The 57,671-nt window shown below is 54.7% G+C and carries 40 protein-coding genes and 3 pseudogenes (1 of these 43 running past the window's edge); 13 read left to right on the top strand and 30 right to left on the bottom strand.

Annotated features, from left to right (window positions below):
* The 4 genes from M987_RS16305 to M987_RS16290 all read left to right on the top strand — a co-directional run.
* A protein-coding gene (locus tag M987_RS16305) for a DUF4832 domain-containing protein (RefSeq protein ID WP_014070205.1) crosses the window boundary here: on the top strand, positions 1-614 show its 3' portion. Its footprint begins 802 nt before the window's first position; the window shows 614 of its 1,416 coding nt (coding positions 803-1,416); its start codon lies off the left edge, out of view; it ends in the stop codon at positions 612-614.
* Positions 615-781: 167 nt separating this feature from the next.
* Entirely contained in the window at positions 782-1,183 is a 402-nt protein-coding gene (locus M987_RS16300; RefSeq protein WP_080562857.1) for an Hcp family type VI secretion system effector, read from the top strand.
* Positions 1,149-1,571, top strand: coding sequence for a DUF2778 domain-containing protein (locus tag M987_RS16295; RefSeq protein WP_014070203.1), 423 nt, complete (start codon positions 1,149-1,151; stop codon positions 1,569-1,571). Before M987_RS16300 ends, M987_RS16295 begins: the two co-directional genes overlap by 35 nt.
* Positions 1,571-1,819 (top strand): hypothetical protein, encoded by a 249-nt coding sequence (locus M987_RS16290; RefSeq protein ID WP_014070202.1) that lies wholly within the window; start codon positions 1,571-1,573, stop codon positions 1,817-1,819. The genes M987_RS16295 and M987_RS16290 overlap by 1 nt, the downstream gene beginning before the upstream one ends.
* Before the next feature lie 87 nt (positions 1,820-1,906).
* Here the strand turns inward: M987_RS16290 and M987_RS16285 are convergent, their stop codons facing one another.
* The 4 genes from M987_RS16285 to M987_RS16270 all read right to left on the bottom strand — a co-directional run bounded on the left by M987_RS16285 (position 1,907) and on the right by M987_RS16270 (position 6,153).
* Positions 1,907-3,868, bottom strand: a complete 1,962-nt coding sequence (locus M987_RS16285; protein ID WP_014070201.1) for a putative bifunctional diguanylate cyclase/phosphodiesterase — start codon at positions 3,866-3,868, stop codon at positions 1,907-1,909.
* A gap of 17 nt (positions 3,869-3,885) precedes the next feature.
* Entirely contained in the window at positions 3,886-4,380 is a 495-nt protein-coding gene (locus M987_RS16280) for a putative pterin-binding protein (RefSeq protein ID WP_014070200.1), read from the bottom strand.
* A gap of 321 nt (positions 4,381-4,701) precedes the next feature.
* Positions 4,702-5,118: a cell envelope integrity TolA C-terminal domain-containing protein gene (locus M987_RS16275; RefSeq protein WP_014070199.1), complete on the bottom strand. Its 417-nt coding sequence runs from the start codon at positions 5,116-5,118 to the stop codon at positions 4,702-4,704.
* Positions 5,119-5,220: 102 nt separating this feature from the next.
* Positions 5,221-6,153 (bottom strand): LysR family transcriptional regulator, encoded by a 933-nt coding sequence (locus M987_RS16270; protein WP_014070198.1) that lies wholly within the window; start codon positions 6,151-6,153, stop codon positions 5,221-5,223.
* 86 nt (positions 6,154-6,239) lie between these two features.
* Between M987_RS16270 and M987_RS16265 the strand changes: the two genes are divergently transcribed.
* Positions 6,240-6,716, top strand: a complete 477-nt coding sequence (locus M987_RS16265; protein WP_014070197.1) for a GNAT family N-acetyltransferase — start codon at positions 6,240-6,242, stop codon at positions 6,714-6,716.
* 99 nt (positions 6,717-6,815) lie between these two features.
* Here the strand turns inward: M987_RS16265 and gstA are convergent, their stop codons facing one another.
* Positions 6,816-7,421 carry a glutathione transferase GstA gene (gene gstA / locus M987_RS16260; protein WP_014070196.1) on the bottom strand — a complete coding sequence of 202 codons (606 nt, stop codon included), beginning with the start codon at positions 7,419-7,421 and terminating at the stop codon, positions 6,816-6,818.
* 127 nt (positions 7,422-7,548) lie between these two features.
* On the opposite strand from gstA, the gene M987_RS16255 reads away from it, so the two are divergent.
* Positions 7,549-8,418 (top strand): LysR family transcriptional regulator, encoded by an 870-nt coding sequence (locus tag M987_RS16255; RefSeq protein ID WP_014070195.1) that lies wholly within the window; start codon positions 7,549-7,551, stop codon positions 8,416-8,418.
* Positions 8,419-8,504: 86 nt separating this feature from the next.
* On the opposite strand, the gene M987_RS16250 is transcribed toward M987_RS16255, so the two are convergent.
* Positions 8,505-8,987: a glutathione peroxidase gene (locus M987_RS16250; RefSeq protein WP_014070194.1), complete on the bottom strand. Its 483-nt coding sequence runs from the start codon at positions 8,985-8,987 to the stop codon at positions 8,505-8,507.
* 332 nt (positions 8,988-9,319) lie between these two features.
* Here M987_RS16250 and M987_RS16245 point away from each other — a divergent pair, with 332 nt between their 5' ends.
* On the top strand, positions 9,320-9,634 hold the full coding sequence (locus tag M987_RS16245) for a PTS sugar transporter subunit IIB (RefSeq protein ID WP_014070193.1): 315 nt from the start codon (positions 9,320-9,322) through the stop codon (positions 9,632-9,634).
* Between the two features lie 346 nt (positions 9,635-9,980).
* On the opposite strand, the gene M987_RS16240 is transcribed toward M987_RS16245, so the two are convergent.
* Both M987_RS16240 and M987_RS16235 read right to left on the bottom strand, forming a co-directional pair.
* On the bottom strand, positions 9,981-10,457 hold the full coding sequence (locus M987_RS16240) for a nuclear transport factor 2 family protein (RefSeq protein WP_014070192.1): 477 nt from the start codon (positions 10,455-10,457) through the stop codon (positions 9,981-9,983).
* Between the two features lie 50 nt (positions 10,458-10,507).
* A complete protein-coding gene (locus tag M987_RS16235) occupies positions 10,508-11,083 on the bottom strand; it encodes a TetR/AcrR family transcriptional regulator (protein ID WP_014070191.1) in 576 nt (191 codons plus the stop codon).
* 454 nt (positions 11,084-11,537) lie between these two features.
* Here M987_RS16235 and M987_RS16230 point away from each other — a divergent pair, with 454 nt between their 5' ends.
* On the top strand, positions 11,538-12,041 hold the full coding sequence (locus M987_RS16230; protein WP_014070190.1) for a DUF1543 domain-containing protein: 504 nt from the start codon (positions 11,538-11,540) through the stop codon (positions 12,039-12,041).
* Between the two features lie 123 nt (positions 12,042-12,164).
* Positions 12,165-12,437, top strand: coding sequence for a hypothetical protein (locus M987_RS16225; RefSeq protein WP_014070189.1), 273 nt, complete (start codon positions 12,165-12,167; stop codon positions 12,435-12,437).
* Positions 12,438-12,566: 129 nt separating this feature from the next.
* Here the strand turns inward: M987_RS16225 and M987_RS16220 are convergent, their stop codons facing one another.
* Positions 12,567-14,030 carry an EAL domain-containing protein gene (locus M987_RS16220; RefSeq protein WP_014070188.1) on the bottom strand — a complete coding sequence of 488 codons (1,464 nt, stop codon included), beginning with the start codon at positions 14,028-14,030 and terminating at the stop codon, positions 12,567-12,569.
* A 311-nt stretch (positions 14,031-14,341) separates the two neighbouring features.
* Between M987_RS16220 and M987_RS16215 the strand changes: the two genes are divergently transcribed.
* Complete coding sequence (locus tag M987_RS16215; RefSeq protein ID WP_014070187.1) at positions 14,342-15,226, top strand: hypothetical protein; 885 nt, start codon at positions 14,342-14,344, stop codon at positions 15,224-15,226.
* A gap of 36 nt (positions 15,227-15,262) precedes the next feature.
* On the opposite strand, the gene M987_RS16210 is transcribed toward M987_RS16215, so the two are convergent.
* From M987_RS16210 to M987_RS24720, 7 genes and pseudogenes are all read right to left on the bottom strand, one after another.
* The gene (locus M987_RS16210; protein ID WP_014070186.1) at positions 15,263-16,438 is read right to left on the bottom strand and encodes an HlyD family type I secretion periplasmic adaptor subunit; all 1,176 of its coding nucleotides are present in this window, start codon (positions 16,436-16,438) and stop codon (positions 15,263-15,265) included.
* On the bottom strand, positions 16,435-18,600 hold the full coding sequence (locus tag M987_RS16205; protein WP_014070185.1) for a type I secretion system permease/ATPase: 2,166 nt from the start codon (positions 18,598-18,600) through the stop codon (positions 16,435-16,437). The genes M987_RS16210 and M987_RS16205 overlap by 4 nt, the downstream gene beginning before the upstream one ends.
* A gap of 176 nt (positions 18,601-18,776) precedes the next feature.
* Positions 18,777-35,702 carry an Ig-like domain-containing protein gene (locus M987_RS16200; RefSeq protein ID WP_425591333.1) on the bottom strand — a complete coding sequence of 5,642 codons (16,926 nt, stop codon included), beginning with the start codon at positions 35,700-35,702 and terminating at the stop codon, positions 18,777-18,779.
* Between the two features lie 27 nt (positions 35,703-35,729).
* A pseudogene (locus tag M987_RS25305) lies at positions 35,730-36,215 on the bottom strand (Ig-like domain-containing protein); the annotation flags it as partial.
* Between the two features lie 222 nt (positions 36,216-36,437).
* Positions 36,438-36,782 (bottom strand): annotated as a pseudogene (locus M987_RS25300) (BapA/Bap/LapF family prefix-like domain-containing protein); the annotation flags it as partial.
* Positions 36,783-36,903: 121 nt separating this feature from the next.
* On the bottom strand, positions 36,904-38,241 hold the full coding sequence (locus tag M987_RS16195) for a TolC family outer membrane protein (protein WP_014070183.1): 1,338 nt from the start codon (positions 38,239-38,241) through the stop codon (positions 36,904-36,906).
* A gap of 628 nt (positions 38,242-38,869) precedes the next feature.
* Positions 38,870-38,993: pseudogene (locus M987_RS24720) on the bottom strand (IS3 family transposase); the annotation flags it as partial.
* Between the two features lie 204 nt (positions 38,994-39,197).
* Between M987_RS24720 and M987_RS16190 the strand changes: the two are divergent.
* Positions 39,198-40,559, top strand: a complete 1,362-nt coding sequence (locus tag M987_RS16190) for a YncE family protein (protein ID WP_014070182.1) — start codon at positions 39,198-39,200, stop codon at positions 40,557-40,559.
* Between the two features lie 161 nt (positions 40,560-40,720).
* On the opposite strand, the gene M987_RS16185 is transcribed toward M987_RS16190, so the two are convergent.
* The 14 genes from M987_RS16185 to paaA form a co-directional block, all read right to left on the bottom strand.
* Positions 40,721-41,389, bottom strand: coding sequence for an epoxyqueuosine reductase QueH (locus M987_RS16185; protein WP_014070181.1), 669 nt, complete (start codon positions 41,387-41,389; stop codon positions 40,721-40,723).
* Between the two features lie 187 nt (positions 41,390-41,576).
* Complete coding sequence (paaY, locus tag M987_RS16180; protein WP_014070180.1) at positions 41,577-42,173, bottom strand: phenylacetic acid degradation protein PaaY; 597 nt, start codon at positions 42,171-42,173, stop codon at positions 41,577-41,579.
* A gap of 9 nt (positions 42,174-42,182) precedes the next feature.
* Complete coding sequence (gene paaX / locus M987_RS16175) at positions 42,183-43,118, bottom strand: phenylacetic acid degradation operon negative regulatory protein PaaX (RefSeq protein ID WP_014070179.1); 936 nt, start codon at positions 43,116-43,118, stop codon at positions 42,183-42,185.
* 79 nt (positions 43,119-43,197) lie between these two features.
* Positions 43,198-44,514, bottom strand: coding sequence for a phenylacetate--CoA ligase PaaK (gene paaK, locus M987_RS16170; RefSeq protein ID WP_014070178.1), 1,317 nt, complete (start codon positions 44,512-44,514; stop codon positions 43,198-43,200).
* Between the two features lie 26 nt (positions 44,515-44,540).
* On the bottom strand, positions 44,541-45,743 hold the full coding sequence (gene pcaF / locus M987_RS16165; RefSeq protein ID WP_014070177.1) for a 3-oxoadipyl-CoA thiolase: 1,203 nt from the start codon (positions 45,741-45,743) through the stop codon (positions 44,541-44,543).
* Positions 45,743-46,165: a hydroxyphenylacetyl-CoA thioesterase PaaI gene (paaI, locus tag M987_RS16160; RefSeq protein ID WP_014070176.1), complete on the bottom strand. Its 423-nt coding sequence runs from the start codon at positions 46,163-46,165 to the stop codon at positions 45,743-45,745. Before paaI ends, pcaF begins: the two co-directional genes overlap by 1 nt.
* A complete protein-coding gene (gene paaH, locus M987_RS16155) occupies positions 46,155-47,582 on the bottom strand; it encodes a 3-hydroxyacyl-CoA dehydrogenase PaaH (RefSeq protein ID WP_014070175.1) in 1,428 nt (475 codons plus the stop codon). The genes paaI and paaH overlap by 11 nt, the downstream gene beginning before the upstream one ends.
* A 1-nt stretch (position 47,583) precedes the next feature.
* Positions 47,584-48,372 carry a 2-(1,2-epoxy-1,2-dihydrophenyl)acetyl-CoA isomerase PaaG gene (gene paaG / locus M987_RS16150; RefSeq protein ID WP_088201862.1) on the bottom strand — a complete coding sequence of 263 codons (789 nt, stop codon included), beginning with the start codon at positions 48,370-48,372 and terminating at the stop codon, positions 47,584-47,586.
* Entirely contained in the window at positions 48,372-49,139 is a 768-nt protein-coding gene (paaF, locus tag M987_RS16145; protein WP_014070173.1) for a 2,3-dehydroadipyl-CoA hydratase PaaF, read from the bottom strand. The genes paaG and paaF overlap by 1 nt, the downstream gene beginning before the upstream one ends.
* Positions 49,136-50,206, bottom strand: a complete 1,071-nt coding sequence (paaE, locus tag M987_RS16140; RefSeq protein WP_014070172.1) for a 1,2-phenylacetyl-CoA epoxidase subunit PaaE — start codon at positions 50,204-50,206, stop codon at positions 49,136-49,138. Before paaE ends, paaF begins: the two co-directional genes overlap by 4 nt.
* Before the next feature lie 7 nt (positions 50,207-50,213).
* Positions 50,214-50,711: a 1,2-phenylacetyl-CoA epoxidase subunit PaaD gene (paaD, locus tag M987_RS16135; RefSeq protein WP_014070171.1), complete on the bottom strand. Its 498-nt coding sequence runs from the start codon at positions 50,709-50,711 to the stop codon at positions 50,214-50,216.
* Positions 50,712-50,722: 11 nt separating this feature from the next.
* A complete protein-coding gene (gene paaC, locus M987_RS16130) occupies positions 50,723-51,469 on the bottom strand; it encodes a 1,2-phenylacetyl-CoA epoxidase subunit PaaC (protein ID WP_014070170.1) in 747 nt (248 codons plus the stop codon).
* 8 nt (positions 51,470-51,477) lie between these two features.
* Complete coding sequence (gene paaB, locus M987_RS16125; protein WP_003857353.1) at positions 51,478-51,765, bottom strand: 1,2-phenylacetyl-CoA epoxidase subunit PaaB; 288 nt, start codon at positions 51,763-51,765, stop codon at positions 51,478-51,480.
* Between the two features lie 12 nt (positions 51,766-51,777).
* Positions 51,778-52,707 carry a 1,2-phenylacetyl-CoA epoxidase subunit PaaA gene (gene paaA, locus M987_RS16120; protein ID WP_014070169.1) on the bottom strand — a complete coding sequence of 310 codons (930 nt, stop codon included), beginning with the start codon at positions 52,705-52,707 and terminating at the stop codon, positions 51,778-51,780.
* Between the two features lie 284 nt (positions 52,708-52,991).
* Here paaA and paaZ point away from each other — a divergent pair, with 284 nt between their 5' ends.
* Positions 52,992-55,037: a phenylacetic acid degradation bifunctional protein PaaZ gene (gene paaZ / locus M987_RS16115; RefSeq protein WP_014070168.1), complete on the top strand. Its 2,046-nt coding sequence runs from the start codon at positions 52,992-52,994 to the stop codon at positions 55,035-55,037.
* Between the two features lie 165 nt (positions 55,038-55,202).
* The gene (gene tynA / locus M987_RS16110) at positions 55,203-57,476 is read left to right on the top strand and encodes a primary-amine oxidase (RefSeq protein ID WP_014070167.1); all 2,274 of its coding nucleotides are present in this window, start codon (positions 55,203-55,205) and stop codon (positions 57,474-57,476) included.
* Positions 57,477-57,671: the final 195 nt, after the last annotated feature.

The raw sequence follows: 57,671 nt of genomic DNA, 5'->3' as shown, positions 1-57,671 counted from the left end.
AGCGTCTGGCTGCCGCGCAGGCCGCCGAGCCGGGCTTTAACGACAGCTGGAAACGAGCGCCGGTTAGCCTTGAGATTTGCGGCTATATGACCGAATGGCAAACCGTGCAGCACTATACCCGCGCAGAAGTCCAGGCGACCTTCGATTGGGCGTTGCAGCAGCACGCCAGTACGCTGAATATCAAATCGCGACCGATCCCCACGGAATACCGCGACATTGTTGATAAAGCCTTACTGCGCATTGGCTATCGCTATCGGGTGAATAAGCTGACGTTTGATACCCCGCTTCAGATTGGGCAACCGCTGACGCTGACCGTTAACTGGCGTAATGACGGCGTTGCACCGGCGTATCTTGCTTATCCGGTGCAGTGGCGCGTGGTTAATGCCGCAGGCACAACCGTTCTGAAGCAGAAAACGCCGGATGATATCCGCCGCTGGTTGCCGGGCGATATTCAAAGCCGCGTGGTGCTGGCGCTGCCTGCCTCCCTGCCCGCCGGCAATTATTCGCTGCAAACGGCAATCACCGATGCCCAGGGCGCACCGCGAGTCCAGCTTGCTAACAAAGGGAAAACCACTGATGGCTGGTATCAGATGGCCACTTTTGCTATCAGGTAAGTCAACAGAAAGTCGATGAGGTGAGGATATTCCCAGAGTCTGTCTGTTCATACCATTCAATTTACGGGGGTGGCACCGAGTGAGCTATGCTGTTGTTTATTCTGTATACAGCCAACAATAGCCATATTAAAATCATGGATTACTTAACTCAAATGGAGATTGTGGTTATGGCTATTCCGGCTTATTTATGGCTTAAAGACGATGGAGGCGCAGATATCAATGGTTCTGTCGACGTTCAGGATCGAGAAGGTAGTATTGAGATTCATAGTTTTGCCCACGGCCTGCATCTGCCCACGGACAACATGACGGGTAAAATTACAGGTAACCGAGTTCATAGCGCAATGACGTTCGAAAAGGAGTTCGATTCATCAAGTCCCTACCTTTATAAGGCTGTCGCAAAAGGCCAAACGCTAGATAGTGCCGAATTTAAGTGGTACCACATTAACGATGCAGGACAGGAGGTTGAATACTTCAACATGCTGCTGGAAGGCGTCAAAGTCGTATCGATCTGCCCGTTGATGCATAACTGCAAAAATGCTGGGTTTCTTCCCCGCATATTCAGGTTTTGAGGGCAGATACAGGAACAACCCGGACTCAGTGAGTATACCGAGCAAAGGCCCGTTACCTTCCGGAAAATATTACATTGTCAGCCGTCCCAGTGGAGGGCTCAGGACGATGATACAGGACTGGGCTGCAACGAAATATAGTGGTTCAGACCGTTCCATCTGGTTCGCACTCTATCGCGATGACGGGAAAATTGACGACTGGACTTTTATTGATCTCGTCGAGCGAGGACACTTCAGGTTACATCCCGCGGGATACATGGGAGTTAGCGAAGGTTGTATCACGTTACCCAGCCCTTCACATTTTGCAATTTTACGGGAAGCTTTATTGAGAACGCCTACAATGCAGGTCACAGCTGCTTTGACGGCTTACGGAACGGTACAGGTTTACTGATGAAGGCGATCCATATTGCCCTATTGTGGGCAGCATCATTCCTGGTTTATGCGGTTATTCTGATCCTGATGTATGCTTTCGTACCTCAAGGCAAACTTTTCGCATTTTACAGTGATTTCTCTGGCCCGGTTCCCGGCGCCGAATGGGACAGCATTATTAGCAATGTCATCATTCTGGGAAGCGCAGCAATAACTTTCCTGCTTGTATGGGCAGTTGCGTTTATTTTTTTAAAAAAACGGAAAGGCTGAAACACCACTGACCCGGTCACGCTGGCCGGGTCCCTCTTCCCTCCCAGGTCATTTTTCGCAGCAATACACGCAGCTATGAACCCATGCTCAGGATAAACGTTCGCAGTTTAACTGTTCCTGATAACCGTTGCGTATCTCGCCTGCGACATAAGGCTGAGGTTTACCAAACAGATATCCTTGTGCAAAATCGCAGCCCAGCGCCTGAAGACTCTCCAGCTGTTCCTGCGTTTCAACACCTTCGGCAATAGCCTTCATATTCAGTGATTTGGCCATGCCTGTAATCAGTTTGATAATGTTAATGGCGTCTTCCTGAGTGGAAAGCGTATGGACAAAAGACTTGTCTATCTTGATCTTATCAAAGGCAATTCGACTCAGTCGCGAAAGTGAAGAGTATCCCGTACCAAAATCATCGATGGAGATTTTCACCCCCAGAGATCTAAGCTTGCTAAGGGTATTCATCGGCGTCGTGCTCTCCGTAAAGAGAGAGGACTCAGTCACTTCCAGTTCAAGGCGTTCATTCGGAAGTCCTGTTTCTTTCAGGATGGACAGCACCACGCTGGCAAAAGTTTTGCTGCTAAGCTGAACAGGCGAGACATTGACTGAAATTTTCGCCGGAACCGCCCAGGTCGCGGCTTCCCGACAGGCCATTTCGAGCACCGATTTCCCCATCTCGTTGATCATGCCTGTTTTTTCAGCGACCGGAATAAAGCTATCCGGTGACAGAATCCCCTTCAGTGGATGTATCCAGCGAATAAGGGCTTCATAGCTGTAAATTTCCCGGCTAAATGAATCAACAATAGGCTGATAGTAAACCACGAACTCTTTGTTCACGATTGCCATGGCCATATCATGTTCGAGGGTTCTGCTTTCTTGCAGTTTGTCTAACATGCGCTGGCGGAAGACTTTTATCTTTCCTGAACCTTCATTTTTGGCTTCATAAAGCGCCAGATCGGCAAATTTATACAGAAAGTCAGATCGGCGTTCCGTGTCTGAAATAACAATACCCACACAGGTGGTGATATTAATAATAGTGTTATAAATCGTGTACGGCTGATTGATAAATTCGCAGATTTTTTGAGCGCGGGAAACCGCCTGGCTTTCTGTCAGGCCACTCGAAAGAAATGCAAACTCATCCCCACCTAAGCGGTAAAGCGTATCTGTAGCAAGGCTCATCGACTCCAGACGGTGGGAGATCTGGCGTAATAAAATATCACCAGCATCGTGCCCGTACGTATCGTTGACCTCTTTGAATCGATCTAAATCAAACAACATGACAACCACAGACTGATTATCTTTTTTCGCCACTTCGATGGTTTTAGTTAAATTTTCCCAGAAGAAATGGCGGTTATTCATCTCGGTGAGAGAGTCGTGGTAGACGTCATACTCCAGTTTTGTGTTCTGGATTTGCAGTTTTTCTTTCGATTTCTGCAACTCTTCGGCAAGGCTTTTAACCTGAAGATGCGCCTTCAGAATATTTCTGTTTTGGTAGAATATCAGCACGCCTAATATCGCACTGAGTATTATTAGCAGTACCGACGTCGCCGAATAAATATAGTACAGCGTTTGAATATTGTGGTTCGCATTATTAATCGAGTTAACATCTTTATCTAATGCACCAGATGAGAGACGGCTTAGCGGCGAGTCAAGCTCATGCATGACTTTCAGGTACTCTTTGATGTCCGAACGGTTCATTTTCTCAAGATGAACATCCAGATATTCAAGCGTACTTTGCAGTTGTAAAGCCAGTTCACGATGCTCTTTATTGCTGTCTATATAATGCCCTAAATCGCCGCCTTTCATTAAATCACTCTGGCTGAGCATAATGTCGAGACGCAGGCGTACGTCATCGAGGTCCATCGTATCCACAAAAGTGTAAAGACCAAGCCATGACTCAAAACGGTAATATTCTGACACCAGCTGGGCAGCAGACCATGAGTCGGTGTAGCGACTCAGCGTCTGCAACTCTTGTTGCCTTTCATGCACAAGGAACGATATATACCCTGTAGATATAAAAAGGGAAAATATGATGCCAGCCAGTATTCTGTTCATGATTCTCCTCTGAACTCTTACTCAATACTCATACGGCTGACCTGCCATGCTGAACGTGAATAATAAATCTGATTATTCAGCTCAGGCAAACTGTCATAGGGATACACAATGAAGAACGGACCTTTATCACGGACACGCATATATTCCCCATTGATTTTGAAAGCAAGGATCACATTGTAATTCTTGAAATCACTGAGAGGGATAACGGTAGTATAGTCATTGAGCGCGGTGACTTTAACAACAGTCCCTTTCGCCCCAACATAATCCATGAGCTTTTGCATGGAAATACCCGTAAAAGTCGTACGCCCATTATACCAGGGTGACGTAGTCTGGAAGCTGACCACGCCCAGTTTCTCAAGGGTAGCGATATCAAAAACGGCTTTGCCGTTTTCATTGGTATTTTCTATTTTACCGGACATGGTTAAAAGGACTTTACCGGTAGGTTTGGTAAGTTCACCAGCCCAGACCTGAGTGCCGACTACCAGGCTTAACAACATGACAATTAAACGCATTCTAACCTCACCTATCTACCGGATGTTAAAGGATTATAATTTAGATATCATGCCTTTAGTATATGCTGCCTGGCTAATCTTGTTGCAATAAGTTCAACAACATTTTAACCGAGTAGAATCAATGAGTTATAACATGTCATTTTTTAAATATTAATTAATAAATGTCGGCACTGTTATTTGATGTACGATTAATCCTAGTGTTTCTGTACAAAAAACAAGCCACCAGTTTAGGTAGTACAATGATGGTCTACTAATTTGAAGGTTTATTAACTTGTGCAGCCTCCGGGGCGTTACGAGTCACTGCTGCCGTTTAATTAATAACTAACCCTGCATATCAAAGCCGGATTTTTGAAAATCCCGATAAACGTCCAGGTTGGTAAAGGCCGGGAACTGTGCTTTTTGTGCAGCCGATAGTACGGCCTCGCAATAGGCTTTATTGCCGTTGCTGGTTGATATGCTTAACGCCGTTCCATCTTTGGCAAACGCCAGATGCAGCCGGCATTTCTTCCCTTTCCAGCGTTGCGGATCATCAATTTTGGCATTGACTGCATCTCTGATTGCCCGCGCCTGCGCCCCCCATTGATCGTTGTCATCCCAGCGGCCAGAACCGCAACTACCCGTTGCCGTGGTCTTATGACATCCTGACGGGTGTAACGGTGCGCACCCTGTTGCCATGCTGGCTACTACGGCCAGCATCACGATTGTCTTCACCCTTGTACTCGAACTAAGCCTTTTCATCCCCTTTCCCTTATTTCTGCGCAATCGCCGCGCTGAAGCAATCTTCATCTACCGTCAGGCTGGCAATTTAGTGACGTTTGGGTTATTTGCTATTTTCTCCCGTTATTGCGTTGAATGGATCTCATCAGCCAGCATGTGCATTTGCGCTTTCAGCCAGTTCGTCACGCCTCGCTTACCGCTGCGTTTATGTGAATAAATCTTCACTTCAAACGGGCGGATTGCGAACGGCAGCTGGAAAATCCGGATATCCGTTGCCGGAACCAGCTTCTCAGCGGCATATCGCGGGATTGCCATCAGCAGATCGCTCTGGGCAACGATAAACGGCGCGCTGAGCATCGACGGGGTTTTGATAGCAATTTGCCGGGTATGCCCCATCTGCTCGAGCTGTAGATCCAGAACGCCCTGCTTTTCATTCCATGGCGTCACCACCAGATGGCGGGCGGCGAGATAATCCTCCAGCGTCAGTTGTGTCCGGCTGGTATTACTAATGACGACATACTCATCTTCAAACCAGCTTATCTCATCCAGTTCCGGGTGGCGGATATCATCCGACGTGCTGAACCCAAGCGCCAGGTCCACTTCCCCCGCCAGTAGTTCCGTTAGTGCCGGGCTATGCGGCAAATAGCATAACTCCAGGCGCAAACCTGGCGCCTCATGCTGCAACTTGTGCATCAGCGCCGGGAAAATACAAAACGCGGTGAAATCGGTAATCGCAATTTGTAATGACTCCGTGCTCACAGAGGCTTCAAATTCCGGCTGTGGCGTCAGCTCGTGATTGAGGAATTTCAGTGTCGATGCAATCGCAGGCGCAAGCTGGGTGGCATACACACTGGGGCACATGCGATGGCCTTCCCGATAAAATAACGGATCGTTGAGGGTAATACGCAGACGCGACAGCGCATGGCTCAGCGCCGATGTGCTCATCGCCAGTTCATCCGCGGCCAGCCGCACAGAGCTGTGGCGGTAAATCGCGTCAAAAACAGGAAGAAGGTTTAAATCAAGACGCCTCAGAGTTGGATGCATAATATTCATCATTTGTTGATTTCATTGCACTTAATTCTTCTGACGATAACCCTTATGCTTAACCCCATCAACATAAAGCAGAACAAACAGGAAAACTCATGAGCATCACAATTCGTCAGGCCCGCCCGGAAGATGCAACCGCAATCTACGATATGATTTATGAGCTGGCCGTGTACGAAAAGGCACCGCAAGAGGTTGTCACCACGCCAGACGAGATCCGGGAAACACTTTTCGCCGCAGGCAGTAAAACCGAAGCGCTGATCGCTGAGAGTGAAGGTAAAGCCGTGGGATATGCCGTGTTCTTCACCAGCTATTCAACATGGCTTGGTCGTAACGGTATTTATATGGAAGATTTGTATGTTTCCCCGGATTATCGAGGCCAGGGCGCGGGAATCGCGTTACTGAAAAACATCGCGCAATGTGCGGTACAGCGCCAGTGTGGCCGCCTGGAATGGAGTGTTCTGGACTGGAACCAGCCAGCCATTGATTTCTATCTGAGCATCGGCGCGCTGCCGCAATCTGAATGGGTTCGCTATCGCCTTGATGGCGAAGCATTGCTCAAATTTGCAGGGTAAATACATCCCCCTCTGACTCACCCACTGAATCGGCGGGCCTGCTACCATAGCGTTCATGTACGGGCACACAAAACGGTGCCCGGTACTCCGCGGGTTACTTTAATCAGACGCTTCAGCAAGTAATGCAGCCTGCACCGCAGGCCGCGCATGGATCCCTGCCATGTAGGCTGATAGCACGGGCCAACCTTGCAGGTCGATGGCGAAGAATTTACACCAACCCAGCACCGTGAAAAGGTAGGCATCAGCAACACTGAACGCCGAACCCATCAGATAGGTTTTACCGTTGAGTTGATCCTCAAGAAAATTGAACCGCCGGAACAGCTTTTCGCGATAAATCAATTTGACCTCGTCGGGCAGCGAGGAATTGAATAACAGCGCCGAGCCCGCATGTATCTCGCTGGTAATAAAGTTAAGCCATTCCTGGAGACGTACCCGATCCCAGGAGCCTGCTCGCGGAGCCAGCCCGCTTTCCGCTTTAAGATCTGCAAGATACTGCACAATCGCCGGACCTTCTGTGAGTACCTCTCCATCGTCAAGTTCAAGTGCTGCGACATAACCTTTAGGATTAATGGTCAGGAAATCGCGACCGTCAGCGGTGCGCTTACTCCGGTTGTCCACTTTAACCAGTACAAACTCAAGCTCCAGTTCGCGCAACACAATGTGTGGTGAAAGTGAGCAGGTATCAGGGGCGTAATAGAGTCTCATGGTGTCTCCTTTGAATTGAATGTTTTTTAACGATGCTTAATACGTTTCTGAAACACTCTGCTTAATGAGAATCTTGCTGTAAAATTAATTGTTCATAATTTAACTATTAGCTGAGCTACTGATACTCATGATGAATCTTTTGCACTGGCGCTTACTGGTTGCAGTCGCGGATGCCAACAATATTTCGCGCGCCGCGGAGGAAATTGGCATGACGCAATCAGGTGCCAGCCAGGCTATCGCCCAGCTGGAGGCTTCCCTTGGGTTTTCTGTCTTTACACGTGAGCGGCGGAATATTGGCGTCACAGCCCTCGGCGAGCAGGTTGTCGCACATGCAAGGAGCATGATATTGCAGCTGAATGCGATCCGTTTGCTGGCAGACGAGAACCGGGAGCTAAACAGCGGACGCATTCGCCTGGCCAGTTTTCCCTCAGTAACCGCCACATTTTTGCCCAGATTATTGCGGGACTTTAAACGTCTCTATCCCGGTATTGAGGTGGTGATCCTGGAAGGCACGGACGAGGAAGTTGAGGTGTGGCTGGCGCAAGACACGGTTGAACTTGGGGTCGTCATGAACCCTGCGCCTGGGCGCGCAAAGGTTGTTTTAGGAAAAGATGCCTGGGTCGCGGTAATGCCGGCTCGCCATCCTCTGGCAGGTTTCGCAAAAACATCCGGCATAACGCTAGAAGAACTGGCAGACCAGCCCTTTATTCTTGCCACCGGAGGGTGTTTAGTGAATGGGCAAAGCCTGATGGAAAATGCTGGCTTACAGTTAACTGACGTGCGCGTAAAAGTTCGCGATTGGGTCAGTGCCTGCTTGCTGGCTGGAGAAGGTATGGGCGTCGCACTTGTCCCTGAATCAGCCCTGCCGGAGACGTTGCACGGTCTGTGTGTCGTCCCCCTTGCCCCTGCCCTGTATCGTGAATTTGGACTGGTTTGTTCGCCGTCGGGAAATGCATCTGCTGCGACGCAGGCGCTACTCAACGGTCTGGGTAAATGAGGTTTACGACTTGGCATGGTTGAGCAGAGAATCAGCGCGGGTTGCGTCGGAGACGTTGACGTTTAAAACCGCTGACCGTTTGCTGTTTACAGTTCAAGTGCGGCAAGAACGGCGGCTTCCATTTTCTCCGGCGTGGTGAACGGGGCAAAACGCTTAAGTGGTTTACCATCGCGCCCGATCAGGAACTTAGTGAAGTTCCACTTGATTCGCCCGCCCAGCACACCGGGTAATTCGTTTTTCAGATACCGAAACACCGGATGGGCCGCGGTTCCGTTGACCTCGACTTTCTCGAACATCAGGAAGCTCACACCGTAGTTGATGTGGCAGGTCTGCGCGATGTCATCGGCATTGCCGGGCTCCTGTTTGCCGAACTGGTTACAGGGGAAACCCAGTACCACCAGCCCCTGGGCAGCGTATTTCTTGTAGAGCGTTTCAAGGCCGGCATATTGCGGCGTAAAGCCACACTGGCTGGCGGTATTCACGACCAGAACGACCTTGCCCGCGTAGTCGGCCATTGGAATCAGCTGGCCGCCCAGACTGGTGGCTGAAAATTGATGGAAGGTGGTCATATCGGGCTCCTCAAAGCAGAATCCGTTCGAAATCGACTTGGCAACTTAGCGTGTTGCTGTCAGAGCAGGTCTGAAATAGTGTGTGTTACATCTTTGCAAAGTCGAACGAAAAGAACAACAACCCCTCACCCTTTGACCCTCTCTTTTGGGCTAACCACTATAAAGTGGGTTGTGCGTGTTTCCCACGCAACGAAACAACGAGATAACTCAATTTTGTCATTCACAGGGAATTCATTAATACCCTTATCGATTCTTCATACAAATATGAGGTGACGCTCATTTTATAAATCTGGCGAGTCATATCCTGTGAATAATTCTCAGGAGGTAAAAATATGAAAAAGCTTCTGATATGTTGTTTGTTTGGCAACACAGCAAATTCTCTCGCCAAAAAGATACAGTTACTGGCAGAAAACAAGGGGCATCCTCTCATTGTGGGTGCGGTGGGTCTGGATAATTTTGCCAGCGTGGCGCCCGCTTTCGACGGATTTCTCATTGCCCCGCATATTCAGTATAAGGCCGCTGAGATTAAAGCAACCGTTGGAGACGCTCGTCCTATTGCTGTGATTGAAAGCCTGGCCTATGCCTCACTCGATGCGGAAAAAGTTTTAGCGTTTGTGATGGCACAGATGCCAGAACTGGCGGCCTGACACCCAAGGCCGTAGGGAACATTGAAATTGCGTCATAACGTTATGATATAAAAATAAAAAGGGAGCAGTGTTTACTGTTCCCTTTCTTTTATTCGTCAATCGATTATTTCAGCGAGTTGACGGCCTGTAAAATGACGTTTGCCACGGCATCTGGCTGAGAGATATGGGGTTTTCTGACGTCGAATAACATTGCATCAACCCGCTGAACCCACAGCGAAGTGCGGACCTGAAGACGTCAAAGTGCTTTCTGCTGACTTCAGAAGTTTAACGCCGCCTGCCCCATCACGTTGCATTGAATGATCACTTGTGATGAAGTCGTGAGGCTTTTGCGGGATAACGCACTGGCTTACAAACCCAGATCAGATAAGCCCGGATGATCGTCAGGACGACGCCCCAGCGGCCAGAAGAACTTGCGCTCGCTTTCTTTGATAGGCATGTCATTGATACATGCGAAACGACGCTTCATCAGGCCGTCGGCCTCAAATTCCCAGTTTTCGTTACCGTAAGAGCGGAACCAGTTACCTGAGTCATCATGCCACTCGTATGCGTAACGGACGGCAATGCGGTTTCCGCCAAACGCCCACAGCTCTTTGATGAGGCGGTACTCAAGCTCTTTTTTCCACTTACGGGCGAGGAACCCTTCAGCTTCTTCACGATTATTTGCAAATTCAGCACGGTTACGCCATTTGGTATCCAGCGAGTAAGCCAGCGCAACTTTTGCCGCGTCGCGGGAATTCCAGCCATCTTCAGCCAGACGGACTTTCTCGATAGCGGTTTCCAGTGTAAATGGCGGAAGCGGCGGGCGTACTTGTGTATCAGTCATGGTATAACCCCAGTCATTTTCGGTTTACAGGTAATAGAAATTTTCGTTACTCAGGCCCCGGCAGAGGCCCGTTCCAGCAAAATTTTTGCAACGTCCCGGGCGTCGTCAGCGGCGTTCCGATCGCCCATCACATATGTCGTGGTAATCGCCCCCTCCACGAGCACCAGCAGTTGCCTGGCCAGAACATCGGGGCGTTCGATATTTAACTGCCCGCAGAGTTCTCGCGCGTAATCCAGCAGTTTCTGCTTATGCATTTTCGCAATCTGGCGAACGGGATCGTCCGGATCTCCCACCTCCCCGGCAGTGTTGATAAAGGCACAGCCCCGGAAGCCTTCAGACTCAAACCAGCTTTTCAGAACCGTAAACATGTTCAGAATGCGCTCCTGAGGCGTTTCGCCTTTATCAGACTCGCTTTTAAACCACTGCATCCACCGTTCGTCACGCTCATTCAACGCGGCAGATGCCACGTCCTCTTTGTTCGCGAAATGGCGATAAATACTCTTCCTTGCGACGCCGGAACTCTTCACCAGAAGATCCATGCCCATGGCGTGGATTCCGTTCTGGTAGATAAGCTGTTCAGCGGTGGCGAGGATTTTTTCTCGTGTATCACTTGGCTTCTTGTTCATGCGCTAAAGGTAGAACGATCGTTCTACCTGGTCAAGCGCTTGTTTTGCAGAATGTTGATAACGACGGGATAAAAATTAAAAAAAATATTTAAATCAATCTGTTGAAAGGGTGAGATTTTACTTCCTGGAATTAACTTTGCGGGTATTAAGCACGTTATCAGGTGATAATCTGTCTCCAGTCAACCTGCCTGACTGACCCATGGACAATGTCCACTCCTGGCACAAAGCGGAATGCCTGGAGTGCCACAAGGTCTGCTGTGAGCGAGGAGCGGGCCTTCTGCTTGCAACCGATGCCCATGGCTAGCAGTGTTAAAGAAGCTACAGGAGAAAGGCAAATATTGTTCGGAGGGTAACGCACTGATGCATAAACTCAGCATTATCCCTTCTGGGATTGCAGTACGAAACGTTATATAGTGAAATATATAACGCAATTCACACATGAAGAAGATAATTGATGAACCTATATATGTTTTATATCGGTGGTAACGCTGGCAAATCCAATATTGAGGTGCATGATATTCAGTTTGTCGCTGCAAACAAACCAGAAGACGCTTGGCCCGTCCTTCGCGATGTATGGTTTGGCGATAAAGATAAAATCCATATCGACGGTTATAGCCGTATCACCTGGGCTGATGGTTATTCCATCACTCTTTCCACTGAGCCCTCTCGTTCAGCGAACAAGTTATTTTTCGTCAATGCGGGCGGCTACAGGTCTGATACGCTTGCTGAGTTACACGAGTTCGATTTATTTGTGGCCGAAAATGCCCAACAGGCCAAAATAAAAGCATTAAAGACACTGCTATGTGCTACGGCCCATCAGCATAAAGATAACCTGAAGGATGTAGACGATTGCCTACTACTTGAAAAAATTGGTGAGTTTTTTATTAATTTGATTCCATGCGATTCAGGAAGTCGTGATCAACCAGAATGGCAAGGTTATCAACCGATAGGTGTCTGACACCATAAACATAAACCCGGCGGACGTCCGCTCCTGGCACGGAGCGGACTTACCTAAAACAGTAGCTACAACAGATAACCCTACAAAGGTTACATTATGTTTTTTGGGGCAGAGGAAATGCAAATGAACAGCTATGTAATCTTCATCAAAGGCGATGAGTCCAAAGTAATAATAAAGAAGCAATTGACGCGTGATATTTCTAAGAACCTGAAAGCTAATGGTTTTACCCGATATCCTTATACAATAGATGCAGAAAACGAAAAAAATGCACTGCAAATACTAAACAAACAAGGTCAGGAACACTTGAACACGCTTTCTGAATTCTCAGGGAATATCTTTTTCTACTGTGCTGTTTTAGTGATTAGCCTGGTCGTGGCACTTATTTTATCTCGGTAAATGTTTTTAATAATTCATGCTATAAGTATCCCTGCAAACTAGCCATGGTTATTAGAGTTCAAATCTATCTCATCGGGTGGGCTTATAGCATGGCTATGGATTTCCCCTGCCACCGGAATAGCTATTTCATCAACTGAACAACCTTACCATACGATCCAACTCATCTTCTCTTACCGCTTTTGAAAGATAATAACCTTGAAAGTTTTTAATACCTAAATCGACGAGTTTATCAAATTTTTCTTTGCTATCGACACCTTCTGCTATGCAGTCTCTTCCCGTTATATCGCTATAAAACTGCATCGCTTTAATAAGATTATAATCATTGTCATTGGCAACAAAGTTATCCACGATATCTCGGTCGAGTTTCAGCCCATCAAAATGAATGTGACGCACGGGAAACATAGTATAATGGCTTGAAAAGCAGTCATCCAAAAATAGTCGACAGCCAGTATTACGCAAGCGCTGCATCGTTTTGGCGATCGCGCTATCTTTCGTAACATCAATGGATTCAGCAAACTCAAACACCAGTTTTTCTGACCACAGCGATTTAGACAACATTTCAGTGGCTTTTTTTGCCATACCTGGCAGCGAATTACCGGAGGCAAGTTGCGGAGGAATATTCACCGAAAAATAGTACTTCCCATTGTATTTATTAATACCTGATATAGCCGCATGGATAACCAACGCGGTGAGTTTAAGCCAGATTTCAACATTTGAAATATCACGTAAAAAACTTGCTGGTTTCAGGATCTTTCCATTTTTATTCCAGCGCAAAAGAATTTCAAAGCCTACAACCTTTTTATAGCGATCGGTAATAACTTGATACGCCGGGAATATTTCTTTGTTAAGTAAGGCATTAAAAATCGCCATTTCATGGCTGGATAGTATATTTTTTTCATTTTTCCGGGTTATAACGTTTTCCATTCTGGTGGCTGTAAGATCGCTCAACCACAGCTGAATTTGATGTAATTTTTTTAAGCCTTCCTTTCTATGGGTATAAATTGTTTTATCCGACAAGCCTGTTACTTCACACTGTTTTTTCACAGTCATGCCACGATAGCAATTGAGCAAAATATCCAACTCTCGCTTCGTTAACCCTTTCAATATATTTTTAGAGGTGAGTCCAGAATACGTCTCGCACAATGGACGAGAGCAATTTTTTACCGCAAGTGAGTTATCGTTAATACACGCCATAATGTCCGAAATATTGGCTACCCGGATCATGGATAATTTGAGTTTATTGTCCAGAAGGCTTCCAAGCGTACGCAGCAGCCAGCTGTCCGGTATTTCCCCGTAAAGCGTGACGCGTTTTAATACCGGCAGTTCATTGAGAACCGAAGCAAGCTTCTTGAGGCTCTCAAGGAGGTTAACAATGTCTCTCCCAAGAAAAACAGAAATCACACTACATTGATTTAAAATGATATTTTCAATATCATGGCGGCTAACCTCCTCACCATCAAACTGGATATGAGACGCCTTTACGCCCTGCTCTTCAAGTAACAGGCTGTATCCCTGGAATGTGAAACCGCAGGCTGATATGACAAACTCTTGCTCATAACGAGCAGCACTTTTGCAAATATTATTATGGGCCATAACCTGCTCCCTGGTAAAAGAACACGATTTCTCATGCAGAATAAAACCGTCGATTTACGAATACTACAACGCTGAAGTTAACCCGTTATAATAAATAATGTTACAGCACTCCCAACAGTTTATAAACAGTAATTAACGTTATGAGACAGAACATCTTTGCGTTAATCAACCCCAGCACCTATACGCAGCATAAATATAATAATCCTTTCAAATAACGACGGTAAATATTTCATTATCGATGTATAATAATGGGCCGAACAGAAGACGGATTATTTCACTTCATCAGTTCGTTAAAATAAGAGAGAAACGCTATGGATAATCACATCTCATCCAGGGCTTTGCTACATCGAAGGGAAGTTATTAAGAGCAACCCACGATTTAGCGAAGCAATAATAGAGCACTACACCATTAATGACACCATCTACAAAAAACAACCTTTGTTTTATAAAACAATGCTACAGGAATCTCGTTTCAATATTATTCTCTCAATGTGTTGTTTTATATTCGGCAATCAAGCCGAATCGGTTTCAGAGATAAAGGAGTTATGCTCGCGATACAAAATCGCCAGTCCTAACAGTGTTATCGCAATCATCACATTACTTCGAACGACGGGACGCATTAAGACCTGGCGATGTACAGAAGATAGACGAAAAACAATTATCGAACCAACGCAAAAAGGATTAGATGAACTTAAACGCTATATGTCTGGCGCGTTTTCGCCCGTGAATATTTTATACCCAGCATTTAATATAAACGTTAACATGTTAGATAATGATTTATTGAGGAATAATTTCTTCCGCCGTGCAGCAGAATATCTTTTTCGCGGTGTAACGTTCAAAAAGATTTTACCTGAGGTAGGTTTGTTTATTGATAAAGATGGAGGCCGTATGATTATGTTGTATCTTTACCTACAAGCTATTAAAAACAAAACAGCACACGGCGCCACAATTGATTATTCATCGAGCACACTTGCAAAAGAGTTTTTTGTCTCACGTATTCATGTCAATCGGATAATCAAATCGGCACAAGAGATGGGTTATCTTAAAGCTCGGGGTGATGGTCGTATGTCGATCTACCCGGCATTTATTGAGCTTGTTGAAAATTATTCCGGGTTATATTTTGCTTATGTGACTCATTACATCAACTTTGTTCCCAAAGAAAAACGTCCAGTCACTAGCATGATACCCACTGTATAACAACAATGGCGTTCGGTTAACTGAACGCCATTTTTTTTATCTTTCCCTCAATGCCTCTTTCGCTTTGTTCAACGGTTTCAGCAGGTAATCAATAATGGTTTTGCTCCCCGTTTTGATATCAACGGTGGCTATCATGCCCGGGAACACCGGGAATTCCTTGCCCTGCCTATTGGTCAGATGGTTGCTGTCGGTGCGAATGTAAACGCGATAGTAGTAAACATCCCTTTTCACCTCATCCTGAAGGGTATCCGGTGAAATCATCGTCACTTCCCCTTCCAGCCCGCCGTAGATTGAGTAGTCATAGGCCGTAATTTTGACCATCGCTTTTTGCCCGGGATGGATAAAGGCCACATCGCGAGGCGAGATTTTCGCTTCAATCACCATCTGGTCATCAAGCGGTACCAGACTCATCAGTTTGCCGTTGGGAGGAATGACCCCGCCCACCGTGGTGACATCAATATCTTTGACTATCCCGCGGACCGGCGCGTTAAAGGTCAGGCGAGTCAGAGAATCTTCACGCCCTTTCATGACCGAGCGCTGTGCTTCCATTTCTGCGTTCGCTTTCGCCAGTTCTTCACGGGCGCGAACGTAGTACTGGTTTTTCATCTCGGTGATTTTGCTCTCTAGCTCATTTTTTTGGCGTTCAAGGCGTAAGACTTCGACCTTACTGGCCGCTCCCTGCGTCACCAGCGGACGCGTTAATGCCAGTTCACGCTGCACAAGATCCGCTCCCTGGCGTAAACCCGCCAGCCCTTTTTCAAGACTTTCTCGACGTGACTGAAAAAGCGCAGTTTCCTGTTTGACCAGCTCAACGTCGTCATCCAGTTCTGCCGGGAATTTGAGTTCCGTGTCGTTCACCTCAGCATTCAGACGCGCGGCCGTCGCCATTGCAGCATTTAATCGAGACTCACTCTCCAGCACGCTGGACTCGGTTTTCGTCCGGTCCAGTTGGGCAAGCTGTTGACCACGCTCCACGATATCGCCTTCGCGCACCATCAGACTGTGGATAATCCCCCCTTCCAGGGACTGGATCACCTGCTCGTGGGAGGACGGGATCACCTTCCCGCTGCCGGTGGTCACTTCATCGAGATCGAACAGGCTCGCCCAGGTGATAAAGACCACCAGCAGAGCAAACAGGGACCATGCCACCAGCGTGGCGCGCGGCAGGCGCGGCTCTTTGAGACGGCTGTTAAAGCGGGAGAAATCATTCATGCCACGCTCTCCTTTTTCATGGTGACGGTACGCTGCGGAGCTTTCTGCGGCGCCATGCCGTGCTGGCTCAGGATGGCGTCACGCGGGCCATCCATCACCACTTTGCCGTTTTCCAGGACGATGATGCGGTCAACCAGGTCCAGAATCGGCAGACGATGCGTCGCCACCACCAGCGTCCGGCGCTTGCCGAGCCACTGGTGAAGATGCTGGATAAATTGCTTCTCACTAACCTCATCCAGCCAGGCAGTGGGTTCATCCAGCAGCAGAATGTTTGGTGACGTGATCAACGCGCGCGCCAGCAATAACGCCTGACGCTGCCCGCCGGATAACCCTGCACCACCTTCGTTGATGATGTAGTTCAGCCCCATTTTCTGCTTACGCACAAACTCCAGTGCGCCGCTGTTGACCAGCGCCTGATGAATTTCCTCGTCTGTCGCCAACGGGTTGCCCATCAGGATGTTGTCGCGTACGGAGCCAAAGAACAGCCGCGCCTGCTGGCTGAGCAACTGCATATCGCGACGTACGTCCGCCGGGTCCAGATGATTCAGCGCGATATCATCCAGCAAAATGCTGCCCTGCTGCGGCTCCTGCATTCCCGCCAGCAGGTGCAGTAAGGTGCTTTTTCCCGAACCATTTCGCCCGAGCACCGCCACGCGCTCCCCGGCTCGAATGTGCAGTTTGCTGATGTTCAGCACGGTGAGTTTCTCTTCTTCGTCGTAATAAAACCCGACGTCGTCGAGCTGGTAATCACCACGCAGGTGGGCTTTGTGCACCTTTTTGCCATGCTGTGGGTCGTCTATCGGGCGCTGCATCAGATCGTCCAGCCCCTTGCGGGCCACCTTTGCCGACTGCCAGCGGGAGAGCACGCCGGAAATCTGCGAAAGGGGCGCGATGGTGCGGGACGCCAGAATGGAGGTTCCCACCAGCGCACCGGTGGTCATGTCGCCGCTGATGACCAGATAACAACCCACCAGCAGTACCACCGCGTAGACGATGGACTGCACTTCCTGAGTCCAGGTCAGCAGTAACCCCGTCAACCAGCGCTGCTTCATGCCGACGCTGGCGGCAACATCATTGGTGTTATTCCACTGGTTCTGAAAACGCTGTTCGGCACGCATCAGCTTGATGTCTTCCAGGCCCTGCACCGCTTCCACCAGCGTGGCGTTACGAATCGCCGATTCACGCATCCCTTCACTGGAGAGTTTTCCCAGCGGGCGCTGCACCAGCAGGCCAGGAATAAGCAGTAGCGGCACGGCCAGCAGTACCACCAACACCAGCGGGCCACCAATCATCCACAAAATAAAGACGAACAGCAGGAAGAACGGCAGATCGGATATGGCGGCAATAGTGGTGGAGGTGATCAGCTCCCGCACCGACTCCAGCTCCCGGATCTGAGCGATAAACGACCCGGTCGATTTCGACCGTGCACCGTTTTTAATCCTCAGAGCATGGGCAAATACGCGCTCGGAAATACGCAGGTCGGCACGTTTACCCACCACGTCCGAAATATGCACCCGCATCATGCGCATAATGAATTCAAAAACGATGGCAATCATCACGCCGCCAAACAGCACCCATAGCGTAGCCTCCGACTGCGAGGGCACTACCCTGTCATACACCTGCATGGAAAAAACCATGCCGGAGAGCGCCAGCACATTGGCGACCAGCGCCACCAGCATAATGTCGCTATAGCGGCGCCAGTCCTTCAGCGCCAGCTGCCAGAACCAGTTTTTCTCATAGGGTTTAATGTAATCATCCACGCGCGCATCCGGTGTGGACTCCAGCGGACGCAATACCATCAGCCCTTTTAACCGCGAACCAAGTTCCTCACGCGTCAGCGTCGTTTCCAGGCCTCCGTCGCCGCTAAACTGCAGGCTGACGTTCCCTTCGTTGTCCATACGGTTGATGACCGCGATTTGCCCGCCGATGAACTCCGCCAGCAGCGGCAAACGCCACGGATCGAGCGATACAGCTTCAGCCGTCACCATACGCATCCCCAGCCCAAGCTGGCGCGCCATCTCCTCCAGCACCAGCTGGCGGGGAGACTGACTTTCATGGTTAATCGTGACCCGAACATGCTCCGCCGAAAAATCCAGCCGATAGTGCTTCGCGATAATGAGCATGCCCTGCAACCAGGGTTCGTACTGTGGATGTGTCTTCATAATGCTACGTCCTGTTCAGGGCGATGATTTCGCACTGAAATGATACCCTTGCGCAATGATTAGAAATCGAACATTCTCTAAACGAGCCCGCAAAGTAATCTTGTGAAATATAGGGTTATGGCTATGCATGTAAAGAAACGCAAAAAGCCGCGAGGATCGCTCCCCGCGGCGTTGTTTTACGCAATTAACAGCTGATGATTCGCCAGCAGCGTTGCCAGGTCCGTCTGCACACCGTTCAGCGTCACCAGCGTGGTTGGGGAGAACTGACCGCCGGTGCCGTCCAGATCAACCTGGATCTCGGTGTTGCTGCCGTTCTGCACCACACGGATGTAATCGGCGATGTTGCCTGCGCTGCTGTCCAGTGTTGCGACGCCGTTCACGTAGCTCGCCGAGCCGGTGCCGGTATAGCCGCTGTCGGAAAGCAGGTCGCGCAGATCGATACGGTCCGTATCCGCGGTCCCTTCCCAGGTGCCGACGGTAAAACCGTTCACCACATCGCTGCCGTTGCCGCCCGTCGCGTCAGACGCGTTGATCAGCTTATAGAGCAACGTATCGTGACCGCCGCTGCCGATGTTGAAGGTGTCGTTCCCGCCCCGACCTTCGAACTGGTTATCACCGCTGTTGCCGGTAATCACGTCGTCGTAGTCAGAGCCGTTAATCCCTTCAATATTCAGCAAGCGCGTGGTACCGAACCCGGTGTTCTGCGCCGTTGAGAGGCGCAAATCAACGGTTATGCCGGAGGTGGCATTGCGGTAATCCACTACGTCCATACCGCCGGTATTGCTCCAGGTGTCGTAGTCGGAATGGGTATTCCAGCCGCCGGAGCCGTTATAGGTATAGGTGCCATCCTCTGCGATAAAGGTGTCGTTATACCCGGTACCGGTAATGGTTCCGCTGTGACCACCGGTGGCCGCTTCGGCGGTGAGGACATAGCCCTCTTTGCCGTTGCCCGCGTCCAGACCGGTCCAGGTGACGTTATCCGACACCCCGTTGGTGATCTTCACGATCTCCGCCGAGTAGGTTTCGCTCGGGTCCAGCCCGTAGAAACTCACCAGCGCAGAAGTATCGTTCGACCCGATACCAGACTGGGCGTTGATGATCTGCGAGGCCACCAGCACGCCCGCGGCGTTATACAGATTGACCGTGTTGCCGTAGTAGGCATTGATGCCTTCGCTATCGACGATATGCAGATGCATCGCGGTGCCGTCGTCAATGGTTTTGCTGTTTTGCACCAGCACCACCTTGCCGTTTTGCTGAGATACCAGCAGATCCTGCGCACCGTCCCAGTTGTAGTCCACCGCGGCCACGCCGGTGACGTTCGCCAGACCGGACGCCAGCTGGCTTGAGGTCCAGGTTGAGCCATAGCCGTTGTTGGTAAACAGCGTCGCCGTCTGGGAGCTGCCGTAGGTGTTGAGCTTGATGATGTCCATCTGCCCGTCACCGTTCCAGTCTACCGCCACCGACAGATAGCCCGCCGAGGCGTTAGAGGCTTCCACCGCGCTCTTGGTGGTGGAAAGCTGCCCGGTACCATCGTTGTAGTAAATCACCCCGCCGTTGTTGTTGTAGCTGCTGCCGAGGTACAGATCCATGTAGCCATCGCCGTTAAAGTCCGCCCACGTCATGGAGGCAGCCGTGGTGGTATTCGAGGCGTTGGCCACAAACACGTTGGTCAGGTTCTGGCCAATAGAGAGCGTACCGTTACCGTTGTTGTTAATAACAGTGAGCGAGTACGCCCCGCTGCGGTTGGTATGCTGCACGATATCCACGGTGCCGTCGTTGTTCAGGTCGACGCCGGAAATTTCACGCCCGGAATCGAACTGACCATAGAATCCACCTTCCCCGCCGGTGCCATCCGGCGACAGAACGCCGTTGTTATTCACCAGATAGGTCAGGGAGTCCATACCGGCATCGCCGTAGGCCAGATCCAGATAGCCATCGCCGGTCTTGTCATAGGCAATCACACCGCCGTACCAGATGGTGGTCCCCATTGCCAACTGGCTGGCAGTGTAGTTGCTGCCATCGTAGGTCCACATCACCTGAGTAGAGCCCGAGTAGGTGTTCTCAGTGGCGAAAATATCCTGGGTGCCGTTACGGTCAAAGTCAGCGGCAGTCTGGCTCACCACGTAGTAGCTACGTGTGTTAGTTAACGTATTCCCGGCATAGGTTGAATCATCGCTGCTGGAATAAGACTGTCCGTTAGCAATGATATTCCACAGACCGCTGCTGTTCATGCCGAGGGTCATGGTTGAGTTGTTGCTATTCCCCGCCGTGGTGGCCCAGTCGGTATTCACCGACGTGGTGTCGATCACCAGGCTGCCGGTTGCCGTGCCGGTGGTGTTACCGTTGCCCGCGCTGCTCTTCACCTGCGCGGTTACGCCATAGCTCGCCACGCTCAGGGTATCGCTGTCCGGGATCTGCAGATACCAGGTATTGTGATCAGGGTCGACGACCACCGCGCCGCCGGTCTGCGACGTATAGGTTTTCCCGTTCACAATCACCACCAGATATTCCCCGTTCACCAGGTCCGCTGACACCGTGCCGTTGATAATTGGCGTGGTATCCGAGGTGGTCTGGGCGGCAATCGTCGCCGTGGTGGTCGGGATGCTGGTATCGACGTTCAGCACAAAGCCATCCGATTCCGTGTAGTTACCGGCTTTGTCGGTGACGCGCAGAATGTAGGTATGATTCCCGTCAAGCAGGCCGTTGTCCTGATAGGACCAGCTTGCGCTGCCGTTCATTGTGACCTGGCCCAGCAAGAGCCCATCCCGGTAAAGCTGTACGATTTCGCCGTCTTCCGGAGCGCGGTTAAGCGTACCGTTGATCAGCGGCGAGGTATCGTCCGTCGCGACTGACGCGCCGTACGTGCCCGTACGTTCACCTTCCCCGTCGGTATAGCTGACAACCGTTCCCACCGTGTCAGGCGGTGTGGTATCGACCGTCACCACCTGCGATGAGGTCGAACCTACGTTGCCAGCCTGGTCGATGATACGCACCTGGTAGGTGTAATCCCCGTCCGCCAGATCGCGGGTATCGGTGTAGCTCCAGCGCTGGTTGGTGACGGTAGTGTCAATCCAGGTATTGCCGCCGTCGAGGCTGATTTGCACGCGCTCGTCGCTGGCCAGCGCACTGCCCAACGAGCCGTTGATCGTCAGCGTGGTGTCCATGGTGATGAAATCACTCCCGGACTGCCCGGTGTCTTCGCTGATGCTGTCAATGGTGATACCGTACTGCGGCGCCTGGGTATCCACCGTCACGTCCTGCGTGGTGGTGGCCCCGACGTTGCCCGCCTGATCGACAACCCTCACCTGGTAGCTGTAGCTGCCGTCGGTCAGGGTACGGGCGTCGCTGTAGCGCCACTGGGTACCGCTTACCGTCGCGTAAACCCAGGTGGTACCGCCATCCATGCTCACCTGCACATACTCGCCCGCGCCAAGCTCAGCCCCAAGCGTCCCGTTCAGGGTGTACGAGGTTGAACTGGTCAGGAAGTCGTTGTTATCGAAGCCGGTATCGACGGTAATGTTATCCACGGTCACCGTAATTGCGGCATCCGGCGCGACCGTATCGACCGTCACCTGCTGATGGGCGCTTGACCCCACATTGCCCGCCGTATCCACCACGCGAACGTAGTAGTCATAGGTCTGGTTACCCAGCGTACGGCCATCTACGTAGTACCAGCTGTTGCCGGTGACGATCACGTTCTGCCAGGTGACCCCGCCGTCGATGCTGATCTGGGCATATTCGCCGTCGGCCAGCGTTGCACCGAGCGAGCCGTGCAGCGTCAGGGAAGTATCATTGGTGATAAAGTCGCTGCTGCTCAGGCCGGTATCGTCGCTGATACTGTCGATAGCGATCGTTTTGCTGGCGTCCGGTACAACGGTATCAATGGTGACCACCTGGCTGGTGGTGGCGCTGATATTCCCCGCGTCGTCAATCACCCGCAGCTGATAGTTATAGTCACCGTCGGCCAGCGTACGGCCATCGACATACGTCCAGCTCAGGCCGCTGACGCTCACGTCGGTCCAGGTTGCGCCGCCGTCCAGACTGATCTGAGCGTGGTCGCCGCTGCCCAGGGCCGCGCCGAGCGTCCCTTTCAGGCTGATCTGATTGTCGCTGGTAATGAAGTCACTGTCGGACAGTCCGGTATCCTGCGAGATGGAATCCACGGTAATAGTCGTCGCCGCAGGCTTCGTCAGATCAATTACCACGTCCTGGCTGTCCGTTGCCCCGACGTTACCCGCGTTATCGATAACGCGCACCTGGTACTGGTACGTACCATCCGTCAGGGTACGGCCATCGGAGTAACGCCATGTGGTTCCGGTCACGGTCAGGTCAATCCAGGTCGTCCCGCCGTCGAAGCTGATCTGCGCCTTCTCGTTATTGCCGAGCTGCGCGGTCAGCGAGCCGTTGACCACCACCTGAGCATCGTTGGTGATGAAATCACTCGCGCTCAGGCCGGTGTCATTTTGCAGCGAATCAATGCTGATGCCCATTGATGGAGCGGTCAGATCGACGGTGACGGTGTGATCGTCGCTGGCGCTGTTACCGATGGTATTGCTCACCTGGGCGTTAATCACATAGGAACCGCCGTCTGCCAGCGCGGTGACGTCTGCGCTGCCGACGGTGTAGCTCCAGCTGCCGTCGCTCTGCACGGTCGCCGTGTAGGTTTTGCCGTTCAGCGTAATGGTCACCGTCTGGCCCGCCGGCGCGTCGGTGGTGCCGCTGACAACCAGCGGCGTGCCGTGTTCAGCCGCACTGACGATGTCATCTTCGGCGAAGGTATTAATGGCGATCGTCGGGACATCACCGTTGAGTGTCACGTCGTGCGTGGCGCTGCCCGGATTACCCGCCTTATCGTTCACCGTCGCGGTGAGGGTGTAATCCCCGTCGGTCAGGCCAAGGAAATCACGACCCGGCACGAAGACGGACCATGTACCGTCCGCGGCCACGGTCGCCTGATAGCTATGACCGTTAAAGGCCACGGTGACCGTCTGCCCTTGCTCTGCGGTAGTCGTGCCGCTGATGGTCTGGCCCGCCAGTTGCTCGGCGTTGTTGACGATATCGTCATCGGCCACGGTGCTGATGGTGACGGTTGGCGCGACGGTATCGACCGTTAAGGTATGTGTCGTCTGGCCATTGTTACCGGCTTTATCGTTGACCGAGGCGGTAACCGTCAACGCGCCTTCGCTCAGCGCAGCCAGGTCTGCCGCCGGAACCTCCAGCGTCCAGGTACCGTCATTCGCAACGGTTGTGGTGTAGGTTTTGCCACCCAGCGTGACGGTCACCGTTTGTCCTGCTTCCGCGCTGGAAGAGCCGTGCACGGTCAGCGGCTGCTGCGCTTCTGCTGCATTCAGGACATCGTCGCCCGACAGCGTATTCACACTGATCACCGGCGCGGTGGTATCCACGCTGATGCTGTGAGTCGCCGAGGCGCTGTTGCCCGCGCTGTCCTGCGCAGAGACAGAGACCTGATAGCTCGCGCCATCGGCCAGCGCGCCCACGTCGGCGGCCGGTACGGTGGTCGTCCAGGTGCCGTCGCTCTGAATGGTAGCCGTATAGCTCTTACCGTTCAGGGTGACAGTGACCTGCGTACCGCTGGCGAACTGCGCACTTGAGCCGTTGATGACCAGCGAAGCGCCCGCTTCTGCCGCATTGATCACGTCATCGCCACTGAGAGTGTTGACGGTCAGCGCCACGGAGGCCGTGTTCACCACGACATCGTGGGTCTGAGTGCTACTGTTGCCCGCGCTGTCGGTGAGGGTCGCGCTGATGGTCACGGTGCCGTCGGTCAGGGCAGAAATGTCGCTGGCAGGAACGCCCACGCTCCAGTTGCCGCTGGCATCCACGGTGGTGGTGTACTGGTTCGAACCTATGGTGACGATCAGCTTATCGCCAACGCTGGCGCCGGTTGCGGTGCCACTTACGATCTGCGCCTGCCCATGCTCCACGCTGTTGATGACGTCATCGCCCGCCACGACGTTAAAGCTGATAGTCGGCGGCGTGGTATCAAGCGTAATCGCTTTCCCCGCGTTGCCCGGGTTACCCGCGGCGTCACTCACGCTAACCTGCACGGTGTAGCCGTTATCCGCCAGAGCGGACAGATCGGTGGCTGGCACGTTAACGCTCCAGACGCCGCCCTGCTGAACCAGTGCAGTGTAACTGTTCCCGCCAAGCGTTACGGTCACCGTCTGACCGACTTCAGCCGTAGTGGTGCCGGAAATGGCCACGCCCGCAGCCGCTTCGCTGCTGTTGATCACGTTGTCGCCGGCTACCGTGTCAATCGTCACGGTTGGCGCCGTGGCATCCACACTGTACTCCCGGCCCGCAGACGCGCTGTTGCCGTTCACATTGGTCACGCTCACCTGTACGCTGGCGTCGCCGTCTTTCAGACCCGCAAGATCCGAGGAAGGCACGGTCGCTGTCCAGTTGCCGTCGGCATCGACTTTCGCGGTGTAAGACTTGCCGCCAAAGGTGATGGTCACGGTCTGGTTTTCTTCCACATTGGACGTGCTGCCGGAAAGCACCAGATCCGTGCCTTTCTCCGCCGCGTTAATCACGTCGTCGGTGGCGATGGCATCGATGCTGATGGCAACGGTCGCCAGATCGACGGTGACATCGTGATTGATGGATACCGGGTTACCCGCAGTGCTCTGGCCAGCCACGGTGACGGTCACCGTGCCTGCGGCCAGGGCGCCTACGTCTGCCGCCGGGATCGCTGCGCTCCAGGAGCCGTCTGCCAGTACCGACGCGGCATAGGTTTTGCCATTGACGGTCACGGTGAGCGTAGTGCCTGCCGCAAGCCCGTCACTTGAACCAGTGACAATCAGGTTCTGACCATGCTCAATGCTGTTGATCACATCATCGCCCGCCACGGTATCCACGCGCAGCCCCGGGAGGTTAGCGTCGATAGTGACATCGCGCTCGCCCGTACCCGTGTTGCCATGGCCATTAGTGACGGTTGCTGACACGGTCAAATCGCCGTTGCCCAGCGCCGTCAGGACTGACTCCGGCACGTTGACGGACCAGGTCAGATCGCTCTGCACCGTTGCGGTGTAATCATTTCCGCCGATAGAAACCGTCACGGTATTGCCCGCTTCAGCATTCGCTACTGTGCCGCTGATGACCTGGCCCGCGGCCACTTCGGCCGCGTTGATGACATTATCGCCCGCCACGGTGTTGATGGTGACGCTCGGCAGCGCGGTGTCGACCAGCAGGTTCGCGGTGTTGCTCACGCTGTTACCCACGCCGTTGGTGGCCGTCGCGCTCAGGGTGTAGTTAGCTTCCCCCAGCCCCGCCAGATCCGCCGCCGGAACCGTCAGGCTCCAGCTGCCGTCTGCCGCGGTTGTCGCTGTGTACTGCTTGCCGTTCAGAGTCACGGTGACGACGGTGCCTTCCGCCAGGTTGGCGCTGATGCCGCTAACGCTCAGATCCTGGCCTTTCTCCACCGCGTTCAGCACGTTATCGCCGCTGATGGCGTTAAAGCCCACGGACGGCAGACCGGTGTCCACGGTCACGTTATGCGTGCCGCTGCCGGTGTTGCCCGCCGCATCGGTGACTGACACAGTAACGGTCACGGTGCCGTCGCTGAGGCCGGAAATCACGCTGGCCGGTACGCCCACGCTCCAGTTGCCCGCTGCGTCCAGCACGGTGGTGTAGGTCTGGCCGCCGATAGTGACGGTGACTTTGTCTCCCGCCGCCGCGCCGGTCGCGGAGCCGCTGACAATCTGCGCCTGAGAATGCTCGGCCACGTTAATGACGTCATCGCCCGCCACGGTGTTGATGGTCACCGCAGGAACGGTCACGTCTACCGTCAGGTTGTGGTCAACGGACGCCGGGTTACCCGCTTTATCGCTCACGCTTGCGGTCACGGTAACGCTGCCGTCGCCGAGTGCTGCCAAATCTGCGGCCGGAACGTCCAGCGTCCAGCTGCCGTTGGTGCCTACGGTTGTGGTGTAGTCCTTACCGTTCAGCGACACGGTCACCGTCTGGCCCGCTTCCGCGGTGCTGGTGCCGGAAACCGTCAGGTCAGACTGCACTTCCGCGGCGTTCAGGATGTCGTCAGAAGCAATAGTGTTGATGGTCACAGACGGCGCGGTAGCATCCACGCTGTACTCGCGGCCCGCAGAGGCGCTGTTGCCGTTCACGTTGGTGACGCTCACCTGCACGCTGGCGTCGCCATCCTTCAGGCCAGCCAGATCCGCAGACGGCACGGTATAAGTCCAGTTACCGCTGTCATCTACGGTGGTGGTATAGATTTTACCGTTCAGGCTCAGGGTCACGGTCTGCCCGGCTTCCACGTTGGTGGTCGCGCCGGACAACACCAGATCCGCCCCTTTCTCCGCCGCGTTGATCACATCGTCGGTGGCGATGGCATCAATGCTGATGGCAACGGTCGCCAGATCCACCGTTACATCGTGGCTGATGGTGATCGGGTTACCTGCCGCGCTGTCGCCGGTGACGCTGATTTTCACGGTGCCTTCCGGCCACGCGCTCACGTCCGCTGACGGAACGGCCGCGCTCCAGGTGCCGTCTGCCAGTACCGTTGCCGCGTAGTCTTTACCATTGATGGTAACCGTCAGCGCCGTGCCGGTTGTCAGCCCGTCGCTGGAGCCTGAAACGATCAGGTTCTGCGCGTGCTCGATGCTGTTGACCACGTTGTCGCCCGCCACGGTATTCACGCGCAGGCCCGGCAGGTTGGCATCGATAGCGATCTCGTGCTCACCGGTACCGGTGTTACCGTGGCCGTTGGTGACGGTTGCGGTCACGCTCAGACTGCCGTTGCCGAGTGCGGTCAGTACGTCAGATGGGACGTTTACGGTCCAGGTGAGATCGCTCTGCACGGTTGCGGTGTAGCTGTTGCCGCCGATAGACACCGTCACGGTGTTGCCCGCTTCAGCATTCGCCACGGTACCGCTCAGGGTCTGCCCCGCCGCCACTTCCGCCGCGTTAATAACGTTATCGCCCGCCACGGTGTTGATGGTGACGGTCGGCAGCGCGGTGTCGACCAGCAGGTTCGCGGTGTTGCTCACGCTGTTACCCACGCCGTTGGTGGCCGTCGCGCTCAGGGTGTAGCTGGCTTCACCGAGGCCTGCCAGATCTGCCGCCGGAACCGTCAGGCTCCAGCTTCCGTCTGCCGCCGTTGTGGCCGTATAGTTTTTACCGTTCAGGATCACAGTCACCACCGTGCCTTCCGCAAGGTTGGCGCTGGTGCCACTGACGTTCAGATCCTGACCTTTCTCCACTGCGTTCAGCACGTTATCGCCGCTGATGGCGTTAAAGCCCACGGACGGCAGACCAGTGTCCACGGTCACGTTATGCGTGCCGCTGCCGGTGTTGCCCGCCGCATCGGTCACGCTGACGCTGACCGTCACGGTGCCGTCGCTGAGGCCGGAAATCACGCTCGCCGGTACGCCCACGGACCAGTTACCCGCCGCGTCCAGTACGGTGGTGTAAGACTGGCCGCCAACGGTGACGGTAACTTTATCGCCCGCTGCCGCGCCGGTGGCGGAGCCACTGATAATCTGGGCCTGAGCGTGTTCAGCCACGTTAATGACGTCATCGCCCGCCACGGTGTTGATGGTCACCGCAGGTACGGTGACGTCCACCGTCAGGTTGTGATCAACAGACGCAGGGTTACCCGCTTTATCGCTGACGCTTGCGGTCACGGTGACGCTGCCGTCAGTTAATCCGGCCAGATCCGCCGCCGGGACGTTCAGCGTCCAGATGCCGTTTGCAGCAACCGTCGCGGTATAGTCTTTACCGTTCAGGCTCACGGTCACCGTCTGGCCCGCTTCGGCGGTGCTGGTGCCGGACACCGCGAGGTCAGCCTGCGCTTCCGTGGCGTTCAGGATGTCGTCAGAAGCAATGGTGTTGATGGTCACGGATGGCGCGGTGGCATCCACGCTGTACTCACGGCCCGCAGAGGCGCTGTTGCCGTTGGTGTTGGTCACGCTCACCTGTACGCTGGCGTCGCCGTCCTTCAGGCTCGTCAGGTCAGCAGATGGGACGGTCGCTGTCCATTTTCCGTCTGCATCCACGGTCGCGGTGTAGCTCTTACCGCCAAAGGTGATGTTGACGGTATGATTCTCTTCCACATTGGTGGTGGTACCCGAAAGCACCAAATCCACGCCCTTCTCGGCGGCGTTAATCACATCATCAGACGCAATGGCATCAATGCTAATGGCAACGGTCGCCAGATCCACCGTCACGTTGTGATCGATAGAGACCGGGTTCCCGGCGCTGCTCTGGCCTGCAACGGTGACGGTAACTGTACCTGCCGCCAGGGCACTTACGTCCGCAGAAGGGATAGCGGCACTCCATGTACCATCAGCCAGTACGGTTGCCGGATAGGTTTTGCCGTTGACGGTGACGGTCAGCGCGGTACCTGCGTTCAGGCCATCGCTGGAGCCGGTGATGATCAGGTTTTGCGTATGCTCGATGCTGTTAATGACATCATCGCCCGCCACGGTGTCCACGCGCAGTCCCGGCAGGTTGGCGTCGATAGTGATGTCGCGCTCGCCCGTTCCGGAATTGCCCACGTCGTTGGTAACGCTGGCTAACACAGTCAAATCACCGTTACCCAGCGCGGTCAGAACGTCGGACGGCACGTTAATCGACCAGGTCAGATCGCTCTGCACCGTTGCGGTGTAGCTGTTGCCGCCAATCGTAACGGTCACGGTATTACCTGCTTGCGCATTCACCACCGTACCGCTGATGGTTTGGCCTGCGGCCAGTTCGGCGGCATTGATCACATCGTCGCCCGCGACGGAGTTGATGGTTACGCCCGGCAATACGGACTCTACATTCACGGTATGTGACGCGCTGGTGCTGTTGCCAATGCTATCCGTTGCAGACGCCGTGACGGTGTAAAGCGCTTCGCCCAGTTGACCGACCTGATCCGCAGTAACGGTGGTTGTCCACTGCCCGTTGGTATCGACGGTGGCGCTGTAGGCTTTACCGTTAAGCATCACGGTCACGACTGCGCCCGCAGCCAGACCAGAAGCAGTACCGGAAATGGTCAGATCCTGCGTTTTCTCGGTGTTGTTGATCACATCGTCACCGGACACGGTGTCGATGGTCAGCACCGGAGCGGTCAGGTTGACTTCAACCTCATGCGTCGTACTGTTGCTGTTTCCTGCTTTGTCGGTCAGTGCTGCGGTGATGGTGTAATCCCCGGCGGTCAGTGCATTGACATCCGCCGCAGGCACACCCACGCTCCAGTTGCCGGAGGCATCCAGGGTGGCGGTGTAAGATTTGTTATTGATGGTGACGGTCACCACATCGCCCGCCGCCGCACCGGTCACGGAGCCGGTGACGATCAGCGCCTGCGCGTGCTCAGCGCTGTTGATCACGTCGTCGTCGGAAACGGTGTTAATGGTCAGTTGCGGCACCGTGGTATCAACCAACACATCGCGATCCGCCGAGGCCGGGTTGCCCGCTTTATCGGATACGGCTGCGCTGATAGTGTAGTTACCGTCGGCAATCGTACCCAGATTTGCAGACGGTACGGTGACGCTCCAGCCACCGCCAGACTGCACGGTAGTGGTGTAGTCCACGCCGTTCAGCGTCACGGTCACGGTCTGTCCGGTTTCGGCATTCGTCACGCCGTTGATGACCAGATCCTGCTGCGCTTCGGCGGCGTTGATGATGTTGTTATCGCTGACAATCTCGATAGACACCGTCGGCGCGGTGGCATCCACGCTGTATTCGCGGCCTGCCGACGCGCTGTTACCGTTCACGTTGGTCACGCTGACCTGCACGCTGGCATCGCCATCTTTCAGTCCGGCCAGATCCGCAGACGGCACGGTCGTCGTCCAGTTGCCATCGGCATCCACGGTCGCGGTGTAGGACTTACCGCCGAAGGTGATGGTGACGGTCTGGTTCTCTTCCACGTTGGTCGTGGAGCCCGAAAGCACCAGGTCCGCACCCTTTTCCACGGCGTTAATGACGTCGTCGGTGGCAATGGCGTCAATGCTGATCGCCACCGTCGCCAGATCGACTTTCACGTCATGGCTGATGGAAACCGGGTTACCTGCCGTGCTCTCGCCTTCCACGGATACGGAGATCGTGCCTGCGTTCAGCGCGCTCACGTCTGCCGCAGGAATAGCTGCACTCCATGTCCCGTCCGCCAGCACCGTTGCCGCGTAGGTTTTGCCGTTGATGGTCACGGTTAACACCGCGCCGGTTGCCAGACCCTCGCTGGTCCCGGTAATGATCAGGTTCTGGCTATGTTCGATGCTGTTGATAACATCATCGCCCGCCACGGTATCCACGCGCAGGCCCGGCAGGTTGGCATCAATCGTGATGTCGCGCTCGCCGACGCCAGTATTACCGTGGCCGTTGGTGACGCTGGCTGTCACGGTCAGTTCGCCGTTACCGATGGCGGTTAAGACATCAGACGCTACATTGACCGACCAGCTCAGATCGTCCTGAACCGTCGCCGTATAGGTGTTGCCACCGATATTAATCGTGACAGTGTCACCAATCGCGGCGCCGTTCACTTTACCGCTGAGAGTTTGTCCGGAAGCCACTTCCGCCGCATTAATCACATCATCAGTGGCGACAGGGTTAATGGTCACCAAAGGCAGTGCGCTATCAACCAGTACGTTGTGGCTGGTGCTCGCGCTGTTGCCTGCGGTATCGGTCACACTTGCCGTCACAATGTAGCTGGCTTCACCCAGCGCCGAGACGTTTGTCGCGGGAACGGTGACGCTCCAGTTACCGCTGGCATCGGTGGTGGCAGTGTAGTTGATGCCGTTCAGCGTCACGGTGATGGCGGTCCCGTCCGGCTGATTGCTGGTGCCGGAGAGGATGACATCCTCACCTTTTTCAGTGGCGTTGATCACGTCATCGTCCGCAAGGGTATTGATAGCAATCACCGGTGCGGTCAGGGAGACGTCAAACTCATGCGTCGCGGTGCTGCTGTTACCCGCTTTATCGGTGAGGGTCGCCGTGATGATCTGCTCACCATTGACCAGCGCACCCACGTCTGCCGCCGGAACGCCCACGCTCCAGCGGCCGGAGCTGTCCAGCATTGCGGTGTAGTCTTTGCCGTTCAGGGTTACGGTGATGACATCACCTGCCTGAGCGCCGCTCACGTTACCCGAGACGATCAGCGCCTGGCCGTGCTCGGCAATATTGACGATGTCATCACTCGCCACGATGTTAAAGCTGATCTGCGGCACAGTGGTGTCAACCAGCACGGACGCCCCCGCGCTGGCTGGGTTACCCGCTTTATCGGATACCGTCGCCGTGACCGTCGCGTTGCCGTCGGTGATCCCCGCCAGATCCGCGGCCGGTACGTCCAGCGTCCAGCTGCCGTTCGCCTGCACCTGCGTCGTGTACTCATGGCCGTTAAAGGTCACAGTGACCGTCTGACCGGCTTCGGCAGTGGACGTGCCGCTCAGGGTCAGATCCTGCGCCGCCTCGGCTGCGTTCAGCATATTGTCGGTGCTGATGGTGTTAATGGTCACCGCTGGTGCGGTGGTATCCACGCTGTATTCCTGCGCTGCCGAGGCCGAGTTGCCGTTCACGTTGGTCACGCTGACCTGCACGCTGGCGTCGCCCTCTTTCAGTCCGGCCAGATCCGCAGAAGGCACAGTCGCCGTCCAGTTGCCGTCGGCATCGACCGTGGTGGTATAGGTTTTACCCGCGAAGGTAATGGTGACGGTCTGACCCGCTTCAACGTTAGAGGAACTGCCGGAGAGCACCAGATCCTGGCCTTTTTCTGCCGCATTGAGCACGTTGTCATCGGTCACACTGTTGATGCTAATCGCCACCGTGGCGAGATCGACATCCACGACGGTGCCAATGTTCACCGGGTTGCCGGAGGCATCATGCGCGCTGGCGCTGATGGTGAGCGAGCCGTCTGCCCACTGGGACACGTCCGCCGCAGGAACCGCAGCCTGCCAGGAGCCGTCCGCCAGGATCGTAGCGGAATACTCTTTGCCGTTAATGGTCACGGTGACGATGCTGCCCGCCGCCAGATCGGTGCTGGTACCGGACACAATCAGGTTCTGCGCGTGTTCAATGACGTTAATCACGTCGTCACCGGCTACGGTATCGATACGCAGGCCTGGCAGCTGGGCGTCAATGGCGAAGTCCAGGGAAGAAGAACCGGTATTGCCGTGCGCGTTGGTAACGCTGGCCGAGACGATCAGGTCGCCGTTACCGAGCGCGGTTAACTGGCTTTCGGTTAACGGCAGGCTCCAGGTGAGATCGTCCTGTACGATGACGGTATAGGTCTGGCCGCCGAGGGTAATCGTGACGGTATCGCCCGCGGCCGCGTTACTGACTTTACCGGTCAGGGTTTGCCCTGCCGCCACTTCTGCCGCGTTGACGATGTTGTCGCCTGCGAGCGTATTGATGGTGACTACCGGCAGCGAACTGTCCACCAGCACATCGTGCGTGGCAGAGGCGCTGTTGCCCACATTGTCGGTGACACTCGCCGTCACGGTATAACTTGCTTCGCCCAGCGCGCTAACCGCAGACGCAGGCACGGTGACACTCCAGCCGCCGCTGGCGTCGGTGGTGGCGATGTAGTTAATGCCGTTCAGGGTCACGGTGATGATGGTCCCTTCCGGCTGGTTGCTGGTCCCGGAAAGCAGCAGTTCTTCGCCTTTTTCAGTGGCGTTGATCACGTCATCCGCCGCCAGGGTATTAATACCGATTTCCGGGGTCATGGTGTTCACCACCACGTCCAGGGTGTTGCTGCCAGTATTACCGGACTGGTCGGTCACAGAGACGTTAATGGTCAAGGTACCGTCAGCCAGTCCCTGTACAACAGACGCAGGCAGTCCAAGGCTCCAGTTACCCGCAGCATCCACCACCGTGGTGTAATCCACACTATTGATGGTGATGGTGACCAAATCACCTGCAGCCGCCCCGGTGACGGAGCCACTCAGGATCTGCGCCTGAGAATGGGCGATTTGGTTGACGGTGTTGGTGTCGGTGACAAAGTCGTTGATGGTCACCTGCGGTACGGTGGCATCCACCAGACCCACGCGATCCGCGCTGCTGCTATTGCCCGCCACGTCACTGACGGTTGCTGTCACGGTGACGGTGCCATCAGCCAGCGCACCTACGTCAGCGGCCGGTACGTTCAAGTTCCAGGTTCCGTCCGTCTGGACGGTGGTCTGGTAAGATTTACCGTTCAGCGTCACGGTGACGGTCTGTCCCGCCTGGGCATTACTGCTGCCGCTGACGACCAGATCCTGCTGCGCTTCCGCCGCATTGATGATGTTATCGGACGTCAGGTTGTCCAGCGTGATAGTCGGTGGCAGCGTATCGACAGTGACAACGCGCGAAGCCTCTGCGCTATTGCCGTTGACATTGGTGACGCTCACGCTCACCTGCGCACGTCCGTCAATCAGCGTTTCCATGGCGCTGGCCGGAACGGTCAGGCTCCAGGAACCATCCTGCTGCACCTGTGCGGTAAAGGTTTGCCCGGCAAATTTAACCACCACGGTCTGACCGGCTTCCACGCCCTGCGTCTGACCCGACAGCGTAACATCCGCGCCTTTTTCGGCCGCGTTCAGCATGTCATCGCTGCTAATGGTATCAATGGTGACCGCTACGGCGTTCAGATCCAGTTCGATAGGGTGTTGCGCGGAAACGGTATTGCCCCACGCGTCCTGCGCGCTGACGTTCACCGTAATAGACCCTGCCGTCCAGGCCTGAAGATCGGATGCAGGAACGCCAATTTGCCAGTTGCCGCTGGCGTTTACCACGGCGGCATAGTCAACGTTGTTAATGGTGACGGTAATCTGTGTGCCTTCAGCCAGATGGGTACTGGAGCCGGTCACGGTCAGATCCTGCTGCTGTTCAATGGCGTTGATCACGTCATCGCCAGAAATCGTGTTAACGCGCAATCCAGGCAGCTCGGCATTGATATTGATGTCACGCTCGCCGGTGCCGGTATTGCCGTGCGCATTGGTGACCGAGGCGCTGAAGGTCAGATCTCCGTCGCCAAACGACTGAAGATCAGCGGATGGGATTTTCACGCTCCAGGTCAGATCGCTTCCGACTGTCGCGGTGTAGCTTTTGCCCCCCACGGAGACCGAGACGGTATCGCCCGCCACCGCGCCGGTGACGCGTCCGCTGAGAGTTTGATCAACCGCCGCTTCCGCGTTATTGACCAGATTATCGCCCGCAAAGGTGTTGATGATGACCTGCGGCAGCACGGTATCGACCAGCAGACTGGCCTCGGCCGAGCCGCTGTTGCCTGCGCTGTCCGTGCCGCTCACGCTGACGGTGTAAAGCGTGTTCGCCAGATTCAGTACGTCGGAAACCGGCACCTGAACGGACCAGATACCGTTTTCGACCGTAGCCTGATAATTAACGTTGTTCAGCGTCACGGTGATGGCGCTGCCGTTTGGCAGATTGCTGGTCCCGCTCAGGCTCAGCGGCTGCATTGCCTCCTGCGCATTCAGGACGTTATCCTGGCTGATGGCGTCAATAGTGAATTCCGGTGGATTGCCGCTGAGCGTAATGCCGTGGGTGGCGCTGCCGGTATTACCCGCCGCATCGGTCACGGAGACGGAAATACTGTGGCTACCTTCACCCAGTGTGCTCAACACGGACGCAGGTACGCCCACGCTCCAGCTGCCGTCCGCCTGCACCACGCCGGTGAAGGTCTGACCGCCAAGGGTAACCGTGACCACATCGCCCGCCGCCGCCCCGCTCGCCTTGCCGGAAATAATCTGAGCCTGCCCCTGCTCGTCGGTGTTGAGGATATTGTCGTCGGCTACGGTATTGATCGTCACCACCGGGGCAACGGTATCAACGGTGAATTCAGCGCTGGTTGATGCGCCATTACCCGCTTTATCACTGACGTTCACGGTTAACGTGTGATTCCCATTCGCCAGAGACTGCACCTCGCTGGCAGGCAGCGTCACGGACCAGGTCCCATCGTTGCCGACCGTGGCGGTGTGGTTTTTACCGTTCAGCGTCACGGTGACAATCTGGCCCGCTTCTGCGTCGGTTTTACCGGTCAGCGTGAGCGCTTGATTGTGTTCAGCGGCGTTGATGATGTTGTCCTGAGCGATCGTATCGATGGACAGCGTTGGCGCAACGGTGTCGACACCAATCGTCTGGCTGCCGCTCACGGTATTTCCCGCCGCATCTTTACCGCTGACGTTGACCGTCCAGGTGCCATCGGCCAGCGCCTGCGCATCGGCGGCAGGCACCGTCACGCTCCACGCGCCGTTTTCGCCCACCTCTGCGGTATAGGTTTTGCCGTTCAGCGATACGGTCAGTTCCGTTCCCTGCGCCAGGTTTTTGCTGGTGCCGGAAAGCGTAAAGCCCGCAGATTGTTCGCTGGCGTTAATCACGTTGTCGACAGCCGTGGTGGCGAGCGTCACGGTGGCATCGGCCGTTGAGACGGTCACGGTGATGCTGCCCGCAGACGTGGTTTTACTGCCGTCGATTTGCACGACAGACCAGGTATGTTCCCCGTCCGTCTGGGTCGGGAGTTTTACGGTCCAGGTGCCGTCCGTACCCACCATCGTGCTGGCAATGGTGCTGCCGCTGCTGTCTTTAACCTGAATGGTCGCGCCGGGTTGCCCGGTACCGCTAAAGGTTGGGGTGTTATCATCCGTGACCTCTTTTGCACTCAGCACCCCCTGCTTATCACCCGCTTTATCCGTCAGTAAAAATGTCGGCGTAGCGCTTTCTACTTCTTTCGTATTATCAATAACTTTCGTTTTGGTTTCACCATCACCACCGTTAGCCAGCAGGGCACCGATCGCGCCGCCTCCTAACGCTGCACCAGCAATCCAGCCCCACGGCGCATCGCTTAAAACACTTCCCTGCTCCAGGAAAGGTTCAATGCTGCTAATGGGTGTGGCCTGCGCGGATAATTCGGTAACAGCAACGCCTGACGCTTCCCCGGTATCGGCAAAAGAAATATGAGTGAGTTCCTGATTATCGTTAAATACCAGTTCTGACTGGTTATGGGTTTCAGGATCTTCAACAAAATAGTTATTGCAGCGAATAACGCTGCCATCTTTCATATAAATGAGGAGATCTTTACCCTGGCGGACATAACGTACCACGTCCTGCGCAGAACCCTGGATTTCAATCACGCTCGGTGACGAAATAGAGACCGACAGATTTCCCTCGCCAGTTAATTTCGTTTTCTCCGCCGTTTTGCGAATGATCACATCAACAACTTTTACGTTACTCATATTCTTCTCCTTGCAGGTGTACGGATTCCTGTGGATATGTCCACCAGATGGATGTAGCTATCCCTGGGAAAAATCACCCATTATTGTCAGACTTATTTCGCACCGGCAGGTGCGTGTTTTTTTAACTTAAATCAGGTAATTTAGCGGCAACATTTTTCTCGACTCCGATAATCGGCATTAAATTATCAACCGCGGAAGCATAATTAATCGCCGAACTCCAGGCGTCATATTCAGCCATTATTTTCGCTGAGGTGGCAGCCCAGACATCCTGTTCAACGCTGAGCAAATCGTTAATGCTGCGTTTGCTCAGCGTATATTCATTTTTGTAGACATCGCGGGCACGTAATGCGCTTTCCAGCTGAAGCCGTCCAGCTTCCATTCTCCCGCGAGCGCCAGTCCAGTCAGCCTGCGCAACAGAGGCCTTTTGCAATACGTCGAATCGCGCCTGGTCAACCTGAGAGGATGCCATCGCCCGTGCGCCTTCTGCCTGGCGCACGCGTGCCGATACTGCGCCGCCCTGATACAGCGGTGCATCAATATTGAGTTGAATTTGGTCATCCCAGTATGAGCGATTGTCTGACTCATAACGGGTACGCCCCCCTTTCAGGCTTAAGGTCGGCCAGTGCTGAGACTTCGCCGTTTCCACGCCATACTGTGCTGAACGTTCCATGTTCTGCGCGGCCATCACCACAGGGATGACGGAGTAATCAATGCGATTAAGTGAATCCGGCTCAACGGCCAACGACTCGGGCACGGGAGCGTAGTTTTCAGCCTGCATACCCGTTAATACCCCAAGTCGAGCGCGAGCACTGTTCAGGGCAGCGTTGTATTGCTCTACCGTTGCCTGCATCCCGGCGATACGCGTCTGGGTCTGAAGTTCATCAGACGTGGAACTCACCCCGGCATCCGCACGCAGCTTTGCCAGCTGCGCGACGTTTTTGAGCGCCTGCACATTCTCTTTCGCGGCCTGCAATAGATCGCTGTAGCGCTTAACCTCTACATAGCTGAGGGCCGTTTTTTCTGCGACGTCAGAGAGCGTGCTCATTAACTGATAGCGGTAACTGTCGCGTTGAGCAGAAGACTGGCTGATGCTGTTATTGGTTTTGCCAAAATCATAAATCAGCTGCGTCAGGCTCAAACCCCATGCGGCCGAATTACGCAGCGAGCCGCTGGAATCCGTGGTTTGGCTGTGCCCCGTACTGCCGTTTAATGATATTTGCGGCATCCAGCCGCTGCGCGCTTCATCTATTTGCGCCTGGCCAATGCCCAACTGTGCAGCCTGAGAGCTCACGGAGGGATCGCGATCGATTGCAAAAAGAATACTTTCTTTTAAGGTGGTTCCGGCAATCGGCGCAATACCCGCCAGGCTGCTATTGGCACAAGCCGTGTTCACCGCCAATGTAATAAAGGCTACAGCGACTGACATTCTGAATAACATGTAATTTTGCAATATAGTCATTTTACCCCCCCTGACTCTGAGTGCTGACGAACAACCACCCCCAAATAGGTAGTGATAAATAGACAAATATTTGTCTCTCCATTTTGGCTAAATTTAAGATGAAATTGCCCCACCCCATTTCAAGTGAGAATGAGAGTCAACCAGATAACAATTTAAATTAGGAGTTTACTTATTTTTTTTAACTCGTTAGCAGCATAACAAAATGATTAAAATGTCACTACACCCACAATGTTAATAAGGTGTTGCAAATAAGAAAATTTATAAGGTTTCTGTACAATAGGGGAAAAATAGACTTTCAAATGAAACAAATAAAGCTATTGTTATTTAAGTAAAATTCATAAAACAGGAGCTGTACATTTTTGGGTTAATTTCATCGCGCGTCATACACAAAGATTTTCAAATAAGCGTCAATTTAGGTAACTTGCAACATAATAATTTTATTTTTCACTGGACAAAATTCAAATGACGTAATTATGCTCCAACCTAAAAATGAAAAGCAGACGGTTATTCTTATATAAATCCATAATCCGGTTAGTTAAACCAATAAAACATACACAAAAATCAATAACACTGCATTCATACCTTAAAACAGATTATTAACTCCACATTGATAACGCTAACAAACTATGCTCGCATAATGGTTACCCTGATCGCTGTGGAACATCACGCCCACGGACTTACCGTGAGTTTTTCATGGTGAGTCTGCTGTCCGGTGAAAGCGACATTGCCCAACCCACTGGTTTTCTTGCGAACGACTCGTTCATCCGCCTACATCAAACACCCTCTGCATTTAAGATAATACCAAAAACAGTAATGATAATTATTTGCATTCTTGTGGTATGTTGAATGCGCTTATAACAAGACATATTTCTCATGGCGGAAGGTAAGACGCAGTACGTGGGGAATAACCTGTGGCTGCATTGAGATGCAGCATCAATACAGTTTATGGAGATAAGATGAGACGAATTTCAGTCCGAACAATGCTGTTGGCTTCCACTATTGCGATATCAACCGCCACAACGGCATACGCCGATAGCCAATGGGTAGCAGCCAGCACGACCTTTCCGGGAAGTATCCGTGCCGGATCACGGGAAGTTCCTGTTAAACCCGGAGATAAAACGGTTATAACCATTAAGAGCCTGCAAGCGGGGGCGACCGTCACCATGCTGAATGGTACTGAAGTCCTGACACCGAAACCACTGACCGCCGACGAGAAGGGAAACCTCACTATTCCGCTAAACGTTCCGGCTGATGCTGCTACAGGCCTTCATCCACTCACTGTGATCACGCAGAATCCCGCGAGCGTTTCGCAGGTTATGCTGAAATTATCCCAGGTTGTTCCCCCGAAAAACACCGAGGTTTTCAGGCTGCAAACCGTTCCCGTCGGTGAGCGGGCTTATCAGTCGGCAATTTCGGCCGACGGGAAGCTGTTCGTGACCTCTGCACGCGGCCCAAAGGATGGTAGCCGCCTGATGAGACTGAACGCCGCAACGCTGGCTGTCGAAGCAGAGGCTACGCTGCCTAAAGACAAAAAAGGTGAGCAGATTGGTGTCTTCGGCGTCGGTGTTGATAATGCCCATCATCATGTCTGGACGACGAACACGCTTGCCGAGACGGTGACCGTTTATGACGCCAGGACCCTTTCCGTTGTGAAAGTCTTTCCCGAGGGATCTGTCGCACATCCACGCGATGTGATTGTTGATGAAGCCCACAATCGGGCCTATGTCAGCGCGGCATTGACCGGTTTTATCGAGGTATATGACACAAAAACGCTGGAACACATCGGTCAACTGGAGTTCGTGGTGGAGCGCGGAAAAAACCTGTTTAACAATACCGATCTTGCCCTCGACAGTGCTGGTGGGAAACTCTATGGCGTCAGCCGCGATACGCCATGGGTAGGTTGGATTGATCTTAAAACGGGCAAGAGCACGACGGTGAAAGTACCTGAAGCGCAAGGCGCAACCGACATCGCTCGCGATCCGAAGACCGGCCGTCTTTACGTCGTTTCCCAGGAGACGAACAATGTCGTGGTTCTCGATGCGCAAGGCAAGGTCATCGCTGATACTTACATTGGTGCCGGGGGCGTATCTGTCGTCTGGGATCCTGTGACGTCGCAGGTTTTCGCCGCCACCCGTGCAGGCGGGACCGTAGCTGTTCTGGACAAGGACGGTAAACTGGTCGCAAATATCCCGATGGATGAAACGCCAAACCACCTGACCGCCGCGCCTGATGGCGCCGTTTATCTGGTGTCCATGTATGGAACTGCCGGGGATAAAGCTCAAACAGGTTCAGTGACAAAAATCACGTCTAAAAAATAGCGACATGAGCCCGCTACGTTATTCGCGGGCAGACCGGCTGACATTATGATTAACCCCTGCCACCTATGTGGTGGGGGTATGTACCCGGATTATCTGACCGAGTTACGGTTGAAGTACAGTATACAGAAGCGCTGCCATGCCCCAGAAGGCATGAAATCAAATTAGTCCTGCCCTTCTTCTTTACCGTAGTAAAGCTGACCGATTTTGATAAGAGAACGGCCCTGGGATTTGCGGTGCAGGTTGCTGTCACGCAGTGAATAAACGCAACCGCAGTACTCCTGCTGATAGAACTGCTCGCGTTTGCTGATTTCAATCATGCGGGACGAACCGCCCTGCTTGCGCCAGTTATAATCCCAGTACACCATGCCCGGATAATGCGCGGCAGCTCGCTGTCCGCACTCGTTGATTTGCTGCATATTCTTCCAGCGCGAAATGCCCAGCGAACTGCTGATCACGCTGAAACCATTTTCAGCGGCGTACAGCGCAGTCCGCTCAAAACGCATGTCAAAACACATGGTGCAGCGGATACCACGCTCGGGTTCCCATTCCATGCCTTTGGCGCGCTCAAACCAGTTGTCCGTGTCGTAATCTGCGTCGATAAACGGTACGCCGTGTTGTTCAGCAAAGCGAATATTCTCATCCTTACGAATCAAATACTCTTTCTGAGGATGAATGTTCGGGTTGTAGAAGAAGATGGTGTATTCGATTCCTGAGGCCTGGATCGCCTCCATCACTTCACCAGAACAGGGAGCACAGCAAGAGTGCAGCAGCAGTTTGTCTGCCCCGTCAGGGAGTTCCAGTTTAGGGCGTTTGAAATCAGCAACGGTCATAAATATATTCGTTTGAGTAATGAGACTTGCAAGTAGTGTAGCATCAGAGCAGAGCTATCAGGAATAGCGGTACAAACCGAGCAATGTCTGTTCCTGGCACCAGGCCAACTGCCGGATTGGATAGCTTTGCTATCGCACCATTTTACTCACAGCACAAAGCGAACCTCAAAATAACAAACGGGTGCCCTCATCCCGCCGACTTAGGACGTAAATTCTCATCAAACTCCAGCCGTTTACGGCCAGGCTCTTCCTCACGCAGCGGCTCTACCTGGTGCATGGTCAGCTTACAGCGTTCAACCAGAACCTGATATTCTCGTGTTCCCTGCATTTTCCACTCAATTTCCTGAGCACTGAGTTCACGTATCGCTTTCGCCGGGCTGCCAATAATCAAATGGTTTGCTGGCATCTCCGCTTTTGCTTTCACAAACGCCGCGGCGCCCACGATACTGTTTTCGCCGATCACGGCCCCGTCCATCACCACCGCGTTCATGCCCACCAGCGCGTTACGTCGGATGACGCAGCCATGCAAAATGGCGCTGTGGCCGATATGCCCGTCCTCTTCCACCACGGTGTCTTGTTCCGGGAAGCCGTGCATCACGCAGTTATCCTGGATATTGGCCCCATCTTTCACCACGATACGGCCAAAATCCCCGCGCAGGCTGGCATTCGGGCCAACGTACACACCTTTGCCCAGAATCACATCGCCAATCAGCACGGCGGTCGGATGAACATAACTCTCTTCAGGCACCACCGGCGTCAGGCCGTCAATTTGATAAACAGGCATCCCCACTCCTTATGCGATATTCAGGCCACCAAAGCGTTGATAATAGAGCGTGCCAGGCACAGGCAATTCGCCTACCGAGGTTTCACCTTTCTCGCTGACAAACGCCAACGCCCCCGGCGCTACGCGCTGGTAGATATTAATGCACAACTGTCTTGCGCTTTGTCCTGCCCAGTGCGCCGGGAGCAACTCCTCCGGCAGCAGCGGATCTTTAAGCACCACACGACGATAAAAGTGAATCAGTAACAGCTGGATCTGGAAGCAACGTTCCGGCGTCAGCTCTTCCGGCGCGGCCTCTTTTAGCAGCGGTAGCAACGGGCGGAATGAGTCGATAAACGCCTCGTACATCGTATTCTGTTCTGTTAGCTGCCAGCACTCCTCCACGCGCGAGCGCAGAGCCGCCCGGGAAAGCGCCAGCGGTGAATGCGCTTCAAAAAAGATAACGTTTTCCGCTACGCCCGCGTCATGCAGCAACGACTGCACATCGGCCAGATGCTGTGAGGGAGACGCCATCAGGCTCGGGGCCAGCGTGCCAAATCCCTGCCAGATCAGCTGTTTTTTCACATCAGCAAGGGTGGTTTTGTCCAGCCCTTCAGACAATAACAACAGCCATTTACCGTCCCAGGCGGGCAGCTCGGCACGGTAGATTTTATTTTCCGCGCGACGGGTCAGCCTCAACCCTTTATCGCTCAGGCGGTAAAAACTGCGACGCCCGATGCGGGACACATCCAGCCAGCCCTCTTTGTTGAGGCGAAACAGCGCGGTACGCACAAATCGTTCGCCAAAGCCCATCCCTTCGAGCAGTGCGGCAAGGCTTCCAAGCCAAATCTCGCCACCGCGATGGGAAAGCGCATCACCATAAAGGGAAGAAATAAGCGAAGTACCACTGATGGGAACCGAGCTAACAGCGTGCTGGATAAAGGCGTCGAGTTTATTCATGTGATTCATTCTGTTGTGATTTTTTTCCTGGATGAATCATAGCACAGTTTTAAAGCACCCCTCTCTCCCCAGGAAAGAGGGGTTACGGTTAGCCGTTGGCGGCCACTTTACGCAGGTCGAACACGCGACAGGCTTTGCCTTCGGAGCGCGGAATACTGCCACAGTTCACGATAGTGACGTCCGTTGAGATCCCCACCATCGACTTAATTCGGTGGCGCAGATTATGGCACACCTGGCAGCGCTGTTCGTGGGTCAACGTCAGGCTGCTCTCTTTCAGCTCGACCTTCACAGAAAGCGAATCAAGATGACCACGACGATTCACCTCCAGCTGGTAGTGCGGAGACAAGTGCTCAAACTTGACGATCTCCTCTTCCAGTTGCGATGGGAAGACGTTTACGCCACGGATAATCAGCATATCGTCGCTGCGACCGCTGATCCGGTCCATACGGCGCATAGTGCGCGCCGTACCGGGCAGCAGACGAGTCAGGTCGCGGGTACGATAGCGGATCACCGGCAATGCTTCTTTGGTGAGCGTGGTGAACAGCAGTTCGCCCAGCTCGCCATCTTCCAGCGGGGTGCCATCGTTCGGGTTAACAATTTCAGGGTAGAAATGATCTTCCCAGATTGTCGGGCCATCGGCGGTTTCAATGCATTCCATCGCCACGCCCGGGCCCATCACCTCTGACAGACCGTAAATATCCAGCGCGGTAATGCCCAGACGTTTTTCGATTTCGCGGCGCATGGCCTGCGTCCACGGCTCGGCACCAAACACGCCCACGCGCAGGGAACACTGGCTGGCATCGCCACCCATCTGGCGCTCCAGCTCTTCAATCAGATTAAGACAATAAGACGGCGTCACCATGATCATGTCCGGCTGGAAATCACGGATAAGCTGCGCCTGTTTTTCAGTCTGGCCGCCGGACATCGGGATCACCGTGGCCCCTAAACGTTCTGCGCCATAGTGTGCGCCCAGCCCGCCGGTAAACAGCCCGTAACCGTAGGCCACGTGGATTTTATCTTTCGCGCTGCCACCGGCAGCACGCAGGGAGCGGGCGACAATGTTGGCCCAGGTATCAATGTCATTCTGGGTGTAACCCACCACCGTCGGTTTGCCGGTCGTGCCGGAGGAGGCGTGGATACGCACCACCTGCTCCATCGGTACGGCAAAGGTATCGAACGGGTAGTTATCGCGAAGATCCTGTTTCGTGGTGCACGGGAATTTACGGATATCCGCCAGCTCTTTGAAATCGTCAGGGTGAACGCCCGCCGCATCAAACTTGCGTTTGTACATTGGCACGTTGTGATAAGCATGGTTCAGCGTCCATTTCATGCGCTCAGTCTGTAACGCCTTTAACTCATCAATGGACGCGGTTTCGATCGGATCAAGCTTTGTATTAGTTGTCATTGTAGGGTACTCACATTGTTTTTCGCTCAAACACGCTCAAGGATCATGGCAATGCCCTGACCCACACCGATGCACATCGTACAAAGCGCATAGCGCCCGTTGCGTCGGTGCAATTCGTTGCTCGCTGCCAGCGCCAGTCTGGCACCGCTCATTCCGAGCGGGTGGCCTAACGCAATCGCGCCCCCGTTCGGGTTAACATGCGCGGCATCATCTGGTAAGCCCAGTTGACGCAACACACCCAGCGCCTGCGAAGCAAAAGCTTCGTTAAGCTCAATGACATCCATATCGTTAATACTTAGCCCCGCACGCTCCAGCACTTTACGGGTCGCCGGAACCGGCCCTAACCCCATCAGGCGCGGTTCAACGCCTGCCGTTGCCATTGCCACAATACGCGTGCGTGGCACTAAACCTTGTGCCAGCGCCATTTGCTCGCTGGCGATAATCAACGCTGCTGCGCCGTCGTTCACGCCAGAAGCGTTCCCCGCCGTGACCACACCATTTTTACGAAACGGCGTTTTCAGCGCAGCCAGCTGCTCCAGGGTTGTCTCGCGAGGATGCTCATCAACGCTGATCTCCGTTACCGTCCCTTTTTTGCCCGCCACCAGCACTGGCACAATTTCCTGAGCCAGAATGCCGTTCTGTTGAGCCTGCGCCGTGCGCTGCTGGCTACGCAGTGCGAAGGCATCCTGGTCGGCACGGCTAATATTTAACAATTCAGCTACATTCTCCGCCGTTTCCGGCATACTGTCAGTTCCGAATTGCTGATGCATGAGCGGATTCACAAATCGCCAGCCGATGGTGGTATCAAACATCTCCGCCTGACGCTGAAATGCCGATGTCGCTTTGCCCATCACAAAGGGCGCACGGGACATTGACTCCACACCGCCGGCAATCAGCAGATCGCCGTCGCCTGCTTTAATCGAGCGTGCTGCAAAGCCAATGGCATCCAGCCCGGAGCCGCACAGGCGGTTAATCGTAGTACCAGACACCGTTTGCGGCAGCCCGGCCAGCAGCGCGGACATACGCGCCACGTTGCGGTTGTCTTCCCCGGCCTGATTCGCGCAGCCGAAAATCACATCGTCTATGCGTTCTGCGTCCAGCTGCGGGTAGCGCGCCAGCAATGCACTCAGTGGCACCGCACCTAAATCATCAGCACGGACACCCGACAACACACCGCCATAACGCCCCACCGGGGTACGAACACCGTCACAAATAAATGCATCACGCATCAGGCTTCTCCTGTCACACTGCCGCCAATGCGGTGAGATTTCCCGCGAAAGAGAGCGACCGTTTTTTGTTGTTGGTTTTGGATTTCAATGTCGTACACGCCGGTCAGTTTGCCCTGATGCTTAACCCGCGCGATGGCAGTCAGCTTGTCCCCGGCAAATCCCGGACGCAGAAAGTCGATGGAGCAGCCCGACGCCACCGCCGCCAGCCCCTGGCTGTTGCAGGCGTAGGCGAATGCAGTATCTGCCAGCGAGAACAGCTGGCCGCCGTGGCAGGTTTTATGGCCGTTAAGCATCTGCGGGGTGATGGTCATCGTCACCACCGCGTACCCTTCGTCCATTTCGATAATGTCGATACCCAGCGCCTGCGCGCAGGCATCCTGTTCATACATCGTGCGGGCGTTGTGCCAGGCGTTATGACTCATAGCTACTCTCCAGAAGCGCACGCTGGCGCAGCAGTGAACAGGGGCGATAGCGTTCCTCGCCATAGTGGCGTTGCAGGTTTTCCAGCAGCGCTAACAGACGTTGCCAGCCCAGACGTTCACCCCAGGCAATCGGCCCACAGGGGTAATTCACGCCAAGGCGCATAGCGGTATCGATGTCTTTCTCGCTGGCGACCCCTTTTTGCAGGGCGTCCAGCGCTTCGTTGGCAATCATCGCCACCGTGCGCCAGATGAGCAGGCCAGGGTAATCTGCAATCTGTACCACCCGTTTTCCCTGCTGCTGCAGCCAGAAAATGGCTTTTTGTGTCGCCGAATGCGGGTTACTGGCGGCCGCAGCGATCACCGCCACGTCGCCTTCCATCCGGTCGACCACCACCACCGGGCTGTTTAAGCGTAGCGCCAGTGCCTGGGCGGTCTCCCCCTGGGTTTCAATCAGCAACAGCTCATCAATTTCGGTGACACCGTCACTTCTTCGCTGCGTGTTCATCGGGCTATAACTGTCGCTGACGGCATCGAGCCACTTCACCTGGGGTTTATTGCCGTTCCAGTCGTACACGCCCTTCCCGCTTTTTTTACCCAGACGCCCGGCCAGCACCAGCTCTTGCTGGACCAGCGAAGGCAGGAAACGACGTTCCTGCCAGAAGGCGTTGAACACTGAACAGGTCACGGCAAAATTGACGTCCTGACCAATCATGTCGGTCAGCTCCAGCGGCCCCATCGGGAATCCGCCGCCTTCGCGTAACGCGGCATCGATGACTTCGGGCGCGGCGACCTGTTCTTCCAGTGCGCGCCAGGCTTCTGAATAGAACGGACGCGCCACACGGTTAACGATAAAGCCCGGCGTGGACTGGCAGCGCACAGGCTGTTTGCCCCAGTTTGTTGCCAGCTCACACAGTTCGTCCGCCACTTCCGGAGATGTCGCCAGCCCGCTGACCACTTCGACCAGCTTCATCACCGGGGCCGGGTTGAAAAAGTGCAGCCCGGCCACGCGTTCAGGATGACGAATATCTGCCGCAATCGCGGTAACGGAAATGGACGAGGTATTACTGGTCAGCAGCGTCTGCGGCTGGCAAATTTCGGCCAGTTGAGCAAACAGCGCCTTTTTCACGTCCAGGCGTTCGGATGCGGCTTCAATCACCAGATCCGCCGCAGCAAGCGCGTTAATGTCGGTTACCGGAATGAGCCGCGCGAGGATCTGATCGCTGGCATCCGCAGACAGTTTTCCGCGTGTCACGCGGGAGGCCAGGCGCTGACGGATACCGTCAATGGCGCGCGAAATGGCGGCTGCGGCGATGTCGTAAATCAGGACCTGATGGCCGTGGCTGGCCGCCACTTCGGCGATCCCGGCGCCCATCGTGCCGCTGCCAATCACGGCAACAGTGCGAATATTCATCACCATCTTATTTCCCCGTGAAGTTCGGCGTACGTTTTGCCAGGAAAGCGCTCACGCCTTCGCGATAGTCATCGCTGCGTCCGGCCAGACGCTGGTAATCACGCTCCAGGTCGAGCTGCGCATCCAGCGTATTGGTTTCAGCGGCGTTGATGGCCTGCTTGATAAGCCCCAGGCCAAAGGTCGGCTGGGAAGCAAAGTGCAGCGCCATCTGTTGGGCGGTGCTGGAGAGTTGCTCGTCATCCACCACCTGCCAGATCATCCCCCACGCCTGCGCCTGCTCGGCACTCAGTTTGTCACCGAGCAGTGCCAGCCCCATGGCACGGGCGCGTCCTGCAACGCGTGGCAGCAGCCAGGTACCGCCGCAGTCCGGCACTAAGCCAAGTTTACTGAAGGCCATGACGAAATTCGCAGAACGCGCGGCAATCACCATATCGCAGCCCAGCGCCAGGGTTGCACCTGCGCCCGCCGCCACGCCGTTTACCGCGGCGATAACCGGTTTTGGCAGTTTCGCCAGGCGGCGTACCAGCGGGTTGTAGAAGGTTTCCACGGACATCCCCAGATCCGGTGCCGGGCCGTTCGGGTCAACGTTGCGGTCGTTAAGATCCTGCCCGGCGCAAAACCCGCGCCCCGCTCCGGTTATCAGCAAACAGCGGATGGTGTCATCACGCTCGGCCTGTTTCAGGCATTCGGAAAGCTGCTGATGCATGACATCGTTAAAGCTGTTTAAACGCTCCGGACGATTGAGCGTAATGGTCATTACGCCTTGCTCTACTTGACTCAGAATAAATTCCACAATTAGCGTCCTTTAAAGTCGGGGGTGCGTTTTTGTAAGAAAGCCTCGATACCTTCACGGCGATCGTCAGTGGCTGAAAGTAGCGTAAACAGCTGTCGCTCTTGCGCCAGCCCGGCCTGTAGCGGCACTTCCTGAGACTGGCGCAGCGCCTGTTTCGCAGCCTGTAGCGCCAGCGGCGAGTGGCGAACCATCAGCGCCGCCTGCTTCAGGGCATATTCGAGCGTCAGCGGCGCAGGGAAGATATCGCTCACCAGCCCGGCGTGTTGCGCCTGCTGCGCGGTAATGCTTTCACCGGTCAGCACCATTTTGCTGGCAAGCGATTTCCCCACGCTGCGAATAAGGCGCTGCGTACCGCCAGCACCTGGCATAATGCCGAGGGTGATTTCCGGCAGCCCGAATCGGGCGTTATCACCGGCGATAACCACATCGCACAACAGCGCAAGCTCACAGCCCGCGCCCAGCGCAAAGCCGTTAACGGCGGCAATCAGCGGTTTAGGAAAGGCGTTGATTCGCGCCCACAGCTGGGGGCGAATGTCATTCAGCGTGGCGGGCAGATCTTTTTCCGCCATTTCGTTGAGATCGGCGCCTGCGGCAAAGCAGCCCTCACTGCCGTAAATCACGCAGGCTGAGATACCGCTATCTACCGCCGCGGCTTCCAGTTCAGTGGCCAACTGGGTCAACAGCGCATTGTTCAGGGCATTGCGCGCGGCCGGGCGGTTGAGCGTGAGCTGCAACACACGGCCATGACGGGTGACAATCAGTTCGCTCATGCCATCCCCTTCGCATCAAAGTCGACAATCACATCGGCGGTTAACGGCAGCGCCTGGCAGCTCAGCACATATCCAGCAGCCAGTTCGTCCGGCTCAAGGCTGTAGTTGGTTGCCATATCCACTTGGCCGCGTACCACTTTGCATTTGCAGGTGGCGCATACGCCGCCTTTGCAGGCGTACGGCAGGTCAGCGCCCTGACGCAGGGCCGCATCCAGAATGCTTTCGTCGTCGGCGGTCAGGGTGATTTCGCGGTCACGGCCATCCTGACGCACGGTGACTTTTTGCCCCTGCGCCTGCACGCTGACGGTACGTTTCACGCCAGAGCCAGGAGTATTAAAACGTTCAAGGTGGATGGTTTTTTCCGGCATCCCCAGCGCTATTAACGTTGCTTCCGCATCGTCCATCATCGCCGACGGGCCGCAGATAAAAGCTTCGTCATACTGACGGAAATTGATCAGGGTCTTTGCCAGCGCCTGAAGTTTTTCGCCATCAATACGCCCGTGCAGCAAATCGCTGTCGAGGGTTTCCTGGCTGAAGATGCATACCAGTTGCAGGCGCTGCGGGTACTTGTCTTTCAGGTCAGCCAGCGCCTGACGGAACATCATGCTCTGGCTACTGCGGTTACCGTAAATCAGGGTGAATTGGCTGTTTGGCTCGGTGGTTAGTGTGGCGGACAGGATCGCCAGCATCGGGGTGATCCCGGAGCCCGCTGCGATAGCCAGATAGTGGCCTTCACGTTCGGCCTGCGGCTGATAGCCAAAGTGCCCCTGCGGAACCATGACCTCCAGCGCCATGCCCTGCTTGATCTCATCCCGGGCGTAGCGTGAAAAACGCCCACCTTCGATGGCTTTCACTGCCACGCTGATTTCGCCAGGTGTCACGCTACGACAGATAGAGTAGCAGCGGCGCAGTTCATCACCGCCAAGCGTGGCTTTAAGGGTCAGGTGTTGCCCCGGACGAAAGCGATAAGCCTCCTGCAATGCCTGTGGGACCGCAAAGGTAATGGTCACCGCATCGCGGGTTTCGGGTTCTACTTTTGCCACAGTTAAGGAGTGAAACGTTGTCATGGCAACCTCAAATACATTTGAAATAGTCGAAAGGTTCACGGCAGCTATTGCAGCGATAAAGCGCCTTGCAAGCTGTTGAACCAAATTCACTGATAAGCGAGGTATCGGTGCTGGCACAGCGCGGGCAACTAACTTCAGCCGGTGCATGAGCGTGGCAGCTGTGGCCGACGGGCGGGCTGATGCCATATTCACGCAGACGCTCGCGGGCATCGGCGGTCATCCAGTCTGTGGTCCAGGCAGGCTCAAGCTGCAACACGATATGCACAGGGGTAAAACCGTGCGCCGTCATCGTTTCGCGAATAGCACCCAGCAGGTGTTCCGTTGCCGGGCAGCCCGAATAGGTTGGCGTAAAGCCAATCACCCAGCCTTCGCCCAGCGCGGTAACGTTGCGAACCATCCCTAAGTCGGTGATGGTCAGAACCGGCACTTCCGGGTCCGGGATCTGGCTTAACAGCGACCAGATTTGCGGGATTTCCGCAGGTGCAATCTCGACGAAACGTTGCATAACCGCTCTCCTTACCACTGCTGACCCGGGTAGACGCGCTGGAGATATTGCATCTCTGCCAGCATCGGCCCCAGGTGTTCGGTGTGCAGCCCTTTCTTGCCGCCGGTGCGATACGCCACTTCTACTGGCACGTGCAGTTCGGCTTCGTGTAATCCGGCAAACACTTCGCTTTCCCAGCCCTGACGCAGTTCGCGCGGGTCGACGGCGATACCTTCTTCAATCAGCGCCAGTTCGACGTCATCGGCTTCAAACAGCTCTGCCGTAAAGCGCCACAGGTTGTCTACCGCCTGCTGCATCCGCTGCGCGGACACGTCCGTGCCAGCGCCCAGACGCACCACCCAGCCACGGCTAAAGCGCAGGTGATAACGCGCTTCTTTGATCGCTTTCGCGGCAATAGCGGCCAGTTGGCGATCGCGGCTCTGGGTTAACCGGCTGAACAGCTCTACGTGCCAGGCATCCATAAAGTACTGGCGGGCAATGGTGTCGGCGAAGTTGCCGTTCGGCTGTTCCACCAGCAGCAGGTTGTGAAACTGGCGTTCATCGCGGCCAAAGGCCAGCGTGTCTTCATCGCCGTGGCCTTCCAGCTCAGCCGCGTAGGTCAGGAAATTACGCGCCTGTCCAAGCACATCCAGGCCGATGTTGGCCAGCGCCAGGTCAATTTCCAGCTCTGGCGCGTGGCCGCACCAGGCGCCAAGACGCTGTGAAAGCACCAGGCCGTTGTCGCCCAGACGCAGGGCATATGCAGTTGTTGTTTTCATCCCTGACCTCACATGTGCTCGATGCCATCAGGGATGGTGTAAAACGTCGGGTGGCGGTAGACCTTGCTTTCCGCCGGGTCGAAGAACTCACCGCTCTCTTCAGGCTGTGAAGCCACGATCTCGCTCGCCTTCACCACCCAGATGGAACAGCCTTCGCTGCGACGGGTGTAAGCATCGCGTGCATTTTCCAGCGCCATGCGATCGTCGGCAGCGTGAAGGCTACCCACATGACGGTGAGACAACCCTTGTTTGGAGCGCACAAAAACTTCGTATAACGGCCAGTAGACATTGCTCATTGTTGTTTCCTCTTATGCGACCTGACGGGTGCGCTGTTTTTCTGCGTGCACCAGTGCGGCTTCGCGCACCCACGCCCCGTCTTCCCAGGCTTTTCGCTTTGCGGCCAGGCGTTCGTGGTTACACACGCCTCGCCCGTTAATCACGTCTTCAAATTCGTGCCAGTCAATTTCACCGAAGCGGTAATGACCGCTCTCTTCGTCGAAACGCAGGTCAGCATCCGGTACGGTCATGCCCAGCATTTCCACCTGCGGTACGGTGTTATCAACAAAACGCTGGCGCAGCTCGTCGTTGCCAAAGCGTTTGATTTTCCAGGCCAGGCTGCGGGCGCTGTTTGGCGAGTTGTCATCGTTTGGCCCGAACATCATTAATGCCGGCCACCAGAAACGATTGATCGCGTCCTGCAACATCTGACGCTGGGATTCACTGCCCTGCGCCAGCGCCATGCAGGCTTCAAAGCCCTGACGCTGGTGGAAGCTCTCTTCTTTACAGATTTTCACCATCGCACGGGCATAAGGGCCATATGAGGTACGGCACAGGGCCACCTGGTTCACGATGGCGGCACCGTCCACCAGCCAGCCGATCACGCCGATATCGGCCCAGCTCAGCGTCGGGTAGTTAAAGATGGAGGAGTACTTCATCTGACCGTCGAGCATCTTCTGGTAGATGTCTTCCCGCGCGCAGCCCAGCGTTTCCGCCGCACTGTAGAGATATAAACCGTGTCCGGCTTCGTCCTGCACTTTCGCCAGCAGAATCGCTTTGCGTCTCAGCGTCGGGGCGCGGGTGATCCAGTTCCCCTCAGGAAGCATCCCGACAATTTCAGAGTGCGCATGTTGCCCAATCTGGCGGATCAGCGTCTTGCGGTAGGCATCAGGCATCCAGTCCTGTGGCTCGATGGCCGTCTCCTGCGCTATGCGCTGCTCAAAGCGTTGTTCTTGTGTCACATCATCACCCTTATGATTCGTTAACTGGTTACATTAAGTGAAATGGTGAATCACTTCGTTTCTTAAAAGTTACACAAAGGTTAAATATAACCCCAAGAAGTGTTTGTGTAATTTGTGACATCGCTCGCAAGGCTTTTCAAACCTGGTGGGGGCGCACAGAAGAATGGACGGGCGTTTCGTCAGGCCAGATCACAATGTTAACAATTCATTAAAACATCGCTTGATTTTTATGATTCACGATCAAAGTATTTATAGTGAAATCACGTAACACTTGGAGATAAGAAATGCAGCAGTTAGCCAGCTTCTTGTCCGGCACCTGGCAGTCTGGCCGGGGCCGTGAGCGCCATATTCATCATGCCATTAGCGGCGAAGCACTGTGGGAAGTGACCAGCGAGGGTCTGGATATGGCGGCGGCTCGCCGCTATGCCATTGAGCACGGCGGTGAATCACTTCACGCCATGACCTTTATTGAACGCGCTGCCATGCTGAAAGCGGTGGCAAAACACCTGCTGAGCCAGAAAGCCGCATTCTATGCGCTGTCGGCACAAACCGGGGCAACCAAAGCCGATAGCTGGGTCGATATCGAAGGCGGGATCGGCACCCTCTTCACCTACGCAAGCCTTGGCAGCCGCGAACTGCCGGACGACACACTTTGGCCGGAAGACGAACTGATCCCGCTGTCAAAAGAAGGCGGGTTTGCCGCACGCCACGTCTTAACGTCCAAATCCGGTGTGGCGGTACACATTAACGCCTTTAACTTCCCCTGCTGGGGAATGCTGGAAAAACTGGCGCCGACCTGGCTTGCCGGGATGCCCGCCATTATCAAACCCGCCACTGCTACCGCGCAGGTAACGCAGGCGATGGTGAAATCTATCATCGACAGCGGCCTGGTACCGGATGGGGCAATCAGCCTGATTTGCGGCGGTGCCGGGGATCTGCTGAGCCAGCTCGACAGCCAGGATGTGGTGACATTTACCGGCTCCGCCAGTACCGGCCAGAGCCTGCGCGTGCACCCGAACATTGTCGCCAACTCCATTCCATTCACCATGGAAGCAGACTCACTGAATTGCTGCGTGCTGGGCGATGATGTGACGCCGGAACAGCCCGAGTTTTCGCTGTTTATCCGCGAAGTGGTGCGAGAAATGACCGCCAAAGCCGGGCAGAAATGTACCGCCATTCGCCGCATCATTGTGCCGCAAAGCCAGGTGGATGCCGTAAGCCAGGCGCTGATTGCCCGCCTGGAAAAAGTGGTGATGGGCGACCCGGCGCAGGAAGGGGTGAAAATGGGCGCGCTGGTCAACCACGAACAGCGCGCAGATGTGCAGGAAAAAGTGGATCTGCTGGTTGCCGCAGGCTGCCAGGTTCGCCTGGGAGGTAAAGCAGATATGCAGGCGGCAGGCGCGTTCTTCCCGCCAACCCTGCTCTTCTGCCCGCAGCCGGATGAAAGCCCTGCGGTGCATTCCACCGAGGCATTTGGTCCGGTTGCCACGCTGATGCCCTACCGCACCGCCGACCACGCCATGCAGCTTGCCCGCGCCGGTGGCGGCAGCCTGGCCGGGACGCTGGTGACGGCAGATTTAGCGATCGCCCGCCAGTTTATTGCCGGGGCCGCGCGCGCTCACGGGCGCATTCAGATCCTCAACGAAGAGTCTGCCAAAGAGTCTACCGGGCACGGTTCTCCGCTGCCGCAACTGGTTCACGGCGGCCCAGGACGCGCGGGTGGCGGTGAAGAGCTGGGCGGCTTGCGGGCGGTAAAACATTACCTGCAACGCACAGCCATTCAGGGCAGCCCGTCGATGCTGGCGGCGATCGGCAAACAGTGGGTGCGTGGCGCACAGGTGCAGGAGGACCGGGTTCATCCGTTCCGCAAATACTTCGAGGAGTTACAGCCAGGCGATAGCCTGCTGACACCGCGCCGTACCCTGACGGAAGCCGATATCGTCAACTTTGCCTGCCTGAGCGGCGATCATTTTTACGCTCACATGGACAAGATTGGCGCGGCGGAATCTATCTTCGGCGAACGCGTGGTCCACGGTTATTTCCTGATTTCCGCCGCGGCGGGTCTGTTTGTGGATGCGGGTGTGGGGCCGGTGATTGCCAACTACGGCATGGAAAACCTGCGCTTTATCGAGCCGGTCAAACCGGGCGACACCATTCAGGTTCGCCTGACCTGCAAACGCAAAACGCTGAAAAAACAACGTGCCGCCGATGAGAAACCGACAGGCGTGGTGGAATGGGCGGTTGAGATCTTCAACCAGCATCAGCAAGCCGTTGCCCTCTATTCCATTTTGACGCTGGTCGCGCGCCAGCAAGGCGATTTTGCAGAGTAAGACGTTACGCGCTTTGACCGGGGATGTGATTTACCCCCGGTCTTTTTTTAACCTGGCAAGACTGACAAATAACCTGGCAGATGCAGGCAAACGCTTTTCACACAGCCCTGCCAGGATAACGCTGGCACAACACAAAAAACACAACAAAACAAAATGAGGTCAACGATGGGAAGCAACTCTTCTTTTTCTGCCCGTAAAACGGCACTGGCCATGGCAGTTGCTCTGATTTGCGCCTGGCAAACCCCTGTTTTCGCCCACGGCAGTGAGGCGCACATGGTTCCGATGGACAAAACGCTTCAGGAGTTTGGCGCGGATGTCCAATGGGATGATTATGCGCAGATGTTCACCATCGCCAAAGACGGTGCATTTGTGAAGGTCAAGCCAGGTGCGAAAACGGCTATCGTCAACGGCAAAACCCTGAAATTGCAGGTGCCAGTGGTGATGAAGGGCAAAAAAGCCTTTATCTCTGATACCTTCATCAACGATGTTTTCCAGTCCGGCCTCGACCAGACCTTCCAGGTAGAGAAACGCCCTCACCCGTTGAATGCGTTATCTGCTGATGAAATTAAGCAAGCCGTAGAAATCGTTAAATCCTCTGCGGATTTTAAACCGAATACCCGCTTCACCCAGATTGCGCTGGCCGAGCCGGAAAAAGCCAAAGTCTGGGACTTTGTGCTGAACGGCACGGCGGTGGATTCCCCTCGCCAGGCCCAAGTCACGATGCTTGACGGTAAACACGTCATTGAAAGCCTGGTTGATCTGAAAGACAAAAAAGTGCTGCGCTGGGAGCCTATCAAGGATGCACACGGTATGGTGCTGCTTGATGACTTCACCGCCGTACAGCAGATTATCAATGACAGCCCGGAATACGTTGAAGCGCTGAAAAAGCACGGCGTAACCGATCCGAAGAAAGTGATCACCACCCCGCTGACCGTCGGCTATTTTGACGGCAAAGACGGCTTAAAACAGGAAGACCGCCTGCTGAAAGTGGTGAGCTACCTCGATACCGGTGACGGTAACTACTGGGCGCACCCGATTGAAAACCTGGTCGCCGTTGTCGACCTGGAACAGAAGAAAATCCAGAAAATCGAAGAAGGTGCCGTGGTGCCGGTCCCATTGGCGCCACGCCCGTATGATGGCCGCGACCGTATAGAGACGCCGAAAAAACCGCTCGAGATTATTGAGCCAGAAGGCAAGAACTACACCATTACCGGTGACATGGTGCACTGGCAGAACTGGGACTTCCATTTGAGTCTGGATTCCCGTGTAGGGCCTGTTATCTCTACTGTGACCTACAACGATAACGGCAAAAAACGCCAGATCATGTACGAAGGTTCGCTGGGCGGAATGATTGTGCCTTACGGCGACCCGGACGTGGGCTGGTACTTCAAAGCGTATCTGGATTCCGGCGACTACGGTATGGGCACCCTGACCTCTCCGCTGGTGCGCGGCAAAGACGTTCCGTCTAACGCCGTATTGCTGAATGAAACCATCCCGGACTACACCGGTGCACCGATGGAAATCCCACGCGCCATCGCCATTTTTGAGCGCTACGCGGGCCCTGAGTACAAGCATCAGGAAATGGGTCAGCCGAACGTCAGTACCGAACGCCGTGAACTGGTCGTGCGCTGGGTCAGTACCGTGGGTAACTACGACTATATCTTTGACTGGGTGTTCCACGAAAACGGCACCATCGGTATTGATGCCGGTGCAACCGGGATTGAAGCGGTGAAAGGCGTGCTGGCGAAAACCATGCATGATGCCACCGCCAAAGACGACACCAAATACGGCACGCTGATCGACCATAACATCGTCGGCACCACCCACCAGCATATCTATAACTTCCGTCTGGATATGGATGTGGATGGCACCAACAACAGTCTGGTGGCAATGGATCCTGAAGTGAAGCCAAACACAGCAGGTGGCCCACGTACCAGTACCATGCAGATTAACCAGTACAATATTGATACCGAACAGCAGGCCGCGCAGAAGTTTGACCCGGGCACCATCCGTCTGCTGAGCAATACCAGCAAAGAGAACCGCATGGGTAACCCGGTGTCGTACCAGATTATCCCGTATGCAGGCGGTACTCACCCGGTTGCCACCGGGGCGAAATTTGCACCGGATGAGTGGATTTACCATCGCCTGAGCTTTATGGACAAACAGCTGTGGGTCACGCGTTACCATCCGAACGAGATGTATCCGGAAGGGAAATTCCCGAACCGTTCCACCCACGACACAGGTCTGGGTCAGTACAGCAAGGATAACGAGTCGCTGAACAATGAGGATGATGTGGTCTGGATGACGACGGGGACAACCCACGTTGCCCGTGCCGAAGAGTGGCCAATCATGCCAACGGAGTGGGTTCACACCCTGCTGAAACCGTGGAACTTCTTCGACGAGACACCAACCCTCGGCAAGAAAAAAGACGATAAGTAACCTCAGACAAGCCGGGCACCATGCCTAATGCTTGTCTGTTAAGCGCGGTGGAAGGTTCCGTTCACCTTAATACCCGCAGGAAATAATTCGTTCAGAACACGTGAACGGGATAAGGGAGCCACCGCGGCTCCCTTATCAATCCCCGCGGCCCGCAACGAAATCGGTGCTTCGCACTGCGCTCACCTCCCGACCTTC

The sequence above is a fragment of the Enterobacter soli ATCC BAA-2102 genome (assembly GCF_001654845.1).
Classification (GTDB): Bacteria; Pseudomonadota; Gammaproteobacteria; order Enterobacterales; family Enterobacteriaceae; genus Enterobacter; species Enterobacter soli.
This window is presented reverse-complemented; position numbering and strand designations above follow the sequence as displayed.

Excerpts from the sequence above, each read along its gene's own strand:
- M987_RS16225 (WP_014070189.1), top strand. The coding sequence starts at position 12,165 with ATGAACAGCTATGTAATCTTCATCAAAGGCGATGAGTCCAAAGTAATA.
- pcaF (WP_014070177.1), bottom strand. The coding sequence starts at position 45,743 with ATGCGTGATGCATTTATTTGTGACGGTGTTCGTACCCCGGTGGGGCGT.
- gstA (WP_014070196.1), bottom strand. The coding sequence starts at position 7,421 with ATGAGACTCTATTACGCCCCTGATACCTGCTCACTTTCACCACACATT.
- M987_RS16295 (WP_014070203.1), top strand. The coding sequence starts at position 1,149 with ATGCTGGGTTTCTTCCCCGCATATTCAGGTTTTGAGGGCAGATACAGG.
- M987_RS16210 (WP_014070186.1), bottom strand. The coding sequence starts at position 16,438 with ATGAATGATTTCTCCCGCTTTAACAGCCGTCTCAAAGAGCCGCGCCTG.
- paaH (WP_014070175.1), bottom strand. The coding sequence starts at position 47,582 with ATGGTGATGAATATTCGCACTGTTGCCGTGATTGGCAGCGGCACGATG.
- M987_RS16290 (WP_014070202.1), top strand. The coding sequence starts at position 1,571 with ATGAAGGCGATCCATATTGCCCTATTGTGGGCAGCATCATTCCTGGTT.
- paaY (WP_014070180.1), bottom strand. The coding sequence starts at position 42,173 with ATGCCTGTTTATCAAATTGACGGCCTGACGCCGGTGGTGCCTGAAGAG.
- paaD (WP_014070171.1), bottom strand. The coding sequence starts at position 50,711 with ATGCAACGTTTCGTCGAGATTGCACCTGCGGAAATCCCGCAAATCTGG.
- M987_RS16230 (WP_014070190.1), top strand. The coding sequence starts at position 11,538 with ATGAACCTATATATGTTTTATATCGGTGGTAACGCTGGCAAATCCAAT.
- M987_RS16265 (WP_014070197.1), top strand. The coding sequence starts at position 6,240 with ATGAGCATCACAATTCGTCAGGCCCGCCCGGAAGATGCAACCGCAATC.
- M987_RS16245 (WP_014070193.1), top strand. The coding sequence starts at position 9,320 with ATGAAAAAGCTTCTGATATGTTGTTTGTTTGGCAACACAGCAAATTCT.
- M987_RS16215 (WP_014070187.1), top strand. The coding sequence starts at position 14,342 with ATGGATAATCACATCTCATCCAGGGCTTTGCTACATCGAAGGGAAGTT.
- paaZ (WP_014070168.1), top strand. The coding sequence starts at position 52,992 with ATGCAGCAGTTAGCCAGCTTCTTGTCCGGCACCTGGCAGTCTGGCCGG.
- M987_RS16190 (WP_014070182.1), top strand. The coding sequence starts at position 39,198 with ATGAGACGAATTTCAGTCCGAACAATGCTGTTGGCTTCCACTATTGCG.
- M987_RS16280 (WP_014070200.1), bottom strand. The coding sequence starts at position 4,380 with ATGCGTTTAATTGTCATGTTGTTAAGCCTGGTAGTCGGCACTCAGGTC.
- paaB (WP_003857353.1), bottom strand. The coding sequence starts at position 51,765 with ATGAGCAATGTCTACTGGCCGTTATACGAAGTTTTTGTGCGCTCCAAA.
- M987_RS16220 (WP_014070188.1), bottom strand. The coding sequence starts at position 14,030 with ATGGCCCATAATAATATTTGCAAAAGTGCTGCTCGTTATGAGCAAGAG.
- M987_RS16250 (WP_014070194.1), bottom strand. The coding sequence starts at position 8,987 with ATGACCACCTTCCATCAATTTTCAGCCACCAGTCTGGGCGGCCAGCTG.
- M987_RS16285 (WP_014070201.1), bottom strand. The coding sequence starts at position 3,868 with ATGAACAGAATACTGGCTGGCATCATATTTTCCCTTTTTATATCTACA.
- M987_RS16240 (WP_014070192.1), bottom strand. The coding sequence starts at position 10,457 with ATGACTGATACACAAGTACGCCCGCCGCTTCCGCCATTTACACTGGAA.
- paaK (WP_014070178.1), bottom strand. The coding sequence starts at position 44,514 with ATGACAACTAATACAAAGCTTGATCCGATCGAAACCGCGTCCATTGAT.
- M987_RS16235 (WP_014070191.1), bottom strand. The coding sequence starts at position 11,083 with ATGAACAAGAAGCCAAGTGATACACGAGAAAAAATCCTCGCCACCGCT.
- M987_RS16195 (WP_014070183.1), bottom strand. The coding sequence starts at position 38,241 with ATGACTATATTGCAAAATTACATGTTATTCAGAATGTCAGTCGCTGTA.
- paaI (WP_014070176.1), bottom strand. The coding sequence starts at position 46,165 with ATGAGTCATAACGCCTGGCACAACGCCCGCACGATGTATGAACAGGAT.
- M987_RS16185 (WP_014070181.1), bottom strand. The coding sequence starts at position 41,389 with ATGACCGTTGCTGATTTCAAACGCCCTAAACTGGAACTCCCTGACGGG.
- M987_RS16255 (WP_014070195.1), top strand. The coding sequence starts at position 7,549 with ATGATGAATCTTTTGCACTGGCGCTTACTGGTTGCAGTCGCGGATGCC.
- M987_RS16275 (WP_014070199.1), bottom strand. The coding sequence starts at position 5,118 with ATGAAAAGGCTTAGTTCGAGTACAAGGGTGAAGACAATCGTGATGCTG.
- paaF (WP_014070173.1), bottom strand. The coding sequence starts at position 49,139 with ATGAGCGAACTGATTGTCACCCGTCATGGCCGTGTGTTGCAGCTCACG.
- M987_RS16270 (WP_014070198.1), bottom strand. The coding sequence starts at position 6,153 with ATGATGAATATTATGCATCCAACTCTGAGGCGTCTTGATTTAAACCTT.
- tynA (WP_014070167.1), top strand. The coding sequence starts at position 55,203 with ATGGGAAGCAACTCTTCTTTTTCTGCCCGTAAAACGGCACTGGCCATG.
- paaX (WP_014070179.1), bottom strand. The coding sequence starts at position 43,118 with ATGAATCACATGAATAAACTCGACGCCTTTATCCAGCACGCTGTTAGC.
- paaE (WP_014070172.1), bottom strand. The coding sequence starts at position 50,206 with ATGACAACGTTTCACTCCTTAACTGTGGCAAAAGTAGAACCCGAAACC.
- M987_RS16205 (WP_014070185.1), bottom strand. The coding sequence starts at position 18,600 with ATGAAGACACATCCACAGTACGAACCCTGGTTGCAGGGCATGCTCATT.
- paaC (WP_014070170.1), bottom strand. The coding sequence starts at position 51,469 with ATGAAAACAACAACTGCATATGCCCTGCGTCTGGGCGACAACGGCCTG.
- M987_RS16300 (WP_080562857.1), top strand. The coding sequence starts at position 782 with ATGGCTATTCCGGCTTATTTATGGCTTAAAGACGATGGAGGCGCAGAT.